The organism is Pseudomonas sp. JH-2, from assembly GCF_036231725.1.
GTDB lineage: Bacteria > Pseudomonadota > Gammaproteobacteria > Pseudomonadales > Pseudomonadaceae > Pseudomonas > Pseudomonas delhiensis.
In genome coordinates this window covers 56,665-114,041 of the sequence record NZ_JAZAQP010000018.1, presented here as the reverse complement: position 1 = coordinate 114,041, position 57,377 = coordinate 56,665, and the positions used below count along the sequence as shown (strand labels likewise).

The following is a 57,377-nucleotide window of genomic DNA, read 5'->3' as shown; positions in this document are numbered from 1 at the left end:
CGGATTCGATAACCGCATAGCCCATGCTACTGGCGCCGAAGATGTCCTGAGCCATATCGATATCCTCCACTCAGGCCTTAGGCGTGTTCACTGCCAGGAAGGAGGTGCTGATGGCATTGAACTGATCGGCACGTTCCCATTGCACCCAGTGGCCGGTCTTGGCGAAGAGGTACAGATCGCAGTTGGGCATGCGCTTGAGGAGGGTGGCACCACCGCTGGGGCGATTCACGAGATCTTCCGTACCCCAGAGGACCAGGGTCGGTACCTGGCAGGTTTTCAGTCGATGATCGCGAGTGAAGTCCATGCGGATTGCCGCACCGAGGCTCGGTGGGCGTCGCAGCGGGGGCTGCTTTACAACTTCCGGATCAATGCTGGAGCGATAGCGCTCTTCGATCATCGCGTCGGATACCTGGCTCCCGTCATAAACCAGGTAGTCACGGATGAAGTGCGTGATCTTTTCCAGAGATGGGCCATCGCCGTTGTAGTAGTCCAGCAGCAGCTTGAGTCCGGGAGTAGGGAGGCTCCGCGTAGTGTTGACTCCACCGGGCCCCATGAGGATCAGCCCCGATACACGGCTGGGTGCCTCCAGAGCCATTCGCAGGCCACAGGCGCCCCCAAGCGAGTTGCCGATGATGTGAGCGCTCTTGATGCCGAGCACATCCAGCAGGGCAAGCATGGCGCTGGCAAGGTCGCCGAACGGGTCGTCGCGATTCACGCCTTTGGACGACTTGCCATAACCGGGCATATCCACCACCAGGACGCGGAATCGCTCAGCGAGGGCGTCGATGTTGCGCGAGTAGTTGGACAGGCCCGAGGCGCCCGGACCACCCCCGTGGAGCATGAGCACCGGATGTCCAGTGCCTTTCTCGGCTACGAATATCTGGCGCTTTCCGACCACGACACTGCGGGTCTGCAGCTCGGAAATGGTTTCTTTCATGTTCACTGCGTTGCTCCTGTTGTTATGGAGGCCTGTCGGCACGTTTCGAAGCATGGACCTACTCTAGGTCAATAATGTCCACTTGTGAACAGTAGTGTTCATTTAATGGCAAAATTTTCCCAAGGACTGTTTCTCGGAAAGGGGATGGCGGCGCTAGCGCACGCCGGAATTGCGCAAGGCGGTGGGGGTGTAATCGGCGGCGCTGGCCTTGAAGCCGAATTCGACTCCGGTTTTTTCTTCGTTGGTCATCCCGGAGACCAGATAGCGGCCGTTGATCAAGTCGTACAGCGCTTCAACGCCCAGGTAGGGGATCTGTTTGTCATACAGCGGCGTCATCGAGCTTTCGCCTACTCGCCAGAGCGTGCCCCTGCCGTCGTAGTGCTCCGCAACCATCGCTTGCCAGGTGTCTTCGTCGATATACAGGACGCGCTTGGCATAAATGTGGCGCTCGCCGGGCTTGAGCGTCCCCTCGACAACCCACACGCGATGCTTCTCGTAACGGACCAGATCCTGGTTCATGTGACCGGGCTGCAGGATGTCGCTGTATTTGTGGGCCGGTGATTCGAGCTCGAAGTTGTTGTATGGGACATAGAGCTCGCGCTTACCGAGCAGCTTCCACTCGTAGCGATCTGGAGCGCCGTTGAACATGTCCAGATTGTCCGCAACGCGCTGGCCATCAGACGCAGGGTAGGGCCCGTCGTAGGCGATTTGGGGGGCTCGGCGCACACGACGCTGACCCGCGTTGTAGATCCACGCCATCCGGGGCTCTTTGACCTGGTCCAGTGTCTCGTGAACGAGAACGACGTCGCCGGCAAGCCGTGCGGGCGCGGTTACCAACTGCTTGTAGTAGAAGAGCACGTTGCTCTCCTTGCCGGGATCGAAGTCACTGAGCTGATCGCGATAGGTGAATTGCTGCTTGAAGTGAACCGGAGTGAAGGTGCCATTGGCGGTCGGCACGGCTTGCACATGATTGCGCTGGGCGCTTCCGCCGCGGTAACGGGTGATATGGTTCCAGAGAACTTCGATGCCGCTCTGGGGAATAGGGAAGGGGATTGCCGTCTGGAAATCCTGCAGACCGTTCCCGCCACCCACGAGGCTCGTCTTGCGAGCATTACCGGCGATAGCCTTGAACACTGCGTCCGGGTATGTCGCCGTGCGATGTGTCGGGTAGATGTTCATGTGATAGTCCGGATAGCGCTTGAACATTGCTTGCTGGCCGGCTGAGAGGTTGGAGGCGTATTGGTTCAGGTTTTGTGCAGTGATGGTGAATACCGGCCTTTCACTGCTAAAGGGGTCGCTGAGGCGACCATCCGTCCCACGTTGGCCCGCAGTAGTCGGCAAGCCACCAGTCCATTGGGGGATGCTGCCGTCGGCGTTGGCTGCTTTCTCTGCCCCCATTGGGGTGAGACTCGTGCCGAGCTTTTGTGCCTCGGCTTCGGAGACAGCGGCAATGGAGTGGAGTGGCATGGACAGAGCTGCGCCAAGCAGCGCAATACGCAAGGAGGCATTTTTCATTGTTGTTCTCCGTTAGAAGGAAACGCCGACGCTCAGCGCGACGAAGTCTCTGTCGACGTTGACGTTGTAATCACCGCCGAAGAAGTTGGTGTACGAGAGGCTCGCGTTATAGGTGTTCAGGTAGGTGGCATCGAGGCCAATGCTTACGGCCTTGGAGCCTTCGTTGAAACCAGGCTCGGGACCGTAGCCGTCAACGTCGTGCGACCAGGCCAGGTTCGGCTTGAGCTCCAGCCCCTGGATGACGTTGGAGTACTCCCAGATGGCTCGCGCGCGGTATCCCCAAGCATCTGAAGTGGTGAAGCCATCGTTGGTGCAGTACTCCGGAGTGGCGCTGGTGGACGTACACACGCTGTTGTCCGGGTAGATTGCGCCGCCTCCATAGGCAGTGCTCCGCCCGTACCGCACACCACCTCGGCCTTCAAGTCCGCCGACGTGCACGTATCCGACCTCGCCGATCAGCGTCAGGCGATCAGCCCCCATTACCTGGTCAAAGAAGTGCGTTGCCGTAACCTGGGCTTGGGTAACCTCTTTGCGCCGATAGCCAGAAATGGCGGTAGAGTTCTGCAGATTGATCGCGCCAGAAGACAACAGTGGGGACAGTGCTGTGACCCCGGTTCCTGCTGTGATCAAATCGTACGGGTTGATCTGCAGCGGCATATTGGGGCGATAGCTGACCTCTCCGGCGAGCGTGGTCCCCGTCGGTAGACTGGTACTGAAGCTCAGGCCGTAAAGACGGACATCCTCGGGATAGTCGATGTAGTACTTCGAAGTGCCGAGCCGATAGGCCTGCGCCAGACTCTGGCCTGCCGCCGTCCCCAATACCGCGGAGCATGCAGCGGCCGGGACGCCCAGGTTTCCGCAGAGCTCCGGAGCGAAGCCCGGATCAGCCGCATGAGGGCTGGTTACAGCGCTGATGTAGGGCATGCGGCTGTGGTAGTTCATGAAATAGGCGCCGAATTCGCTGTCCCACTGCGGGGCGAACCAGCGCAGCGCCATTCCCCATTGGCCACTATCGCGCGGGTCATTGTCATGCGCGCGCGGAATCTCGATGCCTTCGCTGGTTAGCTTGATTCCGAACGGGGACAGAGCCTGTTGGGCGAGCGGGTTCTGGTATATGACGGGGCCCACCGGCAGGCCGCCGCAGCCATCGGCAACGACGTCGTTGCCGGAGAAGAAGGTTCCGCAGTTGTCGATGACTGTCTTGTCCCACCCGAACTGGTAGAACATTTCGGTGGAGAAACTCTCGCTCAGACTTTGAGAGAGATAAAACATGTTGACCGGCACCAGCCCTTCCTTGATCTCCGAGCCAGGGCGGCGGAAGGAGGAGACGTCTATGGGGTTGATGGCGTTGATGCCGCCCTGGATGAAGGTGCTCTCGCCCCAGTTGACCACCTGCCTGCCGACCTTCACGACACCGGGCAGTTCGCGGAGCTCGTAATTGTGGTAGACGAAGGCGTCGAGGAATTCGGCGCCGGCCGATTTGGCCGCCTCTTCGCGGCCACTGTCGCTGATGTTCCTGAAGCGCAGGTCCTCGTCCTTGAGGACGAAGTCGTACCAGTACTTCCCGCGGACGAACACACCGCTATCGCCGTACTTCAGCTCCAGGTCGTGGAGGCCCTTGAACACCCGCGAGATGGCGTCGCCAGAGCGGAAGTTGAGCTTGCCGTCGTCCACGCTGTGGCTGTTCAGCAGCTTGGCCTTGGGGTTCTGCGTCGACCAGCTGGAGCCGATCGACAGCGAAGAGTCGAACTGCCCCTCGATCTCCCCGAGGGTGAAGGTCGCCGCCTGGCTGGTGGGAACTGTCAGGGCATAAAGGGTTAGTGCGGTGGTCAGACGCAGTGGCCTGAGGTGCAGGGGATTTGCCCTTTTCATGTTTAAGCCTCTTTTTGTTGTTGTCGACTTTTCTGCGGATGAGCATCTTCCCGGCGCCCGTTGATACGGGCGCCGTGCAAGGGAGTAGCGCAGGGCTGGCGGCGGCTGCCGCGTTAGCTAGGAGGTCGGCGAGCGACTGCTGGCAAGCAGTGGCAGGTGATAGTGGTGAAGGAGTGCTTTCATTGTTGTTGTCTCCTTTCTTCGGGCTGAGCGCCCCCTGCGGCACGCCGGAAGGGCGCGCCGTTCAAGGCAATGGGGGCTCTGCGTTAGTCGAGAGTTGGTAGTACCGGCAACGGCGCGCTGGCGAATGCATGCGCTTCTTCCGGGGGCACCCCTAGCGCGCGCAGCACCAGCTCGGCGGTGTCGGCGCCGGCATCTCTCCAGGTTTTATGGCCTTCGAGCACCAGGGCGATGGCGATCAGCACCGAGCCGGCAAGCATGCCGATTACCGATACCATCTGCTCCGGGCGGAAGCTGTAGCGATGTTTGGACAGGCCATCGAGCACGTCACGTGCCGGGGGGCCATCCCACATTTTTTGCAGCGAGAGGCTGGTGGCCGAGTAGCGCACCAAGAACGCGCCCCAGTGTGGCTCCTCATGGGCTCGCCGGATGTAGAAGCGGATGCCGTTAGCCAGACGCTGGGCCGGGTCCAGATCGGGGGCTGCACTGAGTCCAACCCGTTCGTTCATCTCCGCTGCCAATTGACTCGCGACGTTCTCGAACAGCGAATCCACCGACTCGAGCTTCTTGTAGATGGTGCCGCGTGCAACACCGGCGGTCTGCGCGAGTTCGCTGACGTTGATTTCGTCCATGCGTCGCTCGGCGAAGATGCGGATGGCGGCGTCATGGATGCGTTTTTCGATTGCGCTCATAAAAGATCCTGTTAACCGTGACTCAGAGTGAACAGTCGTGTTCATCCGGAGTCAAGAGTTATTTGACTGTCCCATGATCGATGAGGGGGCGAAGGATAGGTGATCTGAATTGACACCTTGTGAACATTGATGTTCATATCTTGCTGGTAGTGTTCTTTTCGCCTGTGTGCCCGGGCGCATGCGCTCGCGGTCATTCGAACTCCACCGACGGGGATAACCATGTCCATCCAGCAAGGGCGCCTAGACGTCCATCATCACATCATTCCGCCAGCTTTCGTTGCCACAATGGACAAAATGGGTTTGACGAAAGTGGCAGGGGCGCCGTTGCCGAGATGGACGCCGCAGAAGTCCATCGAGGTCATGGACGTCAACGGCATCCAGACCGCGATAACTTCATTGTCGGCTCCCGGGGTGCACTTCGGCGGTGGTGTGGAGCAGGCGCGGGAGCTGGCGCGGCAATGCAATGATTTCGCTGCGCAGATGCGCGAGGACTTTCCAGGGCGATTCGGCAATTTCGCCGTGCTTCCCACCCCTTTCACCGATGCCGCTTGCCGCGAAGCCGTGCGTGCGCTCGATGAACTCAAGGCGGACGGCGTAGTGTTGCTCGGCAGCACCGATGGTGTCTTTCTCGGTGACCCGCGTTTCGAGGAGCTGATGGCCGAACTCGATCGCCGCCAGGCTGTGGTGTTCGTCCATCCCAACATGCATGCCACCAGCGAACGGATAGGCTTGCAGACGCCAGGATTCCTGCTCGAGTTTCTCTGCGATACCACCAGGGCGGCGGTCAACCTGATCCTTACCGGAACCCTGGAACGCTTCCCGAAGATCCGCTGGATACTGGCGCACTCCGGTGGTTTCCTGCCTTATGTGGCTTGGCGTATCTCCCTGGCGAACGCCCTGCCGGAGTTCAAGGACCAAGCGCCTCAAGGTGTGATGACGTATGTAAAGCGCTTCTATTTCGACACCGCGCTTTCACCGTCGCGCTATTCGATGGTTGCTTTGAAGGAGCTAGTGGATCCTTCGCACATACTTTTCGGTAGCGACTTCCCGTTCGCGCCAGCGCCGATCACCACGCTGCAATGCCAGACCCTGGACGACAATGGCCTGTGGTCGGAGTCGGTGCAGTACGGCATCGCTCGTGGCCACGCGTTGAGTCTTTTTCCGCAGTATCGGCTGGCCGGGGAGCAGGTTACGCCCGCTCCCATCTATGCCGCGGAAACCTTCCCCGCGCGGATACGGCGAGGTATGGCCAAGCCCCTTGGTGCGCTAGCCGAGCGCATTCGCAACCGCTGAGCCGTTTCCACGGCACTGCCTGGAACAAGAAAAGAGGCTGTCATGAATCGTCGTGAACTCGTCACGGCGTCCGGGGTTGGGCAGTGAACGCTCCAACTACATGACGACACGCAATTCATTTTCGCTGGCCACGCGGATGATTACGTTGCTCCGCTGGCCACGGACACACGGCACGGGCACCGTTTCCCCCTGTCATTCACCGAGTTGCTCCAGCAATTCCCGGACGATAGGTCTGGAAGCTCGCTTCCAGACCTAACGCCTCCTGCGCAGCATCGATCAAGGCCTAAGGCCGGCGTATCGCCTACTGCGCTGCTATCGCCAGATGGCGACAATCTCGTCAACCAAGGTTGACATAAAGTGCACTTTTCGCCACGCTGAGATCCTGTCAATCAAGGTTGACTTGATGGCTGGGCTGCGGCGTTCTCACACCCGTCTTGGTCTGGCCTGTTTTTCAGCCCAGTAGGAGTGCATGGCCGATGCGGGTAGCACCCAGCGCCGGTCCGGACAATCCGGATCGATTTTTCATCGAACAATTCATTGCAGGTGGCTGGCACGACCGGCCGGTTCCCGATAGCCCTCTCGCGCAGCAATTGCGCATGCGTCTGGTGCACGCCGAGCGTGGCAGCGTCGAGGCCTCGTTCTCGGTGGACGAAAGCTTCACCCAGGGCGGGGGAGTGATCCAGGGCGGCATAGTCGCCGCGCTGCTGGACTTCGGTCTGGCTTTCGCCGCCCTGTCCGTGCTGGAGGCAGGGTGCACCGCCGCGACCACCGCGCTGACGGTCAATTACCTACGCCCGGCGCCCCATGGCGACTACCGCGTCCAGGGGCAGTTGGAGAAGCACGGCCGCTCGCTGATATACGCCAGCGCGCGGTTGTTCTGCAGCCAGGGGCGGCTGGTAGCCACCGCCAGCTCGCCGATGGCGATCGTCGCGATGTAGCCCGGTTCGTTGCCTGCCGAGCCCGTTCGTCTGTCGTTTGGAGAACCCATGAATAATAACAACAGCTTTCCCGTAACCGGCTTGCCTGCGCCCCTGTCCGCCCACGGCCAGCCTGAACCGGTAGAGGTGGCGGCCCATCGCCTGCTGGCACGGCACGTACCGCGTCACCCGGGGTTACCTGCCACTGCCATCCAGGAAGCCTTGGAGACCAACGCGAAGCGCTTTCCCCACGAAATCGCCATCGACTTCTATGGCACCACCCTCAGCTACCGGGAGCTGCACGAGCGGGTCCAGCGCCTGGCCGGCTACCTGGTGCAGAGCCTTGGCGTGCGCCCCGGCGACAGAGTGCTGCTGGACATGCAGAACAGCCCCGCATTCATTGTCGCCTTCTACGCCATCCTCCGCGCCGATGCCGTGGTAGTGCCGGTCAACCCCATGAACCTCGAAGCTGAGCTGCGCTGGCTGATCGAGGACAGCGGCGCCCGCGTGGTACTGGCCGCCCAGGACCTCGAAGCGGCATTCTCGGGGCTGCTCCTCCAGGGCGTTTTCGAGCATCTGGTGTTGGCCTGCTACGCCGACGACCTGCCAGCGACTGCGTCCGAACTGGTACCGGCGTTCCTCGCGGAGCCGGCCAGGCAGCCGGCCGGTGCCGCCACCAGCACCCTGGGCCAGGCCCTGCGGCATCCGCCCCTGGCCAGCGTCGCACAACGCTGCGGCGAGGACCTGGCGATGCTCGTCTACACCTCCGGCACCACGGGGCGGCCCAAGGGCTGCATGCTCAGCCACAGGGCGGTCAATGCCCAACTGGTCGCGCTGATGCACTGGAACCACTGGTCCAGCGAGTCGGTGGTCCTGGCTACCGCGCCTTACTTCCATGTCACCGGCATGTGCGCCTCGATGCTCGTCCCCCTGGCCCTGGGTGCCTCTATCGTCCTGTTGCCGCGCTGGGACCGCGAGGTCGCACTCGACTGGATCGAGACCCGTGGCGTCACCCACTGGACCAGTATCCCGACGATGATTGTCGATCTGCTCAGCGTGGAGGGTATCGACCGGAGGAACTTCTCGAGCCTGCAGATGATGGGTGGGGGCGGTACCGCGATGCCAGCCGCCGTCGCCGAGCGTCTGCGCCAACTGACCGGTCTGCACTACCAGGAAGGTTGGGGCATGACCGAGGTGTGCGGCGCCATCCACCTGAACCCGCCCGGGTGCCCCAAGCCGCAATGCCTGGGCATTCCCTTGTTCGATGTCGATACCCGCGTCCTCTGCCTTGAAAGCGACGCCGAGCAACCCCAGGGGCGGCAAGGCGAAATAGTCACGCGCTGCCCCTCGCTGTTCAGTGGCTACTGGAACAACCCCGAGGCCACCGCGGAGTCCCTGGTCGAGATCCAGGGCAGGCAGTTCCTGCGCACCGGCGACATCGGCTATTTCGACGAGCAGGGCTACCTGTTCATGGCCGAGCGCCTGAAGCGAATGATCAATGTCAACGGCTACAAGGTCTGGCCCAGCGAGGTTGAGAGCCTGCTCTACCACCACCCCGACATCCAGGAAGCCTGTGTGATCGCCGGGCGCGCCGCGGATGGCCGGGAAGCGGTGAAGGCCGTGGTCGTACTGAGGTCGGCCACGAGTGAAGCGCTCGATGCCGAAAGCCTGATGAACTGGTCGCGCCAACAGATGGCGGCCTACAAGATTCCCCGCCTGGTCGAATTCGTCGACGCGCTGCCGAAATCGGCGACCGGCAAGATCCAGTGGCGGGAGCTGCAGAACCTGGAGAACCAACGATGACGCCTTTCAATCCGCCACTTGCCGACCTGCGCTTCGTGATGGAAAACCTGCTGGACCTCGATGCACTCGCCAGCCTGCCGTCGTTCGAGGGAATGGACGCCGGCTTGCTGGCCACAGTGTGCGAGGAGGCCGGCAAGTTCGCTGCCGGGGTCCTGGCGCCGTTGAACCAGCCGGCGGACATCGAGGGCGTGCATTGGAGCCCGGCCGGGGTGAGGACCGCCAAGGGCTTCGACCTGGCCTACCAGGGCTGTATCGAGTCGGGCTGGAACAACGTCGCTGTCCCGGCTGCCCTGGGCGGGCAGGGCCTGCCTTGCGTTGCCTCGTCGGCCATCACGGAAATGTTCATGGCAGCGAACAAGGCCTTTTCCATGTGCCCGGGGCTCACCTTGGGGGCAATAGAGGCCCTGGAGGCCTGTGCCAGCGAGGCGCTGAAGGCACGCTACCTGCCTCCCATGGTCAGCGGTCGCTGGAGCGGCACCATGAACCTCACCGAACCCCAGGCTGGCTCCGACGTCGGCGCCATCCGCTGCCGTGCTACCCCGGATGGAAGCGGCGGCTACCGCCTGCAGGGGCAGAAGATTTTCATCTCCTGGGGCGAGCAGGACCTGACCGAGAACATCGTGCACCTGGTACTGGCCCGGCTGCCGGACTCGCCGCCGGGGGCCAAGGGCATCTCGCTGTTCCTGGTGCCGAAGTTCCTGGTGAACGAAGACGGCAGCCTTGGTGAACGCAACGATGTGCGTTGCGTATCGGTGGAGCACAAGCTGGGGATCCATGCCAGCCCGACCTGCGTGATGGCCTATGGTGACGAGGGGGGAGCCTTCGGCCACCTGGTGGGGCAGCCGAATCGTGGCCTGGAGGCCATGTTCGTGATGATGAACCAGGCTCGCCTGACCGTCGGCATCGAGGCACTGGGTTTGTCCGAACGTGCCTATCAGCAGGCCCTCGACTATGCCCGCCAGCGCCAGCAGGGCGGTGATCTGGCAGGCAATCGCAACGTGCCGATCATCCGTCACCCCGATGTGCGCCGCATGCTCCTTCGCATGCGTGTTCAGACCGAGGCCATGCGTGCGCTGGCGCTGGTGATAGCCCAGGCCCAGGACTTCGCCCGGCAGCATCCGCAACCCGAGGTGCGGGCCGCGCACCTGGGCTTCGTCGAACTGATGACACCGGTGTTCAAGGGCTGGGCGACCGAGACCAGCCTGGAAGTCACCTCGCTGGCGGTGCAGGTGCATGGCGGCATGGGCTTCGTCGAGGAAACCGGAGTCGGTCAGCACTATCGCGATGCCCGTATAGGCACCATCTACGAAGGCACCACGGCGATCCAGGCCAACGATCTGATAGGCCGCAAGATTCTGCGCGACAGCGCCGGGCACCTCGATGGCCTGCTGGCGGACATGCGCGCGGTCGCGGCCGACCTGGCGGAGCACCCTTGCAGCCTCGGGCTACGCCTGGGCACGGCGGTGCAGGCGCTGGAGCAGGCAGCTCGGCAACTGCGCGAGCGCTTCGCGACGGAGCCTGAGCAGGCGCTGGCCGTCGCCGTTCCTTTCCTGATGCTGTTCGGCCAGGTGGCCGGTGGCTGGCAGTGGGGGCGCATGGTGCTGGCGGCGCGGGCGGGCCTGGAACGCGCCGGCGCGGACCGGGACTTCCTGCGGGCGAAGCTGCTCGCCGGCGAGTTCTATGCCGAGCACATCCTGACCGGCGCGCCGGGCTTGGCTCAGACGGTGTTGCTGCAGCGCTGCCCGTCCCTGGATTGGTCGGAGACGCTGTTCTGATTGGCCGTGCCACGGCCCCACTCACAACAAGAATTGGAATCCGCAATGAAACGTAGACAGGTACTGGTATCCATGGCAACTGCCGCCACCGCCGCCGCTCTTTCCGGGCTTTCACCGGCGCAGGCCGCCTCGCCGAAGAGCACTTCAGGCGCGAAGGCCGCGCGTCGCATCGACACGCACCAACACATAGTTCCGCCCTTCTACGGGCAGTGGCTGGAGTCACGCGGCATTACAGCCGGCGGCCTGCCCATTCCCAAATGGAGCGCGGAAGCCGCGCTGGACCTGATGGATAGCAACGGCATCGAAACCGGCATCCTCTCGGTCTCCACCCCGGGTGTGCACCTGGGCAATGACGCCGAAGCGAGGGTGAAGGCGAAGGAGGTCAACGAGTACTGCGCCGAGGTAGTGGACAAATACCCCGGGCGCTTCGGTTTCTTCGCCACGCTCACCCTGCCTGACGTAGACGGCGCCATCGAGCAGGCCGAATACGCGCTGACCAACCTCAAGGCCGATGGCGTGATCCTGCTGGCCAACGTTCGCGGCACCTACGTGGGCACGCCGGAGTGGGACCCGTTGCTGCAGGCGCTCGATCGGCACCAGGCCCGGGTGTTCATCCACCCCTCGGAGCTTCCCGGCCCGGAAGTACCGGGCATTCCGCCCTATGCCGCGGACTTCCTGCTGGATACCACCCGAGCCGCACTGAACCTGGCCAAGCGTGGCTGCCTGGAACGCTACCCGAACCTGAAGATCATCCTGTCTCATGCCGGCGGCTTCGTGCCCTATGCGGCGGAGCGCATGGCGCGTATCTGCTCGGCGGACGGCTCTACGGAAGGCGGCATTCGTCGCTTGCGCCAGTTCTATTTCGACACTGCGCTTTCCAGCAGTGCCTACGCGCTGCCGGCATTGCTGGCTTTCGCCAAGCCGGAGAACATCACCTTCGGCAGCGACTGGCCCTATGCCAACAAGGAGCGCTCCAGCTACTTCACCGGCCTGCTCGATGCATACGGCTTCACCGACGCGCAGCGCAGCGCCATCAAGCGCGACAACGCATTGCGCTTGTTCCCGCGCCTGGCCTGAGCCAGACAGAAGCCGCCGGGGTCTGAGCCCCGGCGGCTTTCTTTTGTGCCCCACCCGGGGGCGTCTTCACCAGAGCTTGAAACTGTAGTCGATGTTGATCCGAGTCTGGTTCACATCGCGGGCGAAGCTGCTGTGGTAGGAACTATTGCGTACGTTGAAGGCCACTCCGCGTAGCGGGCCTTCCTGTACCACGTAGGAAAGCTGCAGGTAGCGTTCGCTTTCATGACCATCGCCGGACTGCAGGGCGGGTACGTCTATGTTGTCGCCGCGCAGGTAGCGCAGCCGGGCGCTCAGGCCGGGAAAGCCAATGGCACTGAAGTCGTACTGGTAGTTCAGCTGCCAGTGGCGCTCGTTGCGGTTGACCATGTCGCTGACCAGCGCGCCTTCGCTGTGAACGCTCAGCACCGTGCCGGAAATGCCCGGCATTCCGGTGTCGCCACTGACGCGGTAGTAGCCGGCGCCCAGGGTATGTGCCCCCACCGACCAGTTGCTCATCAGGCCGATGTACTGGCTGTCCACACGGCCAGCGTTGGCTTTCCCATCCTCGCCGCTGTCGTAGAAGCGGATGTCGTGCTTCAGCTGGCCCAACGGCAGGGGCTGGGCGATGGTCGCCCCCAGGTAGTCCTGGCGGTAGATGTCTTCCAGTCGGCTGTGATAGTAGCTGAGCCTGATGCCCTTGGCCGGGGTGTACTCTGCGCCGAGATAATCGAAGCGGTCCGCCTCGGCGGCCTTCTGGAAGCGGCCGAAGGGCGAGGCCATCTTCATCTTCTCGAAGCGGTCGTCGTCACGGCCCATGATGCGGTCGAGGCTCGACAGGGTGAAGGTCCAGCCCTCCAGGTCACGGGAGCTCAGTTCGGTACCGCGGAACACCGGCGAGAACATGCGTACCGGTGGCGTGATCAGCACCGGCACCATGGGGCTATGGCCGCCGACCTTCAATTCGGTTCGGCCCAGGCGCAGTTTTGCGGTTGCCACGCCCTTGCTGTAGCCGGATTGCGCCCGGCCCTCGTCGGTGCGCTTGAGCAGGCCGGTGCCGCTGCGCCCGGGGGCGGAATCCAGGCGCAGGGCGCTCATCCCCAACAGGTCGAAGCCCAGCCCGAGCGGGGTGTCGCTGTAGCCGGAGCGGAAGTCGAGAATCGCGCCCTGGGCCCATTCGCGTTGCCGAGACACAGGCTGGCCGATGGTAGGTGCATTGCGATAGTCGGAGTCGAAGTAGTAGTTGCGCAATTGCAGGCTGGCGCTGCTGTCGCCGAAGATCTCGGCGACAGCAGGCAAAGGGCTGGCGAAGACGAGCGCCAGGGGCAGGGTGCAGGAACGCAGTGGATTCATGGGGGGCCTTTTGTCTTTCTTGTGGGCGAACGGGCCCCACGCGCCGATGTGGTCAGCGCGCGAAGCTTTTCAGGGGGATCGCGGGCCTGGATCAGGCCGTGGCGGCTGGTGTCGCTTGCGGCCGCCGCAGCATGAAGGCGGCGAGCAGGGCGGCGATGAGCACGCAGGGCAACGCTGCCACCAGTACCGCGCCGGACCCCAGCCCCTGCAGCAGCAGGTGGCCGACCAGCAGTGGGCCGAGCATGGCGCCCAGGCGCCCGCAGGCCACTGCGCAACCCAGTCCGGTGGAGCGGATGGCGCTGGGATAGACCACCGTCGCCAGGGTGTAGAGCACCAACTGGCCACCGATGGTGAAGAAGCCGGCCAGCGCGCCCGCCGGCAGCAGCAGCTCGTAGCTGCCGGCCAGGCGCAGGCAGAGCAGCGCCAGGAGGATGCCCAGGTACATCAGGCCTACCACCTTCCCGGCGCGCCAGCGGTCCAGCAGGCTGCCGAGCACCAGCGAACCGGCGGCCGCGCCCAGGCCGAAGCCGGCCTGCACCCGCACGGCCTGTTCATGGCTGAGGCCTTGTCCCATCAGCAGGCTGGGCAGCCAGTTGAGCAGGATGTAGACCACCATCAGCGTAAAGAAGAACACCACCCACATCAGCAGCGTGGTGCCGCTGCGTTGCGGACCGAACAGCGCCGCCATGGAGGGCTGCTGCACGTCTTCCCGGCCTGCGGCGCGGTTGCGCTCGAAGGCCGACGACTCCGGAAGCAGCAGGTAGAGCAGCGGCACCAGCACCAGGGGGGCGATGCCACCGACATAGAACACGGTGCGCCAACTGGCGGCCACGCCTTCCATGCCCAGCACCGTAGCCAGCACCCCACCTAGCGGCATACCGCAGAACATCAGGCTGACGGCACGCCCGCGGTGCCGATCGCTGGCCGCTTCGGCGGTCAGTGCGATCAGCGTGGGCAGTGCCGCGCCAAGGCCGATACCGGTCATCAGGCGGGCCAGCAACAGGCTTGGCAGGTTCCAGGCGAAGGCAGTGAGTAGCGAGAACAGACCGAAGACGCCTATGGCGGCGAGCAGCACGATGCGACGACCGTGGCGATCGGCGAGCACGCCGCCGAGCAGCGAGCCGGGCAGCAGGCCGAGAATGCCGGCGCTGAACACTGCGCCCAATTGCTGGGGCGACAGGCTCAGTTCCTGGCGCAGGCCGGAGGCGGCTATGCCGGCCGATTGCAGGTCCAGCCCTTCGAGCAGGGCGACACAGAAGCACAACGAGATGGTCAGCAGCGCACGTGCCGACACGGGTGGATTGCCCATGAAACTATCCTTTTCTTGTGGGTTTTTTCAGGATGTTCATGGCGGAATCGCGCAGATGGATAGGCGTCCGCCACAGGCTGAAAATGTCAACCTGTGGTGACGAATATCTGCGTCCCTGGGGGTTATGTCAACCTGTGTTGACGTATTTTTGTGAGCCGGCCATCGCCGCCGGCCCCGCCTTACCAGGCCTTGGCGAGGATGCGCTTGAGTTCGTCCAGGTCGGCCTGGCCGATCCGTTGGGCCAGGTCCTGCTCGATCTTTTCCAGGTTGCGGGTCGCCGAGGCGGACATGGCGAAGCCCTTGGCCGTAAAGCCGACCAGCTTGACGCGCTTGTCTTCTTCGCTGTCGATCAACTCGACCAGTTCCATCTGCACCGCTTCGTTGACCAGTTTGTGTACCGCCTGGCGAGAGATCGCCAATTGCCGGGCCAGTACCGAAATACCTACCGGTTGACGTTTCATCAGGCCGAACAGGCGGCTCATGGCCGGGGTGACCTGCTTGTAGCCGCTGGCTTCGGCCATGGCATAGAGGCGTTCCTCGATCCACTCCTGGCGGGCCGCCAGCAATTGCCGAAGGAACGGCCGGCCGGATGGCTGGCTGGTGGCGGCGATAGGTGCTGCATCGGCTGTCTTGCGGGAGGCTTGCACGTTTTCTTCTCGGCTGCTGTTGACAGCCAATCTTAGGTAAGTCTAGGCTTTGCGTCAATGTCAACCATGGTTGACATATTGCGCGACCACAGCAATTCCATTGTTGTCGTAATTCATTGATTGATCGATAAAAAGAGGGTGGCTAATGGCGGCCTATCTCGCCCCGTTAAAGGACATACGCTTCGTCATTCACGAGTTGAACGGCCTGTATCGTTCTCGCATGGCCCGACCGCAGACGGACCTCAGCGAGGAGATGGTCGATGCCTTGCTGGAGGAGGCGGCACGCTTCAGCCAAGACATAGTCGCCCCACTCAACGTTATCGGCGACCGGGAAGGGGCGCGCTGGGTCGAGGGGCAGGTCAGGACTCCCGGGGGATTCAAGGAGGCCTACGCACGCTACGTGGAGAATGGTTGGAACGCCTTGCGCTGCGAGCCGGAGTACGGTGGCCATGGCTTCGCGCATCTGCCGGCGATTGCCGTGGAAGAGATGCTGGTCTCCGCCAACCTTTCCTTCGCCCTGATCCAGGCCTTGAACATGGGGGCGGTGGAAGCCCTGCAACTGAGCGCCAGCGACGCTATCAAGCAGCGTTACCTGAGGGAGCTGGTGAGCGGGCGCTGGACCGGCACCATGAATCTCACGGAGCCCCAGGCGGGCTCGGACCTGGGGGCGATCCGCACCCGCGCGGTGCCCGATGGCGAACATTACCGCCTGTTCGGGCAGAAGATCTTCATCACCTACGGTGAGCACGACCTGGCAGAGAATATTCTCCATCTGGTGCTGGCCAGGACGCCGGAAGCACCGGCCGGTACCCGTGGGCTGTCGTTGTTCCTGGTGCCTAAGTTCCTGGTGAACGAAGACGGCAGCCTCGGTGAGCGCAACGAGGTGAGCTGCCTGTCCATCGAGCACAAACTGGGCATCCATGGCTGTCCTACCGCGGCACTGTCCTTCGGCGACCAGCGCGGGGCAATCGGCTACCGGGTCGGGGACCTGCATGCGGGTCTCAGGTACATGTTCATCATGATGAACCTGTCCCGATTGAATTCGGCGTTGCAGGGGCCCGCCCTGGGGGAGCGCGCCTACCAGCAGGCGCTGGCCTACGCCGAGGGACGGGTACAGGGCAGCCGGCCCGGTGCGGGGCCGGTAGCGATCATCGAGCACGCCGACGTCAAGCGCATGCTGTTGATGATGACTTCGCAGGTCCAGGCCATGCGTGCATTCGTCTATTGCACGGCCGAGCGACTGGACGTTGCATCGCTGCTGGCGCCCGGCGAGGAGCGCGAGCGGCGCCTGCGCCAGGCCGAGTTGCTGACGCCGGTGGCCAAGGGCTGGTGCACTGAAGTCGGCCAGGAAGTCGTTTCGCTCGGTGTCCAGATTCACGGCGGCATGGGCTACGTCGAGGAGACCGGCGCGGCGCAGTACCTGCGCGACATGCGCATCGCCAGCATCTACGAAGGCACCACCGGCATCCAGGCCAACGACCTGGTCGGGCGCAAGATAGTGGCTGATCGCGGCGAGGCGTTGCTGGCACTGCTTGAGGAAATGCACGACGTCGTCCGCGATCTCTCGGGCAGGGCGGATGCGACTGGGCGTCGGGTGGCGCAGTTGTTTGGCAGCAGCATCAAGAGCCTGTCGGACAGCCTGGAACACCTCCTCGGCCTGGAAGTTGCGAGCCAGGCCGCGCTAGCAGTGCCCTTGCTGATGCAACTGGGCTACACCTGCGGAGCCTGGATGCTCGCCCGCAGTGCCGGCATCGCCCTCGACAGGCTGGGGGACGAGGCCGTCGACAGCGGTTTCTACCAGTTCAAGCTGCAGACGGCGCTGTTCTACATGGAACACGTCTTGCCGAAGGCGCAAGGCCATGCGGCAACCGTTCGCAGCGATGGGATGAGCGTGCTGGACATCGACCTTCGCGCGGGCTGAGGCCACGCGACACCACCCACCTTCACAAGGAATTTCTACGGATGAACGCACCTTACGAGTTGCGCGGCGACGCCGTGGCCGTCGTTCGGCTGGACAACCCGCCGGTAAACAGCCTGGGCCAGGTATTGCGCCAGGCGCTGTTCCACGCGCTGAGAGCCGCTCAGGCGGACCCCCGGGCCGCGGCGATAGTGCTCGAAGGCCGGGGTGACGGCTTCAGCGCCGGCGGCGATCTGGTCGAGTTCCGCGCGGGTACCACTTTCGCCCAGCCGGACCTGCCCGGCGTGATCTTCGACCTCATCGAGCACTCTCCCAAACCGGTAGTCGCGGCATTGCATGGCTATGCCTTGGGGGGTGGCCTGGAGCTCGCACTAGCCTGCCATGGCCGAGTGGCCGCCTGGAACTGTCGGGTCGGCCTACCCGAAACCACATTGGGGCTGCTGCCGGGGGCCGGCGGTACCCAACGTCTGCCACGCGCCGTCGGGCTGGAGGCGGCAACCAGCATGATCGTCAATGGCAACCAGGTCGAGGCGGGCACTTTGGCGGACTCGCTGCTGTTCGATGCGATCAGCGACCAGCCCCTCGAAGAGGCCTGCCGGCTAGCGCTGGTGCTCGCCGAACAGGGGCAGCCTTTCCCGCTGCTGCGCCGCTTACGTGTTCAGCATCCGGAACCCCAGGGGTTCCTGGCGTTTGCCCGACAACAGGCACGCGGCAGACGCCACTACAATTCGGCCCTACCCAAGGCGATCGACGCCATTGGCTTGAGCCTGGCCGCTGATTTCGATGCCGCGACGCGTCAGGAACAGCAGCTGTTCCGTGGGCAACTGGACGACCCCGAGTCCCTGGCCATCCGCCACGCCTTCCTGGCCGAGCGCCTGGCGCCCAAGGTCGCGGGGCTCGAGCTGGACGCCGCCCTGCCGGTCAGGGAGGTGGTGGTGATAGGCGCCGGTTTCATGGGCAGCGGCATCGCCACCTGCCTGCTGCGCGCTGGTTGCCGGGTCAGCCTCTATGACAGCCGGCCGGGGGCCGCCCAGGCCGCGGCGGCGCGCCTGGCCGAGCAGGAGGGTAGCCCGGCTGGGCAACTGCGTGTGATCGAGGGCTTCGCCGAGATGGCACCGGCTGACCTGGTGATCGAGGCCGTGGTGGAGCGGCTGGACGTGAAGCAGGCGATCTTCGCGGAGCTGGGGCGGCATTGCCGCGCCGACGCCGTTCTGGCCAGCAACACCTCGAGCCTGGACCTTGACCGGATCGCCGAGGCCAGCGGCTGCCCCGAGCGAGTCGTTGGACTGCACTTCTTCGGCCCGGCGCAGGTGATGCGCCTGCTCGAAGTCGTACGCGGGGAAAAGACCGCGGCGCCGGTGTTGGCCACGGCCCTGGTCCTGGCCAAACGCCTGCGCAAGGTGGCGGTGGTCGCCGGGGTTTGCCGTGGCTTCATCGGCAATCGGCTGTTCGATCGTTATCTGCTGCAGGCGCTGGCCCTGGCCAGCGAGGGTATCGCCCCGCAGCGCATCGATCAGACGCTGGAGCGCTGGGGCATGAAGATGGGACCGTTCAAGGTCATGGACCTGGTGGGCATCGACCTGCTGCGCGGCGCCTGGACGGGCGTCTATGAGCAGGCCGGTGTCGGCTTGTTGGCCCGCCTCTGCGACGCTGGCCGCACCGGGCAGAGGGCGGGGCTGGGCTGGTATCGCTACGACCAGGGGCCAAAGGCGCAGATCGATCCTGGGCTGGATGGGCTGGTGGGGGCAACTGGCGAGGAGAGGGTGATCGAGGATTCCGGCATTGTGCAGCGTTGCGTTCTTGCTCTGGTTAACGAAGGTGCTCGCGTTCTGGAAGAGGGCATTGCGCAGCGCGCGTCGGACATCGATGTGGTGTTCCTCCTTGGTTATGGCTTCCCCGGCAGCCGCGGTGGGCCGATGTTCTGGGCCAGCAGTCAGGGGCTGGCGGCTACTCGGCGACAGTTGTGCGCATTGGCCGAACAGACCGGCGACGCATTCTGGCAACCGGCGGCGCTGATCGACCGCCTCGCGACAGAACTCAAAGATTTCTCTTCCGTAGACAGCCATGAGTAAGGAGTCGGTCATGCAACGCGCCGTCATCGTTTCCACTGCCCGTACGCCTTTCGCCAAATCATGGAAAGGGGCTTTCAACCTGACCCACGGTGCCACCCTGGGTGGACATGTTATTGCCGCCGCCGTGGCGCGTGCCGGAATCGACCCTGCCCTGGTCGAGGACGTGGTGCTTGGCTGTGCGAACCCAGAGGGCGCCAATGGCGCCAACCTGGCGCGCCAGGCGGCTATCCGCGCCGGGCTGCCGGTGAGTACCGCCGGGGTTACGGTAAACCGTTTCTGTTCCAGTGGCCTGCAGGCCATCGCCTGGGCTGCCCAGCGGATCATGACCGGGGAGTGCGAAGTGCTGGTCGCGGGGGGAGCGGAGTCTATCTCCTGCGTGCAGAACGAAATGAACCAGCACATGCTGGAGGAGGCCTGGATCAAGCGGCACAAGCCGGAGTTGTACTGGCCGATGCTGCGTACCGCCGAGACTGTGGCGCAACGCTACGGCATCGGTCGCGAGGCACAGGATGCCTATGGCGTGCAGAGCCAGCAGCGTGCCGCAGCGGCCCAGCAACAAGGGTTGTTCGGCGAGGAAATCGTCCCTCTGCGGACCCGCGCTGCACTCATCGACCCGAAAAGCGGCGCCATGAGTACCCGCGAGGTGACTGTCGAGGCCGACGAAGGCATACGCGCAGGCACAGCGCTGGAGGATGTTTCGAAGATCCGCTCGGCCGTTCCCGGTGGCAGCATCAACGCCGGCAACGCCAGCCAGTTCTCCGATGGCGCCGCGGCCTGCGTGATTATGAGCGGAGCACGTGCGCAGCAATTGGGCTTGTCGCCACTGGGGGCTTTCATCGGTGTCTCGGTGGCGGGGTGCGAACCGGACGAGATGGGAATCGGCCCGGTGTTCGCGGTGCCGCGCCTGCTGGCGCGTCATGGCTTGACCGCCGCCGATGTGGGGCTCTGGGAGCTCAACGAGGCTTTCGCAGTGCAGGTCCTCTACTGCCGTGAGCGCCTGGGTATCGACAACGACAAGCTGAACGTCAATGGCGGCGCCATCGCGCTGGGTCACCCATATGGGGCCAGCGGAGCGCGGATGATCGGCCATCTGATGATCGAAGGTCGCCGCCGAGGCGCTCGCTACGGCGTCGCTACCATGTGTATCGGTGGTGGGCAGGGCGCGGCAGCCTTGTTCGAAATCTACTGACGCAGGCTGGTTGCCGGCCATGTAAGCGGGGCACCTTGGGGCCCCGCTTGTTGTGGGGGGCAGATTGTTGCCCTGCCGAACAAACGCCGCCATGGCCGCACGGATATCCCCAGCCACAGTAGGGCAGTCCTGCGGTGGTCACTGTGAAACGTAGGTCGTGCCCTGGGCCTTGAAGTCATTACCCTGGGCCGCCAGTTGGATCTGCGAGCCCTTGGCGAATTCCGCCGTCCCGGAGACGGCGATCACGGCCTTGCGGGAATACCTCTGCGAAATGCGTTTGAGCGGTGGCGATGGCGCCGTTTCCTCGAAAGCCGTGGCGAAGCCCTGAAGGCAGCCAACCACCGGCCGGAGCGTTGCAAGGACAGGGTGTTGTCGACGTCGGGCCCTGTTCTCCTGGCCGTGGCGCTACGAAACCTGGCCCACCCCAGCGCGCGAACCGACAAGCGCTGCAGCCAGGGCGATGGCGGGCGGCACGGCGAAGCACCACATCCCCACCCAGGCGTAGGCGAGTGCCGACAGGCCGCACCCGGCGGCAAAGACCAGGATGGCGAATGCCATCTTGCGCATCCTGCCCAGGGCGAGGGAGCGCGCCGGGGCGTCCACACCGCGCAGGAGGTCGGCCAGGTCGAGCATGATCTGCGTGGTGGTTCCGGTCATCAGCGTCGAGGGTGGCGCGCTTGACAGGTGCATGCGCTGAAGGGCGTTCTGGATGGCCATGGCGGCGACCAGCAGCATGCCTGCGGTGAAAGCGGGGGCCGCGTCAGCATCTTGAAACGGCCCGGATGCGATCAGGATGGCGGCGGCGGCCGACAGCAGGGGAATCTTGGCGAGCATCAGCCATCCCGGCGAGCGGATCAGCCTCGCCAGCACCACGCACAGGCAAAAGATCGGCAAGGCCGAGAGCTTGGCCAGGGCGCCACCGGTCCCGTGCACCAGTGTCGCGCCCAGGGTGACGAAGTTGCCGGTGACATGGGCCGTGAACAGCCCATGCAGGGCGAGAAAGCCGGCGGTATCGACATAGCCGGCGTTGAACCCCAGCAGTCCGGCGAGCGTGGGTGAGACGGCGGGCTGTTCCATGGTGGCTCCTTCGATACGATGGCGGGCAGGGCGCATTGAGCGGACAACAACCGCGAAGGTGGATCGCGGAAGCCCTCTGGCTGCCGCAGGTGCCGGGGATGCGCTCGAGCCCTCCGGGCAGTGGGGCGTTATCCCATGGCGCCAAGCCGTTCACGTCCGTTCCCGTTCGGGCGCCTCTTCCGACGCATGCCGTCCAGGCAGTTGGCCCAGCACATGGCGGGTGGCCTGCGTCTTGTCGCAGGCCGTGCTGAAGGCTGTGCCGTTCAGCAGCTGCTTGCCGACCGGGATGATCTGTTCGCCCACCAGGATGCCGAGCAGGCCGACCAGGGCCACCAGCGGCGGGGCGGGCGAGCGTACGTTCAGCAGGCTGTAGATGACGCCGACCAGCAGGCCGGCGCCCAGGGACAGGACATACAGTTTCATGGTTCACCTCGACTCCGGGACGGGGCGCGGGCGCCTGGCCGGAGCGTGCATGAAGGTCGGGGATGGGCCCCGGGGTGACCGACAATGCGGTTCCCCCCGGGGCTCGTGGTGCGGCCTTACTTGGCCGGGTTCGGGCCGATGCGCTCGCCGTGCTGCACGCGCTCGGGCGCCTTGTGGACCATGGTGTAGGCGTAGTCCACGCCCATGCCGTAGGCGCCGGAGTGATCCTTGACCAGCGCCATGACGTCCTCGTAGGTTTCCTTGCGGGCCCAGTCGCGCTGCCATTCCAGCACCACCTGCTGCCAGGTCACCGGTACGATCCCGGCCTGGATCATGCGGTCCATCGCATACTTGTGGGCATCTGCCGAGGTGCCGCCCGAGGCGTCGGCCACCATGTAGATCTCGTAGTCGGTGTCGTGCAGGCACGACAGGGCGAAGGTCGTGTTGCACACCTCGGTCCACAGCCCCGAGACGACGACCTTCCTGCGGCCCTGGGCCGCGTTCGCGGCCAGTGCGTCACGCACGTTCTGGTCGTCCCAGGAGTTCATCGAGGTGCGCTCCAGGATCCTGTTTTCCGGGAACACCGCCAGCAGTTCCGGGTAGGTGTAGCCGGAGAAGCCTTCGGTCTCGACCGTGGTGATGGTGGTCGGGATCTTGAAGGCCTTGGCGCCCCTGGCCAGCGCGACGACGTTGTTCTTCAGGACCTGGCGGTCGATCGACTGCACGCCGAAGGCCATCTGGGGCTGCTGGTCGATGAAGATGACCTGGCTGTTCTGCGGGGTCAGGAGTTCAAGGTATTTGTTGGTCATGGGACTCTTCCTTCATGGATCGAGTGGATGGAGCGCGGCGTAGATGCCGCGCCGGGTGGTCGGCGGTCTGTCCGTGACGACGAGCCACGGCCCAGGCCGCGCGCGGGGAATGCCGCGGGAACGCTCCGTGGCCCGTTGCCGAGGCCGAGCGGGCAGGGTTCATAGGGCGCCCTTGAGGGGGTATTCGATGATCAGGTACAGGCGGTCGATGTCGTCGCCGCCCTGGGCCGCGTCGGCGCGGTGGCTGACCTGCGAGAGGTACAGCGAAAGGTCCTTGGCCGGGCCGGACTGGAAGACGTAGCGCAGCTCGCTGTCGCGCTCCCAGTGGCGACCGCCGCGGCCGTACATCCCGGCGTAGGCGCCATCGGCGGGGGCATGGCTGCCGTCGATGCCGCTGCCGTGCACGTAGCGGGCCATGAAGCCCAGGCCGGGTACGCCGAGCACGCCCAGGTCGAGGTCGTAGCGCAGTTGCCAGGACTTCTCGCCGGGGCCGTTGAAGTCGGCGTACTTGATGGAGTTGGCCAGGTAGATGGAGTCGCCGCCGACGAAGTCGAAGGGGGTGTCGCCGTCGACCTGCTGGTAGGCGAGGGTCAGGGCCTGGGCGCCGAAGCGCTGGCGCGCCGACAGGCTCCAGGCGGTGGTGTTTATCGCCCCGGCGCGGGCCTGGCCTTCGTCGCGGGTCTTGTACAGGTTGCCATCGACCAGCAGGCCGGCGTGGCCGTAGTGCAGGTTCAGGTAGTACTGGCGCCAGGTGTCGTCGAGCTGGCCGGCGAACAGCGAGCCGCCGAAGTCACCTTTGGGGGCGAAGTCGGCGCCAGCGAAGCTCAGGGCGCTGCCGCGGGTGCTGGCGCCATAGCCATCGAAGTCGCCGTGTGCGGAGGCCGAGTCCTGGTTCCTGAAGGCGGTGAAGCGCCCGGCCTGGATGCGCAGGTTGTCGAACTCCCGCACCTCGAGCAGGGTGCCGCTGGCGTATTCCGGCTGCAGGCGCTTGTCGCCGGTGTCGAAGACGGGCGTCTCCACGGTCATCTCGCCGAACTTCAGGGTGCTGCGGGAGAGGTCCAGCTTCAGCGCGCCGCCGACGTCGGAATAGTCGTCGGCCGCGGAGCCGTCGGCATTGCGCGGCAGCAGGCCGGTGCCGGCGTGACCGCGGCCGCCGTCGAGCTTGAGGCCGAGGAAGGCGTGGGCGTCGAAGCCCAGCCCGAGGGCGCCCGGGGTGAAGCCCGAGCGGAAGTCGGCGATGAAGCCCTGGGCCCATTCCTGGCGCAGGCTCTGGCCGCTGGGCGAGGGCCGGGTGCGGTAGTCGTTCTGCAGGAAATAGTTACGTCCGAGCAGCGACCACTGCGCGCCGTCCAGCAGGCCGCCGTGGGGCGCGGCGCAAGTGACCGAGGCGGCGCAGGCCAGGGAGGGCAGGAGGATGTAGGGGGCTCGGACCATCGCGGGTTCTCGCTGGGGGCGCGGGCCGCCAGGCCCGCGCCGGCTTTCAGAAGGCGAAGCAGGAGCAGCCGAAGGCGCCCCAGAAGCCCTGGAAGTCGCTGACCGGCACGTTCGACCGGCGCGCCCGCCCGTGATCGTGGGCGTGCACGGCGCAGGCGCCGACGCACTGGTGCACCTGCGCTGCGAGCGGCGCGGCCGGTTTCCAGTGGCCGGGGACCTTGGCCACCGGCGACCAGTCGGGCAGCACCGGCAGTGCCGGCGGCGCCAGCTTGTCGAACTCGCCGGCGGCGTGGACGATCTTGCCGCCGACCACGGTCAGCACCGATTCGAGCCATTTGATCTGCTCTTGCTCGACGCTGAAGTAATCCGCGCTGAGCGCCGCCAGGTCCGCCAACTGGCCGACCTTGATCTGCCCCTTCTTGCCCTGCTCGCTGGAGAACCAGGCGCTGCCGTGGGTGAACAACTGCAGCGCGGTGTCGCGGGACAGGCCCTCGGGGTACAGGCTCAGCCCGCCCACGGTCTTGCCGCTGACCAGCCAGTACAGCGAGGTCCAGGGGTTGTAGCTGGACACGCGGGTGGCATCGGTGCCGGCGCCCACCGGCACGCCCTCGGCGAGCATGCGCTGGATCGGCGGGGTGGCCTCGGCGGCCTTGGCGCCGTAGCGGTCGACGAAGTATTCGCCCTGGAAGGCCATGCGGTCCTGGATGGCGATGCCGCCGCCCAGCGCCCGCACGCGCTCGATGTTCTGCGGCGTGATGGTTTCGGCGTGGTCGAAGAACCACGGCAGGCCGTTGAAGGGAATGTCGCGGTTGACCTTCTCGAACACGTCGAGCATGCGTGAGATGGATTCGTTGTAGGTGGCATGCAGGCGGAACGGCCAGCGTTGTTCCACCAGGTGGCGCACCACCGGTTCCAGGTCGGCTTCCATGTTCGGTGGCAGGTCCGGGCGCGGTTCGAGGAAGTCCTCGAAGTCGGCGGCGGAGAACACCAGCATCTCGCCGGCGCCGTTGTGGCGGAAGAAGTCGCTGCCCTGGCCGTACTTCACGCTGCCGGTCCAGTTCCTGAAGTCGGCCAGCTCTTCCTTGGGCTTCTGGGTGAACAGGTTGTAGGCGATGCGCACGCTCAGCTGGCCGGCGTCGGCCAATTGCTGAATGACCTGGTAGTCGTCGGGGTAGTTCTGGAAGCCGCCGCCGGCATCGATGGCGCTGGTCAGGCCCAGGCGGTTGAGCTCGCGCATGAACTGGCGGGTGGAGTTCACCTGATATTCCAGTGGCAGCTTCGGCCCCTTGGCCAGGGTGGCGTAGAGGATCATCGCGTTGGGCCGGGCGATGAGCATGCCGGTGGGGTTGCCGCTGCTGTCGCGGACGATCTCGCCACCGGGCGGGTTCGGCGTGTCCTTGGTGTAGCCGACCACGCGCAGGGCGGCGCGGTTGAGCAGGGCGCGGTCGTACAGGTGGAGGACGAACACCGGGGTGTCCGGGGCGGCCTGGTTCAGCTCGTCGAGGGTCGGCATGCGTTTCTCGGCGAACTGGAATTCGGTCCAGCCGCCGACCACGCGGACCCACTGCGGCGAAGGTGTGCGTTCGGCCTGTTCCTTGAGCAGGCGCAGGGCATCGGCCAGCGACGGCACGCCTTCCCAGCGCAGTTCGAGGTTGTAGTTCAGGCCCCCGCGGATCAGGTGCAGGTGCGAGTCGTTGAGGCCGGGGATGACGGTGCGCCCCTTCAGGTCGACGACCTGGGTGGCGCTGCCGCGCAGGGCCATGGCCTGGGCGTCGGTGCCGACGGCGAGGAACTTGCCGTCCTTGATGGCCACGGCGCTGGCGGTGGGGTTTTCGCGATCCACGGTGTGGATGCGGCCATTGTGCAGGATCAGGTCGGCAATCATGGGGCTTCCTCGGGTTTCGGTAGGCGTGGAACCAGCCGCGCCGGCCAGGGGCAGGGCGGACAGCAGAGCTCCCGCGGCGCCTAGCACGGAGCCGGCGGCGAGAAAGTGGCGGCGGCTGGGGTTGGATGGGTCTTGGCTCATCGGGTGCTCCTCGGTCGGCGGGCAGGCAGCCAGGTGGCGAAACGGCGGCCGGCCGCCGGCACGAGCAGGTAGGTCAGCAGCACGGCTGACGAATAGCGCGACGGGCAGGTGGCCGCCCGGCCAGGGCAGTCGGACGGTAGCGGATGCCAGGGCTGTGGCAGGACGGCGCTTGGCGACAGCCGGCGGGAAGGCCATGCCACCGTCCTGCCGGCATGGCGTTCAGTGGCCTTCGGAGGCGTCGATGGACCGGGTGGCGAAGGGCATCTGCGACCGGTGGCCGATCAGGGTGTGATCGGCCGGGCTCGGCAGCGTGTGGCCGGGGGCAGCCCATGGCGAAGAGTCTCCGGTGGGAACGTGGAGTGCAGACTGTGCGCTGGCCAGCTCCCCCCGGTCTTGTAGCGATGCGCGCATTTGGGACGTTTGTGCGCCCGCTCAGTCTCCGTCCAGGGCCCAGGGCGCATGGGCCAGGCGTTCACCCAGGAAGTCGAGCAGGGCGGTGACCCGCGCCGGGCGCAAGGGGCCGGGCGGCGTCACCAGGTTGATGTGGATATTGGCGATGTGCCAGTCCGCGAGGACTTCTTCCAGCGCCCCGCTCTTCAGGGCATCCCAGACGATGAACTCCGGCTGCAGCGCCAGGCCCTGGCCGGCCAGCAGCACGGGGCTGATGACGTCGGCATTGTTGCTGCTGAGCCGCCCGCGCACCGGCACGCTGCAGTCGCCCTGGGTCGGGTGGTGGAACTTCCAGGCCTCCGGCGTCGGCAGGTTGCTGTAGAGCAGGCAGCGGTGCTGCGCCAGGTCCTGCGGGTGGCGCGGGCGGCCGTGCCGGTCGAGGTATTCCGGCGTGGCTACCAGGGGCCGCCGCACGGCGCACAGCCGGCGTGACCTGAGGCTGGAGTCGGGCAGCTCGGCGATGCGCAGGGCGACGTCGAAGCCCCCGGCCACCACGTCGACCACCTGGTCGTCGAGGGACAGGTCCAGCTCTATTTCAGGGTAGCGCTCAAGAAACGCCGGGACGAGCGGCGCGAGGTACTTCAGGCCGAACGACATCGGCGCGGTCATGCGGATGCGGCCGCACGCCATGCTGGCCTGGGCGGAGGCCTCGGCTTCCGCGGCACGCCCTTCTTCGAGGATGCGCAAGGCCCGTTCCCAGGCTTGGGTACCGGCGGTGGTGAGCGAGAGCCGGCGCGAAGTGCGGTGGAGCAGGGGCGTGCCCAGGCGGCGTTCCAGGCGCGCGATGGCCTTGGACACGGTGGGCTGGGAGATGCCCAGCGCCTCGGCCGCGCCGGCGAAGGAACCGCTGTTGGCCACCTGGGCGAAGATCGCCCAGGCTTCCAGGTCGGGAAGGAGCTTCATGCATGAATCGGAATTGATGGAATTCCATTGATTCTATTTGTACTCATCCAGGCGCTCAATATCATCTTCCTTGAACGATCCGGGAGTGGCCGGGTGGCGGGGCGTCTATTCTGCAGTCTGTCGTCTCGCTGCAATGCAGGGGCTCTATACCGGGCTCACCAGGCATCGTCCCGAAAGGGCGTTCTGGAGCTTCGGGGCAATTGGACAGATGAATTCGAGCCGGGAGGGCAGGCCATGCGCTTGGACAAAAAGGCAGGGCAGGAAGCGGCCCGGGACGGGCAGGCGCGGGCGCCGGCGGCCCTTGGCGGCGGGAACTACTCGATCCTGCGCAAATGCGAGGAGCGTCCGGACGCCGAACAGGTGCTGAAGATCCCCTGCGACGATGCGTTCTCGGTCATCGTCCAGCTCCGGGACTTCGCCTCGCACCGTCTCTGGCGCGGCGGCAGCCTGGTGTACGACGGCGGCCATGTCCGGCAGAGCATGTCCATCGCCTACCTGGGCGACGAGGTGCGCTGCCAGCACCGGGCGGCCTACGACAACCTCCGCTTCACCCTGCCGTGCACCGCCATGAACGAATTGTTCTACGAGGAGGGCGTTCCGAGGCCCGTGGCGTTCGACAGGATCACCGGGCAGGTCGATCCCGTCGCCTACCACCTGGCGCAGGCCCTGCTGCCTGCGCTGGGCATGCCGGGCCAGGTCAACCAGTTGTTCATCGACCAGGTGATGCTCGCCCTGTGCACCCACCTCAACGCGCGCTACGGCGAGGCCCCCGCGCCGCGGGAGTCGGCCAGGGGGCTGGCCGGCTGGCAACTGCGGCGTGCCCAGGAACTGATCGCCAACCATCTGAGCGACGGCCTGTCGGTAGCCCGCCTGGCTCAGGAATGTGCGCTGTCCCGCAGTCACTTCACGCGTGCCTTCAAGCTCAGCACCGGCCTGTCGCCCCACGATTGGTTGCTGAGGATGCGCGTGGAGAAGGCCAAGGAACTGATGCGCGACACTTCGCTGTGCCTGTCGCAGATAGGCCTGGACTGCGGCTTTGCCGACCAGTCGCATTTCTCCCGGGTATTCCTCCGCCTGGCCGGCATGTCCCCGGCCAACTGGCGGCGCTTCCAGCGCCTGGAGCGCTAGCGCAGGGCGATTCCGAGAAGGTTGCGATTTCTGTTCAGGGGCAAGGATTCCTTGTCGTTTGCAGTTCAATGGTCGATTTCTCCATTGCCTCCAGAACTGCCTCCAGCCTCAGGGCGGTCGAGCCGGCCACGTGATAGCCGGGCACCCGGGCGCGATGGATGCCGCGAGGCGACTCGACCACCTGTTCGGGCATGGCCGCCACAGTACGTGCGACCCTTTCCGGAATGACCTGCTCGGGGCTCGGCGCGCGCTCGCGGCACCCAGCGACAGGGGCATCATCCGCCCGCCATTGGCCAGGGTGGCGTAGGCGTGGGCCAGCTGCACGGCGGTTACCGACAGGCCATAGCCGTACGACAGCATTGCTAGACGTCCGTATAGGACTCTCCCCAGGCCCCTTTGCTTTGGCGCTCATGCCGGACTGCATGCGTTTCCGATTCCGGCATCGCCTCGATGGGCCCCAAGCGCTTCTACGAGCTACTCGCACATGCACGTTTGCAGCGGGCTCGCTGATTCGGCCTGCTTTCATCGTTAGCGTCGAAGCCTAGATATTTCGAAATATTACGAGGGGCTTAGTTGACTGGGCATGCAATGTAATAATGTTTCATTGTCGTGACAAGCAACCGATCCCCATGGCAAACCCTGGCGCCTCCCGTCTTCAATCCATCGACAGCCTTCGTGGGCTGGTCATCCTCTTCATGCTGCTCGACCATGTCCGCGAGACGTTCTACCTGCACCTGCAGGTGGGCGACCCGATGGACGTGGGCCAGACCGCCCCCGCGCTGTACTTCAGCCGCACGCTGGCCCACCTTTGCGCGCCGGTGTTCATCTTCCTCGCCGGCCTGTCGGCGTTCCTCTACGGGGAAAAGCACGAGGGCAGGGCGGCGCTCTCGAGCTTCCTGTTCAAGCGCGGGCTGTTCCTGGTGGTGCTGGAAACCACCCTGGTGAACTTCGCCTGGACTTTCCAGTTCCCGCCCGGCGTTGTCTACCTGCAGGTGATCTGGGCCATCGGCTTGAGCATGCTGGCGCTCGCAGCGCTGGTATGGCTGCCGCGCGGCGCCAGCGCAACCTGGCACTCTGTGGAACCGGGGCGCTGGGTACCTTCCTGGTGCTGCGGCTGTGCAATGGCTACGGCGAGAAACCCTGGGCCGAGGGCGTCGACGGGCTGCAGACGCTGATGGGCTTCTTCAACATCACCAAGTACCCGCCGTCGCTGTTGTTCCTGGCGCTGACGCTGGGCGTGGGACTGTGGTTGCTGCTGTGCTTCGAACGTCGCGGCCAGGGGGCCGTGGCGCGCCGGCTGGCGGTATTCGGTGCGGCACCGATGTTCTTCTACCTGCTGCACCTGTACGTGCTGAAGCTGCTCTACCTGGCCTGCGTGGCGGCCTGGGGGCCGAACCACGGGCAGTACTTCGGTTTCGACTCGGTACTCGCCGTGTGGTTGTGCGCGCTGGTGCTGATCGTCGCGCTCTACCCGCCGGTGCGCTGGTTCGCCCGGCTCAAGGCGCGCCGCCGCGACATCGCCTGGCTGAAGTACCTGTGAACCTGAAGCGTTGATAACACCGCCTGGAGCCTGCTTGGCGGCCATGGCTTCGGCCCGCAGCGGATCGGCCTGGGCTACCAGCAGGTGGACGGCGACTCGCCCTTCGACTACGCCACGCGCGGCGCGATATTCCTCGGCTACCTGGGCTATGGCGAGGTCGGCCGGCACTGGGAACGCGACCTGATGGTGCAGTACCGCGTGGCCGAGGGCCCGGCGAAGGGGCTGTGCGTGGCGCTGATGCACAACAGCCACCGCGCCAATGCCGCGCAGGCGGAACTGGATACCGACCCGTTGCAGTTGGCCCTGGAATACCCGCTGGACGGCACGTTCCAGGGCATTGGCGGCGGGCCGGCGACGCGTCCTGCGTATCTTGATTGATTCATTTTAATGCTACGTTATAACATAACAAATAATCCCTCCAATACCTTCCAGACCATGACCCCGACTCCCTACTCGTGCCATTTCCCTTCACCGCGGCTGGCCCGTTCCATGCCGCTCGTCTGCCTCTTCCCCTGGCTGGCCATGGCCGCGCCGGTCGATCTCGAACCCACGGTGGTCAGCGCCACCACGACCGAACGCAAGCTCAGGGACGCGCCGGCCAGCGTGTCCGTGGTCACCGCCGAAGCGCTGCAGCAACGGCCGGTGCGCGACCTGCAGGAAGCCCTGCGGGGCTCGGAAAGCCTGCAGTTCAACGGCATCGGCCTGGAGCGGCGGGGCATCAGCATCCGCGGCATGAGCAGCGAACACACGCTGGTGCTGGTGGACGGCAAGCGCCTGGCGTCCTCGTCCGGCGCCATCGCCCACTCGGACTTCGACCTGGGCTGGGTGCCGGTGGAAAGCATCGAGCGCATCGAGGTCGTGCGCGGCCCGATGTCGTCTCTGTATGGCTCCGAGGCACTGGGCGGCGTGGTGAACGTCATCACTCGCCGGGCGACCGATGCCTGGCACGGCAGCGGCCTGCTCGACGGCGGCGTGCGCGAGGATGGCCTGGGCGGGCAGAACCAGCAGCTCGGCGCCTATGTCGCGGGGCCGCTGGTGCCCGGCAAGCTGGGGCTCAGCCTGAACGGCGAGACGCGCCGCCAGCAGGAGACGCCGGATGCCGACAATCGGCGCCTGTCCGAGCTGGAAGGGCGCAACGCCGACAGCGGCGGCCTGAACCTGAGCTGGACGCCGGACGAGGCCCAGCGCATCGACCTCGGCCATCAGCGCGGCCGCGAGCGGCGCTGGCGCAACAGCGAGACCGGCGGGGCGCGTTCGAGCTATTACGAGTCCCGCGACCGGATCGAGCGCGAGCAGTGGTCGCTCGCCCACAGCGGCGAGTGGGACTGGGGCAGCAGCCAGCTGCGCACCTACCGCAACCGCCTGGAGCGGCACAACGCGCGCTCCGACGCCCAGCCGGCCAGCGACCCGCAGCGCCTGACCGATACGGTGGTGGATGGCCATGTGAGCGTGCCGGCGTTCGACTGGCACCTGTTCAGCGTGGGCGGCGAATGGCGCAAGGAGCAGTTGGAGGACAGCACGGTGAACGCCGCTGGTGATGAAAGCGCGCGGCACAAGGCGCTGTTCCTGCAGGACGAGATCGCCTTCGCCCCCGACTGGTCGCTGACCCTCGGCAGCCGCTTCGACAAGCATGAGGCGTTCGGCTGGGAGAGCAGCCCGCGCCTGTACCTGCTGCACCACTACTCCGATGCGCTCAGCCTGCGCGCCGGCGTCGGCCGCGGCTACAAGGCGCCGAGCCTGAAGCAGCTGTCGCCGGAATACGCGGCGGTGGGTGGGGGAGGCCGCTTCACCATCTACGGCAACCCCGACCTGAAGCCGGAGACCAACACCTCCTACGAGCTGGGCGCGGACTACGAAGGGGAGGGCTGGTCGCTGAAGGGCACACTGTTCGAGAACGACGTGCGCGACCTGATCCAGACCGTCTGCGTGTCACGCTGCGGCGTGCGCGGCGCCGAGGTGCGCAACTACGAGAACGTCGAGAAGGCGCGCATCCGCGGCATCGAGCTGGGCGGCGGCATCGACCTGCCGGCCGACCTGCGCTGGGAACTCAACTACACCTACCTGGACGCGCGCAACCAGACCGTCGGCCAGCGTCTCGGCGACCGTTCCCGGCACCTCGCCAACAGCCTGCTGAAATGGACGCCGAACACGCGCTTCAGCGCACAGCTGCGCACGGAGTACGTCGGCAGCCAGGTGGCCTACAGCAGCAACGTCGGCTACGCCTTGCCGGCCTACAGCCTCTGGCACCTGGACCTGAACCAGAAGCTCAGCGACAACCTGACGCTGCGCGGCGGCATCGAGAACCTCGGCGACGAACGCCTGGCCGAGCAGAACGAAAACTTCACCTACGCCGAGGCGGGGCGCACCTTCCACATCGGCCTGGTGGCGAGCTTCTGATGCGCCGCCTGCTGATGTTCTGCTGTGCCCTGATGGGGTGCGCCGGCGCCTGGGCGGAGCCGGCGCAGGTGCGCGTGCTCAGCAGCGACTTCGTGCTGCCGGGCAAGCACCAGCGCCTGGCGGGCTGGGCCCGCGACGCCGGCGTGCAGCTGCAAGGCCTGCGCCTGGGCGAGGGCGGCGAACCGGATGCCCGCTGGCTGGACGGGGCCGACCTGCTGATCCTCGATACCCCGCGCCCCGGCGACCGGGCGCAGGTCGAGCAGGCACTGGGCGACCTGTTGCAGCGCCGGCCGTTGCCCTGGATCCGCGTCGGTGGCGGCGCGCCGGGCTTCGGCAACCTGCCGGCGCCCCTGGCGGAGCGGCTGGTCGGCTACTACGCCAATGGCGGCGAGGCCAACCTGCGCCACCTGTTCGAACTGCTCCAGCGCCAGCACGCCGGGCTGCCGACCGATGCCGTGCCGGCGCCGCAGCGCCTGCCGCAAACGGGCTTCTACCACCCCGATGCGCCGGCGCCGTTCGCCAGCCTCGCCGACTACCTGGCCTGGGCCACGCCACGCTGGGCAAAGGACGCGCCGCGGATCGCCTTCGTGATCCCGCGCAGCGCCATCGCCGACGCCCAGACCGCAGCCATCGACGAACTGCTGCGCCGCAGCGAGCGGCATGGCCAGGCGCCCCTGGCGCTGTGGTTCGACGACGGCGATGCGCAAGCGCTGACACGGTCGTTCGCCGGGGCCGGCATCCAGGCGCTGGTCAACCTGCAGCACCTGCAGAACGGCCCGGCCCGGCGCGCCGAGTTCCTCGCCCTGGACGTCCCGGTGCTGCAGACCCTCGGCTACCGCGACGGCAGCGAGGCCGACTGGCTCGCCGCCGCCAGCGGGATTCCGGCGCGCACCGCGGCGGCCTTCCTCGGCGTGCCGGAAACCTGGGGCATGAGCGACCCACTGGTGATCAGCGCCCTGGAACACGGCGAGCCGAAGCTGATGGCGGGGCAGGCCGAGGCCCTGCTCGGCAAGCTCGACCGCCTGGTGCGGCTGCGCCGCCTGCCGACGGCGCAGAAGCACCTGGCGCTGATGTTCTGGAACCACCCCGAGGGCGAGAAGAACATCGCCGCCTCGCATCTCAACGTACCGGCCAGCCTGGCCAGGCTGAGCGAGTCGCTGCACGGGGCCGGCTACCTGGTGCCGGCAACCTCGGAGGCCGCGCTGATCGACACGGCGCAGCGCCTGCTCGGCGGCTACTACCGCCCGGACACCCTCGATGCGCTGTACCGCGACGGCCTGGCCGCCAGCCTGCCGCTGGACGCCTACCTGCGCTGGTACGATGCCTTGCCGGCCCCGTTGCGCGAACAGTTGCGCCAGCGCTGGGGCGAGCCCGGCAAGCACTGGGCCTTGCGCGAGATCGACGGCCAGCGTCGCTTCCTGTTCCCGGCGGCACGCCTGGGCAACCTCCTGCTGCTGCCGCAGCCACCGCGCGCCGGCCGCCCGGGCGAGGCCTACCACGACAGCGCGGTACCGCCGGACCACCTCTACCTGGCGGTCTACCAGTTCGTGCGCGAGGGCTTCGCCGCCGACGCGCTGATCCACTTCGGCACCCATGGCACCCAGGAATGGCTGCCCGGCAAGGACCGCGGGCTGGCCGCGGGTGACTACCCCATGCGCGTGCTCGGCGATCTGCCGGTGTTCTATCCGTACATCCAGGACAACGTCGGCGAGGCGATCCAGGCGCGCCGGCGCGGGCGTGCGGTCATCGTCAGCCACCAGACACCGTCCTTCGCCCCGGCGGGCCTGTACGACGAACTGCGCGACCTGCACCACCTGATCCACGAATACCAGCAGCTGGACGAGGGCGCCGTGCGTGAGCGCAGCGCCGAGCAGATCCGCGCCGCGGTGCTGGCCTCGCACCTGCAGGACGACCTGGGCTGGAGCGAGGAGGCGATGCGCCAGGACTTCCCCGCGTTCCTCGCGCAGCTCCACGACCACCTGCACGGGCTTGCCGGAGCGGCCATGCCGCTGGGCCTGCACACCTTCGGCGTCGCCGCGGCGCCGGAGCTGCGCCTGAGCACCGTGATGCAGCAACTGGGCGAGCCCTACTACCGGGCACTCGGCCTCGACCCCAACGAGCTGTTCGCCCGCGACTTCAAGGCCCTGCAGGAAAACCGCGCCTACCGCACCCTGCAACGCTACCTGCGCGAGGATGGCGATATTGGCGCGGTCGCCGACCCGCGCCTGCGCGAGCAGTTGCTGCGGGCACGGGCGCTGGACCGCCAGCTCGGCGAGACCGGCGAACTCGAGGCGCTGCTCGCCGGCCTGGCCGGGCGCTTCGTGGCGCCGGGCCCCGGCGGCGATCCGATCCGCAACCCCGGGGTGCCCAGCGGACGCAACCTCTATGCCTTCGAAGCGGACAAGGTACCGACCCGGGCCGCCTACGAGGCCGGCGACGAGGCGTTCCGCCAACTGCTGGAGAACTACCGGGCGGAGCACCAGGGCCAGGCGCCGGACAAGCTCGCCTTCAGCCTCTGGTCCTCGGAAACCATGCGCCATCTGGGTATCGTCGAAAGCGAGGTCCTGCACGCCCTCGGCCTGCGCCCGCGCTGGGATGCGGGCGGCCGCCTGCTGGCGCTGGACATCGTGCCGGCGACGGAGCTGGGCCGGCCGCGGGTGGACGTGGTGCTGCAGGTGACCAGCGTCTACCGCGACCAGTTCGACGGCTTCATGCGCCTGCTCGCGCAGGCCATCGAGCGCCTGGCCAGCCTGGACGAGCCGGGCAACCTGCTGGCCGCCAACAGCCGCGCGCTGGAACGGCGCCTGCGCGAGCAGGGCGTGGCGCCAGACATGGCGCAGCGGCTGTCGCGCCTTCGCTTGTTCGGCAACGCGCCGGGCGACTATGGCACCGGCCTGCCGCAACTGGCCCTGGACTCCACCCGCTGGGACGACGATTCGGCCCTCGCCGAGCAGTTCCTCGGCCGCCTGCAGTACGCCTACGGCAGCCGCGACTGGGGCGTGAAGCTGGACGGCGGCAACCTGTTCGCCGAACAGCTGAAGGGCGTGCAGGCGGCGATCCTGTCGCGCTCCTCGACGCTCAACGGCGTGCTCGCCAGCGACCATCCGTTCGAGTTCCTCGGCGGCCTGTCGCTGGCCGTCCGCCACCTGGACGGCGCCAGCCCGGCGCTGTACATCGCCGACCTGCGCCAGCGCGAGCCGCGAACCACGGGCGCGGCGCAATTCCTCGCCAACGAGCTGCGCGGGCGCTACCTCAACCCGCAATGGATCAGCGCCATGCAGCGCGAAGGCTACGCCGGCAGCCTGGAAATGCTCGACCTGGCCAACAACCTGTGGGGCTGGCAGGCGGCGGACCGCAGCATGGTCCGTGCCGACCAGTGGCAGGCGCTGCACGACACCTTCGTCATGGACCGCCGCCAGCTCGGCCTCGCCGAATGGTTCCAGCAGCACAACCCGAGGGCCCAGGCGCAGATCATCGAGCGCCTGGCCGAGGCCATCCGCAAGGGCTACTGGGATGCCAGCGAACAGACCCGCCGCGAACTGGCGGAGCGCTGGCAACAACTGGCCGCCGCCGGCGCGGGGCAGGGGAGCGAAGCGACGACCCGGGCCTTCATCGAGCAGATGGCCGCCGGCTTCGGCGAGTCCGCCGCCACGGCGCCGGCCGATGGCGCCACGGCCGCCGGTGCCGCCGAGGTGGTCAGCGGCCGCGTGCTCGAAGAGGTCGCGCCGCCCCAGGGGGGCGAGCCGGACGCGAGCATCCGCCTGGCCTTGGCGCTGCTACTGGTCCTGTTTATCGCCGGCGCCGGCCGGCAAGTCGTTATCAACCGCCGTTTGATGGAAAACCGCCCATGAATGCCCTGGAAACCAGCCTTTACGAACTGACGCGCCTGTTCCTGCTGCCGGTGCTGCTGCTGATCCTGGCCGCGCTGGCCTACGCCTTCATCGCCCTCGGCGGCTTCGCCGTGGAAGCCTGGCAGCGCCGCAGCGGGCGCTACCAGTCGCGCCTGGCGGCCTGGCAGAGAGCCCACGGCGGCAACAGCGACGACCTCGAACTGTGGATCATGCAGCGCCTGGAATGGCTGCGCGTGACCTCGCGCAGCACGCCGATGCTCGGCCTGGTGGCGACCATGATCCCCATGGGGCCGGCCCTGCTGGCGCTGACCCGCAACGATGCGCAGGGTATCGGCGAGAACCTGGTGGTGGCGTTTTCCGCGGTGATCCTCGCCCTGGTCAGCGCCAGCATCACCTTCTTCGTCCTCACCGTGCGCCGCCGCTGGCTGCTCCAGGAACTGCGGGCCGTCGAGCGCGCGCAGGAGGGCAACTGATGCGCTTTCTCGAACACGACGAGGCGGACGACCCCATCCTCTCGATGGTCAACCTGATCGACCTGTTCCTGGTGGTGATCGGCATCCTGCTGATCGTGATCGTGCAGAACCCGCTCAACCCGTTCAGCCAGGACAAGGTGGTGGTGGTCGAGAACCCCGGGGAGGCGGACATGCGCCTGCTGGTCAAGGAGGGCAAGGAGCTGAAGCGCTACGAGGCCAGCGGCGAGATCGGCGAAGGCCAGGGCACCCGCGCCGGCGTGACCTACCGCCTGGCCGACGGGCGGATGATCTACGTGCCGGAAGATGCTGCACGGTGACCCCTCCCGCCGCCCGCTACCTGCAGGTGCCCTTTGAAGGTTCTTGCTGTCAATGCGGGTATTTAACTTCGCTCTGCCCAGATGACCAACTGCGTCTGCCTTGAAATGGACCGGGCTTTCCTGGATCTGCCAGTCCATGCCGGCTTCGCGCTGCCGGACCTCCAGCGACTGTCTCGGGGAAAGGCGACAGCCCGACAAGTCGGAGCGCGCTCCGAAGCTCCCGCTATTTCGCCGGTTTCGCGATTGAAGCCGCGGCGGATGTAGATCTTCCTGGGGTTTCTCGGTGACGAACTCGGCCGAGCTGATGCATGTCGGATCGGCGCGCGCCATCGTTGGCGGTACCGACCCTGACCTGTGCAGCCTGATGCGGAGCCGTCACGTCATCTGTACTGGTCTAGAGGTTCTCGGGAACGAGGAGGCCCTTCTTGCGGTAATGCTCGATGTCGATGCCGAAGGCGCCGCTGGGGTGGACCAGATAGAGGTAGTAGGGTTTTCCCTGGTCGTCCTTCGGGTTCGTCGCCAGGTCGATGACCCGTTCCCGGCAGGGACGTTTGTCGGCGTCCAGCACTCTCAGCAGCTTGGGCTTGAGCTTGTTGCCGGGTGGGCAGCCGATGATGATGCCGACTTCGCCGTTGCTCAGTTCGGCTATTTCCCCCGGCGGGTAGATGCCGATGAGTTTGACGAAGTGCGCGACCATCTCCTCGTCGAAGTGCGTGCCGGCTGCATCGAATACTATCCGCAGCGCTTCCAGGCTGGAGCGCCCCTTGCTGTAGACCCGGTCGCTGGTGATGGCATCGTAGGCGTCGACTATCGCCACCAGCTTCGCCACTTGCGGGATCTTGTCGTGCCGCAGGCCCCGGGGGTAGCCGCTGCCGTCCAGGCGCTCATGGTGGCAGTAGGCGGCATCGACGGCCGCCGGTGGCACGTCGCTGGTGCTCATGAGCAACTTGCGGCCGCTGTCGGCATGGGTCTGCATGATCAGGTATTCGTCCGCGGACAGCCGGCCGTTCTTGGTGAGTATCGGCAGCGGAACCTTGATTTTGCCGAGGTCGTGGAGCATGCCGCACATGCCGATGTCGACCAGTTCCCGGGGCAGCATGTCGAGCCTGCGGCCCAGGGAAATCGCATAGATGGCCGTTCTCAGCGAGTGCTCGGCGGTGTAGTCGTCCTTGTTCCTGATCTGGGTGAGCCAGAGCATTGCCGCGGGGTTGCGCAGGATGCTCTCGACGCACCCCTCGATGGTTCGCTTGACCCCGGGGATGTCCAGGGCCTGGCCCAGGCGCACCGCGTCCAGCAGGCCCCGGGAAACCTCCAGCGCTTCGCCCCAGGTCTGCTGTGCCTGCTCGATCTCTTGCCTGAAGTCCACCTTGCCGATGAGCGGCACGAGCGCCATGTCGGGGTCCCCGGAGGGACCCTCGGGCAGGGACCGGGCCTCGACCCAGGCATGGTTCGCTATCTGCCTGATCCGCTCCAGCTCCTTCATGGTCCTGATCTGGAAACCACGGAACAGAAACGGGGTGTTTTCCCAGGACTCGTCGAGCTCCAGCACATACATTCCGACGGTCAATTCACAAACATCGATCCTTACTCTGTCTTTGGCACGCAATCGTTGTTTCTCTGTGCAGTTTTCTTTACGGATAATGTCAATATGACATCACTTTTGCCGAATTCATTGATCTGCATCAGTGGAATGGATTTCTTGTTTTCTGTTTTTGCAAAGCGTTTCAAGACTTTTTTCTGCTCTATGTGAAAGGAGTAGAAGCCGGTGTTCGATAAAGTTGCACGCCGCTTCCCCCGGGGCCCGATGGCGAACCCATCGAGCCGAGAGGCAGGTTTCGTCGTGCGGCGATGGTCGATGCGCCCTTGCTGCACGCCGTTTCCCCCTACTGCGCCCCGGCTTTTTCAGGCCTGGAACTGCAGCGCCGAACCGTCGACGAAGCGTTCATGGCGATAGGGGTGAACGTCGAACTCCGGTGTTCTCCCGCTGACCAGGTCGGCCAGCGCCTGGCCGGCGGCGGGCCCCATGGTCAGGCCGTAGTAGAAGCCGGTGCCCAGGAACAGGCCTGGCATACGTTCGACGCCGGAGATCACCGGCATGTTGTCCGGGGTGCTGACCAGTGCCCCGGCCCAGGTTTCCTCTACGCGAGCGTCGGCGAACAGCGGGTAGTGCGCCTGCAACTGGCCGAGGGTTTCGCGTAGAACGCCATGGCGGGTTTCCGGTTGCAGGATGCGGCAGCGCTCGAACGGGGATGGGCCGTCCAGCGGCCAGCCGCGCAGGTGCTTGAGGTCGTGCAGGAAGGTGTCGAGCGAGAAGACCGGATCCACCTGCGACCACATCTGGCGAATCGCCGGCAGCATCTGCCACAGGTGGCGCAGGGTGGTCGGGGTCAATGGGGCCGCGCCGTTCACCGCGCCGACGGTGTAGCTGCCGTCGCCGTTGGCGCGATAGATGCCCTGCGCCAGCCAGGCCGAGGTATCGGGGCCGGCGACGGCTGGGCGGATGCGCTGGGCGCTGCCGAAGGCCATCAGTTGCGGCAGCGGCAGCCCCAGGCGGCGAGCCAGCAGGGGCGACCAGGCGCCGCCGGCGAGCACCACGGCCTGGGCCGCGATGCGGCCCCGCTCGGTGTGGACCGCGCTGACCCGCCCAGCCTGGCATTCGATGCCGCGGACCGCGCAGTGCTGCAGGACGTTCGCCCCCAACCGGCCGGCGGCCAAGGCTACCGCCGGTGCCGCGAGGGTCGGTTCCGCGCAGGCGTCACTGGGTTGGTACAGGCCGCCGTGGCGCGTATCGGCGCCGGCCGGCAGCAGGCTTGCGGCCTCGCGCGCATCGACCAGGTATGCGTCCACGCCGGGCAGGCCCTGCACCGAGGCCAGCCACTGCCGCGCCGCATCGGCATCGTCGGGCGACTTGAACAGGCTGAGCAGGCCGCAACGGCGATAGCCGGTGCTCGCGCCGATGCGTTCGTCCATCCGCTCCCAGAGGCGCTTGGAACAGTCGATCAGCTCCATCTTCCGGGGCGACAGGTACTGCGAGTCGATCCAGCCGATGGAGCGCCCCGAGGCCTCTCCGGCAATCACGCCTTTCTCGCAGAGGGTCACGCGCAGGCCGCGTTCGGCCAGGGCCAGCGCCGTGAAGCAACCAATGAAGCCGCCGCCGATCACCACCACGTCGCACTCCCTGGGAAGCATGCCGGCATCCGGCACCGGCGCCGCGCGCGAAACTCCGTGTTCCAGCGCGCCACCGTGGAAGAAGCGGCGGAGGGGGGTGATTCTGTTCATCCGAACGGGACCTTCTCGGGGGCATGGGCATGACGCGCGGCAGCCGGCCCTGCGGCGCCGGCGCTTCGCCACTCTAGTGCTCGCACCCCCTGGCGCTAATACCCTCGCAAGGGGACGCCGCGGTGACGCCTCACCCCTGCCATCACCTGTCGAGGGTACAGACGCCCAGCCGCCGTTCTTTCACCGTTTACCCCGGCAGCGCCCGGCGCTGCGCAACTGTCAGCAGAACAGTCACCAATGGGGCGGCAACGCGCCGCGTACCGAGAGTGCGGGGAGAAACGATGAGCGAGATCGAACGGGTGGGGAGCCGGCGGCCGGCATTGATGATGCTGGCGGCCCTTGGGGCGGGGATGGTCACCACGACGGCCAGTGCCTACGAACTCTACGCGGAGGGCGATGACACACTGAGCTTCGACGCCACCGCGATGTACTCGGCGCTGACCAGCAAGAAGAGCTACGCGATCGGCTCGGCCAACAGCGAGGGCCGCAAGAACTGGCAGGAAGGCTACCTGAAGTACGGTTTCAAGGGCAGCTACGGGGTGGGCGAGGGCGCCGTCATCTACGGCGGGCTTTCCGGCCTGAGCAGCGCCACCTGGGGCGACGGCGACGCCGGCGGTTTCAGCAGCGGCGACGAGCGCGAGACCGACTGGGAAGACGCCTATGTGGGGTGGAAATCCGGTGAGCGGGTGCCGTGGCTGGGCAAGGATGGCATCGACTTCTCGCTGGGGCGCCAGGGCCTGATCATCGGCGATGGCTTCGTCATCAAGAATGATGGATTCAACTACGGCGATGTACTGGGCAGTACCTACGACCGGGGGGGCGCCTACTACCTCGCGGCTCGCCAGTCGTTCGCCAAGACCGCCATCCTGCGCCTCGGTGGCAGCCAGGGCCTGCGCGCCGACGTGGCCTGGCTGAAGTCCGACAACGCCGGCCAGGCCGACTTCGAGTCCGCCCTGGTCAACCTCGAGCACGTCAGCGACGCAGGTACCTTCGCCTTCATGTACCTGCATGGCCTGGATGTCGACAAGCACCTGGCCACCAGCGCCCAGCTGGAGCGCGATGGGATGGACCTCTACAGCCTGCGCGCGGTGACCAGCGCCGGGGTGGAGAACCTGGCGCTGTCGTTCGAATACGTGGTCGAAGACAAGCGCAACGACGCCGACGCCGGTTACGGCGAAGTGGCGTACACCCTCGCCGGGCTGCCCTGGACGCCGGTTCTCACCTACCGCTACTCGCGTTTCTCCAAGGACTACGACTCGCTCTTCTACGGGTTCAATCGCGGCTATGGCACCTGGGTGCAGGGCGAGGTGGCCGGCAACTACGCCGGGCCCCTGAGCAGCAACACGCAGGTCCAGCACGTCGGCCTGAAGGTCAGCCCCTCGCAGAGCCTGAATCTGGGCGCGCTGTACTTCGACTTCGACACGCTCAAGGACAGCTACGGCAATTTCAGTGGCCGCGAGCTGGACTTCTACGCCGAATGGTTCCCCACCAGCGCCTGGTACATCAGCCCGACGCTGGGCTTCTACAAACCGGACAAGAGCCTGGAGGACGGTGGCTCGCAACTGGGCGGCGACGGCCTCGATACCTACGCCCAGATCACCGTCGGATACACCTTCTGAACGCCGCATCCACGCCAAGGGGAACCCCAGCATGAATCGTAGAATCCTGTTTTGCGCCGCGGCGTCGCTCGCCGTGAGCGCCCTGGCCCACGCCGCCCCGGACACCGCCTGGAACTTCCAGGTATACGCCCACGATCCCGTCCGCGCCTCGGGCATCACCCAGCTGCCCTTGCCGGCGCTGAGCACCTTCAATGGCCTGAAGCCCTCCGAGGTATCCGGCAAGCACCACATGTGCCTGCTGCTGCCGCAGACCCAGGACACCGTCTTCATGGCCTACATCTATGCCGCCATCGACGAGGCCCGGCGCCTGGGGCAGGCGATGACGGTGTTCGATGCCGGCGGGTACGCGAACAACGGCGCCCAGCATTCGCAGTTCGAAAACTGCCTGACGCTCGGGGTGCAGGCGATCCTGCTGGAGCCGATCAACCCCAGCGGCTGGGAGGCCGAACTGGCCGAGGCCAAGGCCCAGGGCGTCAAGGTGATCAACGTCACCGAGGCCCTGGACGCCCCGGCGGACGGCCGCACGCTGGTCGACTACCGTCTCAATGGGCGCCTGGCCGGGCAGTTCATCGCCCGGCAGAACCCCGGCGCGAAGGTGCTGGTCCTGCCGGGTACCGCCGGGATTCCTTTCGTGGAAGACACCATCGCGGGCTTCCGCGACGGCATCCAGGGCGCGCAGGTGAAGATCGTCAACGTCATGTACGGCGACCTGGACGCCACGGCGCAGCTCAAGCTGGTGGAGGACGCGCTGGTGGCGAATCCGAACATCGACTACATCTTCGGCAATGCGGTGGCGATCAAGCAGGCGGTCAACGTCCTGGCCCAGCGCGGCATGAGCGACAGGATCAAGCTGGTTTCCTCCTATGTGGACCCGGACGTGCTCGCGCAGATCAAGGCCGGCAGCATCGAGGCCGCCGCCGCCGAGAGCAGCGTGATGCTCAAGCGCATCGCCGTCGACCTGGCCATCCGGTCGATCGAAGGCAAGGGCCAGCCGCAGGACCTGGTGCCGGAAGTGCAGCTGGTGACGCGGGAAACCGCCAACACCGCCGGAATCTCCAGCGCGAACTTCCCGCCGCCCGGTTGGAAAGCCACCTTCAAGACCGAGTGAACACGCTCCACGACGGCACGGCGGGCAGGGCTGCTGCTCGCCGTCCGTGCCTGCGCGGCTCGCTGCCGGTGGCGCCGTCACCGCGCAAGGGTATGGCCGCAACGGCACGCCGGGAGCCTACTGGCCGTACGTAGCCCGCCACAGGGCTGCACCGAAGAATCACCTAGGCGAAACCGATATGAGTGCAACCATAGTTCCTGTGCCGCTGGAGGTCATGCCGGGCTGCGCCTGCCAGGCCCAGCCCGTCTCGGCGCCGCCGGCCGCGTTGCTGAGCCTGCGTGGCATCGGCAAGCGCTTTCCCGGCGTACGCGCCCTGCATCAGGCGCAACTGGACCTGTATCCGGGCGAGGTCCATGTCCTGTTCGGCGAGAACGGTGCCGGGAAGTCCACCCTGATCAACATCATCGCCGGCGCCCTGGTGCCCGACGAAGGCCAGATGAGCCTCGACGGTCGCCCGCTGACCCTGCGCAGCGTGCAGGATGCCCGGGCCCAGGGCATCGCCGCCATGTTCCAGGAGTTCAGCCTCGCGCCGGACCTGAGCGTGGCGCAGAACCTGGTTCTGGGCAACGAACCGGCCTTCGGCCGCTTCATCCGGGGCGCCGATGCGCGCCGGCGGGCGAGCGATGCGCTGGCTCGCTATGGCTTCGAGCTGGATCTGGACGCGCAGGTCGCGACTTTGTCCAGGGCCCAGCAGCAGATGGTGGAGATGGCCAAGGCACTGGCCGGCGAGCCGAAGATACTGATTCTCGACGAGCCGACCGCCTCGCTCAGCGAGCGCGAGACCCAGGCGCTGTTCCAGACCATAGAGCAACTCAAGCGCAGTGGCGTGGCCATCGTCTACATCACCCACCGCATGCGCGAGATCCGCGCCATCGCCGATCGCATCACGGTCATGCGCGACGGCAGCCATATCGCCAGCCTCGCCGCCGCGCAGGCCAGCGAGGAGCAACTGATCGAACTCATGACCGGGCGCAAGAGCGGGGCGCTGTACCCGCCGATCCGCCACCATGCGGGCCGCAGCATCCTTCGCCTGGAGAAGCTCAGCACCCGTAACGGCAGCCTGCGGGATGTCAGCCTGGAGCTGCGCGAGGGCGAAATCGTCGGGTTGGCCGGCCTGGTCGGCTGCGGCAAGTCCGAGATCGGCCGCGCCTGTTTCGGCCTGGAGCCGATCGACAGCGGCGTGATCAGCCTCGACGGGCAGCGCCTGTCGCGGCTCTCGCCGCGGCGGATGCTGGCCAGGGGGCTGTGCTACATCACCTCCGACCGGCGCAACGAGGGGCTGCTGCTGCAGCGCTCCACCCGCGAGAACATCGCGCTGTCGGCACTCGCCCTGCCACAGTTCTCCTCCGCCGGCCTGCTGCGCCTGGGCACCGAGCGGCGCCAGGTCCTGGCCCTGGCCGAGCGCATGCACCTGCGCCCGCTGAACCTGCAGGCCGAGGCGGTCAACTATTCCGGCGGCAACCAGCAGAAGATCGTCATCGCCCGTGCCCTGGCGCGCGAGGCCAAGGTGCTGATCTTCGACGAACCGACGGTGGGCGTGGACGTCGGTGCCCGCGCGGAAATCTACAAGGCCCTGGCCGACCTGGCCCACGAAGGCTGCTGCATCCTGCTGATCAGCTCGGACATGCCCGAGCTGCTGGGGCTCAGCCACCGCGTCTACGTGGTCAACGCCGGGCAGATCGTCGATCACCTCGAACATCACGAGCTGGACGAGGAACGCATCCTCCACGGCTTTTTCAGAGAGTCGCCCCCGGGCGAGCAGCGGGAGTCCGCCTAATGACCAGCCTTACCCACGAAGGTGCCCAGGCACCCCGTTTCTCCCCCTCCGACGTGGCCCGCCGCCTGTTCATCCGCTTTGGCATCCTGCCCTGGCTGCTGCTGACCGTGGTGGTGTTCTTCGGCCTGCAGGAACCGCGCTTCCTGTCCGAGGTGAACCTGCTCAACGTGGCCCGCCAGTCGACGTTCCTGATGATCGTGGCGATGGCGCAGCTGCTGGTGCTGATCACCGCGGGCATGGACCTTTCGGTAGGCGCGATGATCGGCCTGGTCGGGGTGATCGCCGCCAGCGTGATGAAGTCGCTGGTGGGCGAGGGCATGGACGTCTCCGCCGCCATCGCCCTGGGCATGCTCGCCGGGCTCGGCGCCAGCGTGCTGGTCGGTGCGTTCAATGGCTTCTGCGTCGCGGTGCTGCGGCTGTCGCCGTTCATCGCCACGCTCGGCACCATGACCGCCCTGACCGGCATCGCCCTGACTCTGAGCAACGGCGTACCGGTGAGCGGCTTTCCCCAGGCCTACCTGATGTTCTTCAGCGTCACCGACGTGCTGGGCATGAAGCCGCCGATCCTCGCCACCATCGTGGTGTTCATCCTGGGCTACGTGCTGTTGCATCACACCACGACCGGGCGCTACATGTACGCCATCGGCAGCAACGAGCGCGCTGCTCGCCTGTCCGGCATCAGCACCACGCGCGTGGTCTTCACCGCCTACATCCTGTGCAGCCTGATCACCGGCGTCGCCGCGCTGCTGGTCCTGGCGCGCATCGGTACGGGAGGTGCCGGGATCGGCGCCGACTACGGCCTGCAGTCGGTCACCGCCTGCGTCATCGCCGGCGTCTCGCTGTTCGGTGGTACCGGCAAGATCGGCAACGTGGTGCTGGGGGCACTGTTCCTGGCCCTGCTTTCCAACGGCATGAACATCATGCAGGTCCAGTCCTATGCGCAGATGGTCGTGCTGGGGGCCATCCTCGTTCTCGCCCTGGTCGGCGACCGCCTGCGCATGCGCCTGCTCGGCCAGCGCGCCGGCCACTGACGATGGAAACCGCTTCCCCTGATTGCACAAAGTTCGATAGAGAGAGCCTGATGACTTCGATGATCTATCCGCCGCCAGCGCCAGACCTGGCCCAGTTCGCCAGCCAGGAGCAGGTCGACGCCGTGCGCCGGCCGTTGCAGCGCGCCGCGCTGCTGCCGGCCAGCCTGTATGCCGACCCGCGCAGCCACGCCCTGGACGTGGAAAAGGTGTTCATGCGCAACTGGTTGCCGCTGGCGCACGTTTCCGAACTCGCCGAGCCGGGCAGCTACCTGGCCCGTGAAATGTTCGGCGAGCCGGTACTGCTCACCCGCGACAGGGCCGGCACCCTGCACGCGTTCAACAACGTCTGCCGCCATCGCAACCGGGTGATCGTCGATGGCCGCGGCATCTGCAAGGGCAACCTGGTCTGCCCCTACCATGGCTGGAGCTACGGCCTGGACGGCGAGCTGCGCGGCGCGCCGTTCATGAACGAGGCCGAGGACTTCGACAAGGCCGACTACCACCTGCCGCGCCTGGGGCTGGATGTCTGGCAGGGCTTCGTGTTCGTCAATTTCGACGCCGATGCCCAGCCCCTGTCGCCGCAGCTCAAGACCCTGGACAAGATACTCGAGCCGCTGCGCCTCGCCGAGATGGCCTGCCTGGACTTCGACCGCTACCAGGCGCCGTGGAACTGGAAGGCGACCATGGACAATTTCACCGAGGCCTACCACCAGCCCACCATCCACGCCGGCATCGACCCGCTGGTGCCCGGGCGCACGGCGGTCTATGACGACGTCGACGGGCCCTACAACCTGTTCTGGATTCCGGCCGCCCCCGGCGCCACTTTCCAGCCGGTGCTGCCCGAACTGGACGGCGCCATCTTCAAGGGGCTGGTGGTGGTCAACGTCTTTCCGCTGTTCCACCTGCTGATCGACCCCAGCGCGGTGATGTGGCTGGACTGGGACATCCGCGGCAGCGAAGACCACGACCTGATCTGGCGCATGCTGGTGCCGCCCCGGACGGCCGCGATGGAGAACTTCCCGGCGCTCAAGCAGGAGCTCTACGGCTACATCAAGGAAGTCTGGGACGAAGACGTGTTCGCCTGCGAAGGCGTGGCCCGGGGGGCACGCTCGCGCTTCACGGCGCAGGGGCGCCTGTCGCCGCAGGAGAAGTCCGTCCATCAGTTCCACAACTGGCTGCTGGACCAGTACCAGCGCTGAATCCAGGGGGCCGGCGCGCCGCCCTCCGGGCGCGCCAGCCTGCGCATTACGCCGGGCAGACAGTCCGGCCGCGCTGGCCCCCGGGTTCAGTTCACGACAGCCGTACAAGGGCACATCATGGGTATTTCACAGAACGATCTTCCATCGCCGCCGGTAGCCGGCCATTGTCGTGCCCGGGCCGTCAGCGTCGATACGCGGCTGCCCGAGGAAACCGGGGTGGTCATCGTCGGCGCCGGCATCGCCGGCATCTGCACCGCCCTGTACTTGGCACGCCGCGGCGTGGATTGCGTGGTACTGGAGAAGGGGCAGGTCGCCGGCGAGCAGTCCAGCCGCGCTTTCGGCTGGCTGTGCAGCCTGGGGCTGGACCCGCTGAAGATGGAGCTGACCACCCTGAGCAAGCGCCTGTGGCGAGAGCTGGCGGAAGAGCTGGGCCCCGGGCGCCTGGGCTACGAGCGGTGCGGGCTGCTGCACCTGTGCGAGAGCGAGGCGGACATCGCTCGCGAACAGGCCTGGCTGGATAGCGTACAAGGCTTCGACGACGTCGATGCGCGGCTGCTTTCCAACGCTGAACTGGCCGAGCACCTTCCTGGTTGCCGGCGTCCCTATGCCGGGGCGCTGTTCCAGCCCAGCGATGCCCGCGTGGAGCCCTCGCTGGCCACCTCCGCCCTGGCCGACGCCGCGCGGGCAGCGGGTGCAAGGATTTTCGCGCCATGCGCCGTACGGGGGATCGAGCGTAGCGCGGGGCGCGTCGAGGCGGTGCTTACCGAGCGCGGCCGCATCCGTTGCAGCCAGGTGGTCGTGGCCGGCGGCGCCTGGTCGCGGTTGTTCTGCGGCAATGCCGGGGTGGCCTTGCCCCAGCTGTCGATTCACTCGTCGCTGGTCCGCGTCGCCCCCTTGGCGGGGGGCCCGGCCAGTTGCGCCGCCGCCGATGGCTACGCTTTCCGCCGCGACGCCGAAGGCGGCTACGTATTCGGCCCCTCCAGCGGTCACACGGCGTACGTCACGCTGGACAGCTTCCGCCTGTTCTTCGACTTCCTGCCGGCGCTGCGCAACCAGTGGCGGCAGATGCGCGTGCGCCTGGGGCGGGAGTCCTTCGCCGACCTGTGCCTGCCACGTCGCTGGGCGCTGGACGAGGTCAGCCCTTTCGAACGGCGGCGCATGCTCGACCCGAAACCGGATGTCGCCCTCAACCTGAAGACGCTGGCCAACATGGCCGAGGCCTTCCCGGCCTTTCGCCAGGCGCGTGTCACCGAGCACTGGGCCGGGATGATCGACGCCACCCCCGACTCGGTGCCGGTGATCGGCGCGGTGGACGCGCTGCCCGGGCTGTTCCTGTGCACCGGCTTCTCCGCCTATGGCTTGAGCATGGGCCCGGCCGCGGGCTGGCTGCTGGCCGATATGCTCTGTGCACGCCCGCCGTCCTGCGCGCCCGAAGCCTACCGTTTCTCGCGTTTCAGCGACGGAAGCCGGCTGCGCGTGGCACCCTAGGGGCATCATTCTCTGCCCGGGTCACCCTTCGAGGGGAGGAGGCGGGGGCCTGCTGGCGCATAACCTGCCTCGAAGCCATTCGTCATCCGCACCGGAGACAGCTCCATGATCGCCCGCCAACCGACCGTTGCCTGCAGCCTCGTCGTTTTGACCCTCGTCTACTGCTTGAGCAATATCGGCGGCTGGGTGGCGCCGGAGTTGGTGTTCGAGCTGATCGGCGGACGCGGCCTGGGCGAAGCGGGCGCGGGGGCGGTGGCCGCGGTGGAAATGCTCGGCCTGGCTCTCGCCGCGCTGGGCCTCTCGCTCGCGGCGGATCGCCTGCCGGTGCGCCGCCTGGCGATTTTCGGCAGCGCACTGCTGGTACTGACGCAACTGTTCTCCTGGCGTGCCGAAACGCTGGCCGGCCTGCTGGCGCTACGCTTCTTCTGCGGGATGGGGCAGGGCGTGCTGATGGCCCTGGCCAATGCCGCGCTGGCCGCCGCCAGCGAGCCGCATCGGCGCCTGGCCCAGGCCAACCTGGCCAATGTCCTGTTCGGCTCGGCGCTGCTGTTTTCGCTGGCGCCCCTGCGTGCCGCCTGGCCGGCCCTCGGCCTGTTCCTGGTATTGACGCTGGTGTGCCTCGCGCTGGCGCCGGCGAGCCTGGCGCTGCCGGCCCGCCTGTGCCTGCAGGACTCGCCGGTGCGGCGCCGCCTGGGGCTGCCGAACGCGACCTGTTACGCACTGGTCGTCGCCGTCTTCGTCTTTGGTTGTACCAGTGGCGCTGCCTTCACCTTCGCGCACCTGATGGGCGAGGGGGCCGGGCTCGACGAGTCGGCGATCAACCTGGCGCTGTCCCTGTCGGTGCTCGGCGCGCTGCCGGGCAGCGCGTTGTGCGGGCTGATCAATACCCGCCTGCGCAGCTTCTGGCCGCTGACCTGCGCGCTGCTGCTGCATGCCCTGGCGAACCTCATGGCCAGCCATGCCTCGGGTGCCTGGAGCTTCGGTCTCGGGCTGGCCGGCAACCTGGGCGCGGCCTACTTCCTGTTGCCCTACCTGCAGGGCCTGAGCGCCCGGCATGACCCGCTCGGGGGCTGCTGCGCGGCCATCGGCGGCGCCTTCTTCCTGTCCATGGCCTGCGGCGCCTATCTCGGCGGGGCCCTGGTTCAATGGCATGGCGTCAGCGCCCTGGGCTGGGCGGTGGCGGGGAGCAACCTGCTGGTCGGCCTGGTTCTGCTGCTGTCGCTGGGGGCGCCTCGGCGCGTGGCGGTCGAGCTGGCGGCGCGGCGCTACGACTTCGTCTGAAGCGCCCTCGGCGCGCTGAACACCTGCTCACAGAAATGGCCTGGCAGCGCCCAGGGGTGCCCCCGCGGGCGCGAGTCCGGCCTGGCGGTCACCCTCCGCGGGTATGGGTGAGACGCAGGCCGGCCCCTAGCATGGCGAGCATGTTCAATGCCCCGCTGCCGGGGTGAAAGGAGTCGCTTCCATGGCCATCGCCAGCAATGCCTACGACCGTCTGAGCTCACCCGCCCGCGCCTTCCTCGACCGACAGCACGGCCATTTCATCGATGGCCGCTGGCAGGTCGCCGGCAACAGCCTGCCCGTGCTCGACCCCTCCAGCGCCCGCCAGGTCAGCAGCATCGCCGCCGCCGGCGAGGCCGAGGTCGACGCCGCGGTCGGCGCCGCCCACCAGGCGCTGCAGCGTCCGGCCTGGCGCGACCTGCCGAGCCTGGAGCGTGAACGCCTGATCCTGCGCCTGGCGGGGCTGCTGGAGCGCGATGCCGGCCTGTTCGCCGAGCTGGAGTGCGTGGACAACGGCATGCCGCTGGCCTTCGCCGGGATCAACGTCGGCGGGGCAGCCGGGGTGCTGCGCTACATGGCCGGCTGGGCGTCGAAGATCGCCGGCGACACGCTGGATGTGAAGATGCCTTTCCCCGGCAGCCAGTTCTTCGCCTACACCGCCCGCGAGCCGGTGGGAGTCGTCGCCGCCATCGTGCCGTGGAACGTGCCGCTGATGATGGCGGTGTGGAAGCTCGCGCCAGCCCTGGCCGCCGGTTGCACGGTGGTGCTCAAGCCCGCCGAGGATGCCTCGCTGACCGCCCTGGCGCTGGCCGGCCTGGTCGCCGAGGCGGGCTTCCCGGCCGGCGTGGTCAATGTCGTCACCGGGCTGGGGAGCGTCGCCGGGGAAGCGCTGGTACGGCATCCACTGGTCAGCAAGGTGTCGTTCACCGGCTCCACCGCCACCGGCAAGCACATCAACCGGCTGGCCACGGAAAGCCTGAAGAAGGTCACCCTGGAGCTGGGCGGCAAATCGCCCACCATCGTTTTCGACGACGCCGACCTGGAGCAGGCCATCGAAGGCGCGGCCAATGCCATCTTCACCAATGCCGGGCAGATCTGCGTGGCCGGCTCGAGGCTCTACGTGCAGCGTGGCATCTTCGACCGGGTGGTCGAAGGCGTGGCCCGGCGCGCCGACAGCCTGGTGCTGGGGGCGGGGCTGGATCCGGCCAGCCAGCTCGGCCCGCTGATCAATGCGCGGCAGCAGGCCCGGGTGCAAGGCTACATCGAGCGTGCCCGGGAGGGCGGCGCCAGCCTGCTGACCCGGCGCCAGTCGCCGCAGGCCGACGGGTACTTCGTCGCCCCGGCGGTGCTTGCCGATGTGCGCCAGAGCGATGCGCTGGTGCAGGAAGAAATCTTTGGCCCGGTGCTGGCGGTACTGCCTTTCGATGACCTCGACGAGGCCGCCGCCCTCGCCAACGACAGCGCCTATGGCCTGGCGGCGAGCGTCTGGAGCCGCGATCTCGGCCGCGTCCACCGGCTTGTGCCGCGGTTGAAGTGCGGCAAGGTCTCGGTGAACACCGAGGGCTTCCCCTATCCCGGGCTGCCCGAAGGCGGGACCAAGCAGTCCGGCTTCGGCCGCGACCTGGGACGCGAGGGCCTGGACGGCTACCTGGAGACCAAGACCGTGCTGGTGCGGGTCTCCTGACATGCCGCACCTCATCGTCGAATACAGCGCCAACCTGGAAGGCGAGCTGGGCCTGCCGGAGCTGTTCGAGCGCGTCCATGGGCAACTCATCGAGTCGCAGCTGTTCCCGGTCGGCGGCATCCGCAGCCGGGCGCGGCGCGTGGAGGTCTATCGCTTCGCCGATGGCGCCCGGCCGTACGCCGGCATCCATGTCGAACTCAAGCTCAGCGCCGCCCGCCCCGTGGAAGTCCGTGAGCGGGTGGGGCGGGCGGTGTTCGCCACGCTCTGCGAGCACTGGCAGGCATTGCAGGCGCGGCGCCTGGTTGCGCTGTCGATGGAGGTCGGCAGTTTCGAGCCCGCGCTGTTCTTCAACCGCAACAACCTGCATCCCCTGTTCGAAGCCGCATCGCGCTGAGCGCGCCCTTTCTACCGCGCCGCGCCCGCGGCGCCCATGGCAGGCCCGCCTGCCGCTGCACTGGAGCCACCGCTATGAAACTTGCATCACTGAAATCCGGCCGCGACGGCGAACTGGTCGTCGTCAGCCGGGACCTGAGCCGCGCGGTCAGGGCCGGCGCCATCGCCCCGACCCTGCAGGCCGCCCTGGATGACTGGGCGCGCGTCGAGCCCGCACTGCGCGAGCTGTACCAGGCGCTGAACGAAGGGCAGCCGGCCGCTGCCTTCGCCCTGCAGCGGGAAGCGCTCGCCGCACCGCTGCCGCGCAGCTACCAGTACCTGGACGGCGCTTGCTACCTGAGCCACATCCGCCGCAACCGCGCGGCGCGCGGCGACACCCTGCCGGCAGACATCCTCGACGCTCCGCTGGTCTACCAGGGTATCTCCCACGGCTTCATGGCGTGGAACGACCCGATCCGCCTGCCCAGCGACGACCTGGGCATCGACTTCGAGGCGGAGATCGCCGCCATTACCGACGACGTTCCGCTGGGCGTCAGCGCCGAAGAAGCCACCGGCTACGTGCGCCTGTTCGTACTGCTCAACGATGTATCGTTGCGCGCGCTGATCCCCGCCGAGCTCAAGCGCACCTTCGGTTTCCTGACCGGCAAGCCCGCCTCCAGCCTCGGCCCCATCGCGGTCACCCCCGACGAGCTGGGGCCGCTGTGGGACGGCAAGCTGGTCTCCGGGAAGATGAAGTGCTGGGTGCGCGGAGCCTTGTTCGGCGACATCGAGACCGGCATCGATACGCCATTCCACTACGGCCACATGATCGCCCACGTCGCCCGCACCCGCGCCTTCGAGGCGGGCACCCTGGTGGGCCTGGGCACGGTCTCCAATGAAGACGAAAGCGTCGGCGCCGGCTGCATCGGCGAGTTCCGCGCGATGGAAACCATCAATACCGGAACGGCGAGCACGCCGTTGCTGAAGTTCGGCGAGCGAGTGCGCATCGAGCACTTCGACTACGCCGGGAACTCGGTCTTCGGTGCCATCGACCAGGTGGTCGAACCGCTGTCCCGCTGAACCACCACAAGCCCCTGCTGGGAGGTCATTCCATGCTCTGCAAAAGCCTTCATCACGCTGCCTACCGCTGCAAGGACGCCAAGCAAACCGTGGCGTTCTACACCGGGATCCTGGGCCTAAAATTCATCCATGCCATGGGCGAGGACCACGTGCCCTCCACGGGCGCCTACAGCCCGCACATCCACATCTTCTTCCAGATGGAGGACGGCAGCTGCATCGCCTTCTTCGAGTTGCCCAACGATGAGGGGGCCGAGTCCGGGCGCGACCCGCAGACCCCCGGCTGGGTCCAGCACTTCGCCTTCCGCGTCCAGGACATGGACACCCTGCTCAGGGCCAAGGCCGAAATGCAGGCCAAGGGCATCGAGGTGCTCGGCCCGGTCAACCACGACGACTTCCTGCAGTCGATCTACTTCTTCGACCCGTCCGGGCACCGCCTGGAGCTGAGCGTGCACAGCGCCACCGCCGAGATGGATGCGCTGTACGAGCGCGAGGCGATGGCGGTGCTCGAGCACTGGGACGCGCGCCACAACTGGTCCGAGCGCGAGCAGCTGTTCGGAGCGGCGCACGGCTACGTGCGCTGACCTGCGTCTACCGTCCGTGGCCCGTCGTTGCTCCGGGGCCACGCCTTGCCGCCCGCGCGCTCCGCACGGGCGGCTTTTTTTCGCCCGGCGTCTCACCCGTTGAGGGTAGATACGCATCGCCCGGCCCTGCCTAGAGTGGGCTCAAGGCTGCGCCTTGCGGCGCGCCCCTGCCTTCTACGCACCCGTTGGAGTGGACCATGAACAGTAGCAACAGCGCTTGGCTGAAGAAACACAACACCGTGCACCTGATGCACCCGATGCAGGACCCTAAGGCGCTGCAGGACAACCCGCCGTTGATCATCGATTCCGGTGACGGCGTATACATCACCGACATCGACGGGCGCCGCTTCATCGACCTGCAGGGCGGCCTCTGGTGCGTGAACGCCGGCTATGGCCGCCAGGAGATCGTCGACGCGGTGAGCCGCCAGATGGAACAGCTGGCCTACTACTCGCTGTTCCCCGGCAGCTCGAACCCGGCGGCCATCGCCCTGTCGCAGAAGCTCACCGAGATCGCCGCGCCCGAGGGCATGGTGAAGGTGTCCTTCGGCCTGGGCGGCTCCGACGCGGTGGAAAGCGCGCTGAAGATCGCCCGCCAGTACTGGAAGCTCGAAGGCCAGCCGGAGAAGTACAAGTTCATCTCGCTGTACAACGGCTATCACGGCCTGAACTTCGGCGGCATGTCGGCCTGTGGCGGCATCGCCTGGCGCAGCAGCTACGAGCCGCTGATGCCCGGCTTCATCCAGGTCGAAGGGCCGCACCTGTACCGCAACCCCTTCACCCAGGATCCGGAGGAGCTGGCCGAAATCTGCGCGCAGATCATGGAGCGGCAGATCGAGATCCAGGGGGCGCACACCATCGCCGCCATCATCGCCGAACCCATCCAGGGCGCCGGCGGCGTGATAGTGCCGCCGGCTTCCTACTGGCCGCGCCTGCGCCAGATCGCCGACAAGTACGGCCTGCTGCTGATCGCCGACGAGGTGATCACCGGCCTGGGCCGCAGCGGATCGCTGTTCGGCTCGCGCGGCTGGGGCGTGAAGCCGGACATCATGTGCCTGGCCAAGGGCATTTCCAGCGGCTACGTGCCGCTCAGCGCAACGCTGGTCAACCAGCGCGTGGCCTCGGCCTGGGAGCGCGACGCCGGCTTCACCTCGGTCTACATGCACGGCTACACCTACTCGGGGCACCCGGTGTCCTGCGCGGCGGGCCTGGCGGCGATCGACATCGTGCTGCGGGAGAACCTGGCGGACAACGCCGCGCGCGTCGGCGACTACTTCCTGGGCCGCCTGCGCGAGCTGCAGGAGCGGCACCGCGCCATCGGCGACGTGCGTGGCAAGGGCCTGATGATCGCCATCGAGCTGGTCAAGGACCGCCAGAGCAAGGAGCCGTTCGGCCCGCAGGACGCCTATCCGCTGGCCATCTCCGAGGGCTGCGTGAACAGCGGGGTGATGCTGCGCACCATCGTCAACAAACTGATCATCTCGCCGCCCCTGACCATCACCACCGAGCAGGTCGACGAGGTGATCGAGGTGCTTGACCGCGTCTTCGCGGCCAACCCCTGGTAAGCCGATGCCGGCCGGCGCCAGGTGCCGGCCGGCCCCTTCGCGAGAGGAAGTGCGATGAATTCGATTCTGGAAATGGCCGAGGGTATCCGCCAGCGGACCCGCGCACTGGATGCCGCCGGTCTCGACCTGCTGTTCCGCGAAGCGCGCAGCCACAACGGCTGGCTGCCGCGTCCGGTCGGCAGCCAGCTGCTGCGCCAGCTCTGGGAGCTGGTGCGCTATGCGCCGACGGCGGTGAACGGCATGCCGGCGCGCCTGGTGTTCGTCACCAGCGCCGACGGCAAGCGCCGGCTGCAGCCGTGCCTGAACCCGGGCAACGTGGAAAAGGTGCTCAGCGCACCGGTGACGGTGATCATCGGCTACGACGCGGCCTTCTGGGAGCAGTTGCCGATGTTGTTCCCGCATGCCGACGTACGGGCCATGTTCAGCGAGAACGCCGAGGCGGCCGAACTCACCGCCTTCCGCAACAGCAGCCTGCAAGGCGCCTGGCTGATGCTGGCGGCGCGCGCCCTGGGGCTGGACTGCGGCCCCATGTCGGGCTTCGACAGCCAGCGGCTGGACCGGGAGTTCTTCGCCGGCACCAGTATCCGCAGCAACTTTCTCTGCAACCTCGGCTACGGCGACGACAGCAGGCTCTACCCACGGCTGCCGCGCCTGTCCTTCGAAGAGGCTTGCACCCACGCCTGAGACCGGGCGTGACCGAAGGCCGCCCGCGCTGGCGGCTTTCTTCGTTTCGAGGCAAGGCGAGGAGGGCGCCATGAGCTGGACAGCCGAGCAGATGTGCCAACGCGCGGCACGCGAGGTCCTGGACGGATATTGCGTCGGCCTGGGCTACGGCGTGGCGCCGCGCGTGCTGCAACGGGTCGAGGCTGGTCGCCAGTTCTGGTGGATCGACGGCATGCACGTGGCCCGTCCCTGCCAGGGCGGCGACAGGCCGCCTCGGCAGGCCGGCGAGGTTCGGCTGACGCCGATGGAGGGGCTGCAGCTGGTGCGCGGCGGCCGGTTGGACCTGCTGTTCATCCGCGCGGAGCAGGTCTCGGAACAGGGCGATCTTGTCATGACCGATGCGACGGGGGCCGACATCGACCGGCTGGCCGCCGCCCGGCGCGTAGTGGTGCTGATGCAGCATTGCCGGCCGGACGGCAGCGCGAGGATAGTCGCGCAGTGCGAGGGGCCGCTGCTGGGCGCGGGGGTGGTAAGCCGCATCATCACCGAGCTGGGCGTCATCGACGTGACCCCGCGCGGGTTGCTGCTGGTGGAGCTGGCCGCCGGTGTCAGCCTGGGCGAGATCAGCGGCCGCACCGGCGTGGCGCTGATGCTCATGCTCGATGACCTGCCGGGCCGTCGCAACGTCGCCGACGCAGCGACGCCCGGTTGAGCGGGGTTTCAGCCGAGCGCGATCAGGTTCGGCTGCCGGGCCTGGCCCTGGGTATCGTGCAGGTACTGGTCCAGCAGCCAGTTGTGGAACTGATGCAGGGCCTTTTCCATGTACGACATCCGCCCCTGCTCGGCAAAGCGCGAGCGCACGCCGCGGGCATGCCCCAGGCAGGCGAATTCGTCCTCTTCCCACACGGGCTTGAGCGCATCGTGCAGGCGCTGCTTGCGCGCCTCGAAGTCCGCCAGGGCCAGGGTCGAGCGCGGCGCCACCAGGCGCCAGACCAGGTCGTGGTCGTCGACCGAGCGGATGTCCCAGTCCAGCCACATGGCCGACGAGGAGTCGATCAGCAGGTGGAAGTGCGGGAAGACATTGATGACGATGGCGGTCGAGTAATAGTGCTCCGGCAGCCCGGCGATCGGCGGCAGCGTGGTGGGGAAGGGCTGGTTGTCCCCCGTGGGCATGTAGAACAGGTTGTAGGGGCCGTCGACGTCTTCATAGACCGCCAGCTTCGCCGGGCACCATGGTTCGAAGGTCTGGGTATGGATGGGCGGCTGGTGGTAGGCCTCGCTGAAGTTGTCGAGGGTGCTCTTC

Annotated in this window: 45 protein-coding genes and 4 pseudogenes (2 of these 49 only partly in view); 29 read left to right on the top strand and 20 right to left on the bottom strand. The window is 66.7% G+C overall.

Annotation, left to right across the window (positions count from 1 at the left end):
• From VV867_RS14935 to VV867_RS14915, 5 genes are all read right to left on the bottom strand, one after another.
• Positions 1-55: the 5' end (the start) of a VOC family protein gene (locus VV867_RS14935; RefSeq protein ID WP_328566828.1), read on the bottom strand. 929 nt of this gene lie to the left of the window's left edge; 55 of the gene's 984 nt are visible here — the first part of the coding sequence; its start codon is at positions 53-55; its stop codon lies beyond the left edge, outside the window.
• Positions 56-70: 15 nt separating this feature from the next.
• Positions 71-937, bottom strand: a complete 867-nt coding sequence (locus VV867_RS14930; RefSeq protein ID WP_328566833.1) for an alpha/beta fold hydrolase — start codon at positions 935-937, stop codon at positions 71-73.
• A gap of 153 nt (positions 938-1,090) precedes the next feature.
• The gene (locus VV867_RS14925) at positions 1,091-2,452 is read right to left on the bottom strand and encodes a DUF1329 domain-containing protein (RefSeq protein ID WP_442965030.1); all 1,362 of its coding nucleotides are present in this window, start codon (positions 2,450-2,452) and stop codon (positions 1,091-1,093) included.
• Between the two features lie 12 nt (positions 2,453-2,464).
• Complete coding sequence (locus VV867_RS14920; protein ID WP_328566827.1) at positions 2,465-4,324, bottom strand: DUF1302 domain-containing protein; 1,860 nt, start codon at positions 4,322-4,324, stop codon at positions 2,465-2,467.
• A gap of 266 nt (positions 4,325-4,590) precedes the next feature.
• The gene (locus VV867_RS14915) at positions 4,591-5,196 is read right to left on the bottom strand and encodes a TetR/AcrR family transcriptional regulator (RefSeq protein ID WP_328566826.1); all 606 of its coding nucleotides are present in this window, start codon (positions 5,194-5,196) and stop codon (positions 4,591-4,593) included.
• A 219-nt stretch (positions 5,197-5,415) separates the two neighbouring features.
• Between VV867_RS14915 and VV867_RS14910 the strand changes: the two genes are divergently transcribed.
• From VV867_RS14910 to VV867_RS14890, 5 genes are all read left to right on the top strand, one after another.
• On the top strand, positions 5,416-6,489 hold the full coding sequence (locus tag VV867_RS14910; RefSeq protein ID WP_328566825.1) for an amidohydrolase family protein: 1,074 nt from the start codon (positions 5,416-5,418) through the stop codon (positions 6,487-6,489).
• A 476-nt stretch (positions 6,490-6,965) separates the two neighbouring features.
• Positions 6,966-7,427 (top strand): PaaI family thioesterase, encoded by a 462-nt coding sequence (locus VV867_RS14905; RefSeq protein ID WP_328566824.1) that lies wholly within the window; start codon positions 6,966-6,968, stop codon positions 7,425-7,427.
• A gap of 48 nt (positions 7,428-7,475) precedes the next feature.
• Positions 7,476-9,209: a long-chain-fatty-acid--CoA ligase gene (locus tag VV867_RS14900; RefSeq protein ID WP_328566823.1), complete on the top strand. Its 1,734-nt coding sequence runs from the start codon at positions 7,476-7,478 to the stop codon at positions 9,207-9,209.
• Entirely contained in the window at positions 9,206-10,984 is a 1,779-nt protein-coding gene (locus VV867_RS14895) for an acyl-CoA dehydrogenase (RefSeq protein WP_328566822.1), read from the top strand. The genes VV867_RS14900 and VV867_RS14895 overlap by 4 nt, the downstream gene beginning before the upstream one ends.
• 45 nt (positions 10,985-11,029) lie before the next feature.
• Positions 11,030-12,061: an amidohydrolase family protein gene (locus VV867_RS14890; RefSeq protein ID WP_328566821.1), complete on the top strand. Its 1,032-nt coding sequence runs from the start codon at positions 11,030-11,032 to the stop codon at positions 12,059-12,061.
• Between the two features lie 66 nt (positions 12,062-12,127).
• On the opposite strand, the gene VV867_RS14885 is transcribed toward VV867_RS14890, so the two are convergent.
• The 3 genes from VV867_RS14885 to VV867_RS14875 all read right to left on the bottom strand — a co-directional run bounded on the left by VV867_RS14885 (position 12,128) and on the right by VV867_RS14875 (position 15,346).
• Positions 12,128-13,390, bottom strand: coding sequence for an OprD family outer membrane porin (locus tag VV867_RS14885; protein ID WP_328566820.1), 1,263 nt, complete (start codon positions 13,388-13,390; stop codon positions 12,128-12,130).
• A 91-nt stretch (positions 13,391-13,481) separates the two neighbouring features.
• A complete protein-coding gene (gene mhpT / locus VV867_RS14880; protein WP_328566819.1) occupies positions 13,482-14,699 on the bottom strand; it encodes a 3-(3-hydroxy-phenyl)propionate transporter MhpT in 1,218 nt (405 codons plus the stop codon).
• Between the two features lie 179 nt (positions 14,700-14,878).
• Positions 14,879-15,346 carry a MarR family winged helix-turn-helix transcriptional regulator gene (locus tag VV867_RS14875; RefSeq protein ID WP_328566818.1) on the bottom strand — a complete coding sequence of 156 codons (468 nt, stop codon included), beginning with the start codon at positions 15,344-15,346 and terminating at the stop codon, positions 14,879-14,881.
• Between the two features lie 145 nt (positions 15,347-15,491).
• Between VV867_RS14875 and VV867_RS14870 the strand changes: the two genes are divergently transcribed.
• Genes VV867_RS14870 through VV867_RS14860 form a run of 3 tightly spaced genes read left to right on the top strand, consistent with a single transcriptional unit; the run spans position 15,492 to position 20,525 of the window.
• Positions 15,492-17,267: an acyl-CoA dehydrogenase gene (locus VV867_RS14870; protein ID WP_328566817.1), complete on the top strand. Its 1,776-nt coding sequence runs from the start codon at positions 15,492-15,494 to the stop codon at positions 17,265-17,267.
• A 41-nt stretch (positions 17,268-17,308) separates the two neighbouring features.
• Complete coding sequence (locus tag VV867_RS14865; protein WP_328566816.1) at positions 17,309-19,336, top strand: FAD-dependent oxidoreductase; 2,028 nt, start codon at positions 17,309-17,311, stop codon at positions 19,334-19,336.
• Between the two features lie 10 nt (positions 19,337-19,346).
• Entirely contained in the window at positions 19,347-20,525 is a 1,179-nt protein-coding gene (locus tag VV867_RS14860; RefSeq protein ID WP_328566815.1) for an acetyl-CoA C-acyltransferase, read from the top strand.
• A gap of 405 nt (positions 20,526-20,930) precedes the next feature.
• Here VV867_RS14860 and VV867_RS14855 read toward each other — a convergent pair whose 3' ends face one another.
• The 6 genes from VV867_RS14855 to VV867_RS14830 form a co-directional block, all read right to left on the bottom strand.
• Positions 20,931-21,602 carry a YoaK family protein gene (locus tag VV867_RS14855; protein WP_328566814.1) on the bottom strand — a complete coding sequence of 224 codons (672 nt, stop codon included), beginning with the start codon at positions 21,600-21,602 and terminating at the stop codon, positions 20,931-20,933.
• Between the two features lie 150 nt (positions 21,603-21,752).
• The gene (locus tag VV867_RS14850) at positions 21,753-22,025 is read right to left on the bottom strand and encodes a XapX domain-containing protein (protein WP_109935871.1); all 273 of its coding nucleotides are present in this window, start codon (positions 22,023-22,025) and stop codon (positions 21,753-21,755) included.
• A gap of 116 nt (positions 22,026-22,141) precedes the next feature.
• Entirely contained in the window at positions 22,142-22,834 is a 693-nt protein-coding gene (locus VV867_RS14845) for a hydrolase (protein ID WP_275626921.1), read from the bottom strand.
• A 159-nt stretch (positions 22,835-22,993) separates the two neighbouring features.
• Positions 22,994-24,268, bottom strand: coding sequence for an OprD family porin (locus VV867_RS14840; RefSeq protein ID WP_328566813.1), 1,275 nt, complete (start codon positions 24,266-24,268; stop codon positions 22,994-22,996).
• Positions 24,269-24,314: 46 nt separating this feature from the next.
• Entirely contained in the window at positions 24,315-26,153 is a 1,839-nt protein-coding gene (locus tag VV867_RS14835; RefSeq protein WP_109935874.1) for an amidohydrolase, read from the bottom strand.
• Positions 26,154-26,726: 573 nt separating this feature from the next.
• Positions 26,727-27,647, bottom strand: a complete 921-nt coding sequence (locus VV867_RS14830) for a LysR family transcriptional regulator (RefSeq protein WP_328566812.1) — start codon at positions 27,645-27,647, stop codon at positions 26,727-26,729.
• Positions 27,648-27,881: 234 nt separating this feature from the next.
• Here VV867_RS14830 and VV867_RS14825 point away from each other — a divergent pair, with 234 nt between their 5' ends.
• Positions 27,882-28,775 (top strand): AraC family transcriptional regulator, encoded by an 894-nt coding sequence (locus VV867_RS14825; protein ID WP_328566811.1) that lies wholly within the window; start codon positions 27,882-27,884, stop codon positions 28,773-28,775.
• 115 nt (positions 28,776-28,890) lie between these two features.
• On the opposite strand, the pseudogene VV867_RS14820 reads toward VV867_RS14825, so the two are convergent.
• A pseudogene (locus VV867_RS14820) lies at positions 28,891-29,138 on the bottom strand (penicillin-binding transpeptidase domain-containing protein); the annotation flags it as partial.
• Between the two features lie 266 nt (positions 29,139-29,404).
• On the opposite strand from VV867_RS14820, the pseudogene VV867_RS14815 reads away from it, so the two are divergent.
• The 6 genes and pseudogenes from VV867_RS14815 to VV867_RS14790 all read left to right on the top strand — a co-directional run bounded on the left by VV867_RS14815 (position 29,405) and on the right by VV867_RS14790 (position 37,353).
• Positions 29,405-30,315: pseudogene (locus VV867_RS14815) on the top strand (DUF1624 domain-containing protein).
• Between the two features lie 9 nt (positions 30,316-30,324).
• Positions 30,325-30,693 (top strand): annotated as a pseudogene (locus VV867_RS14810) (OprD family outer membrane porin); the annotation flags it as partial.
• Positions 30,694-30,750: 57 nt separating this feature from the next.
• Positions 30,751-32,712: a TonB-dependent receptor domain-containing protein gene (locus VV867_RS14805; protein ID WP_328566810.1), complete on the top strand. Its 1,962-nt coding sequence runs from the start codon at positions 30,751-30,753 to the stop codon at positions 32,710-32,712.
• Positions 32,712-36,563: a cobaltochelatase subunit CobN gene (gene cobN, locus VV867_RS14800; protein ID WP_328566809.1), complete on the top strand. Its 3,852-nt coding sequence runs from the start codon at positions 32,712-32,714 to the stop codon at positions 36,561-36,563. The genes VV867_RS14805 and cobN overlap by 1 nt, the downstream gene beginning before the upstream one ends.
• Positions 36,560-37,036: a MotA/TolQ/ExbB proton channel family protein gene (locus VV867_RS14795; RefSeq protein WP_089394432.1), complete on the top strand. Its 477-nt coding sequence runs from the start codon at positions 36,560-36,562 to the stop codon at positions 37,034-37,036. The genes cobN and VV867_RS14795 overlap by 4 nt, the downstream gene beginning before the upstream one ends.
• Positions 37,036-37,353: a DUF2149 domain-containing protein gene (locus tag VV867_RS14790; protein ID WP_089394431.1), complete on the top strand. Its 318-nt coding sequence runs from the start codon at positions 37,036-37,038 to the stop codon at positions 37,351-37,353. The genes VV867_RS14795 and VV867_RS14790 overlap by 1 nt, the downstream gene beginning before the upstream one ends.
• 75 nt (positions 37,354-37,428) lie before the next feature.
• Here VV867_RS14790 and VV867_RS31185 read toward each other — a convergent pair.
• The 4 genes and pseudogenes from VV867_RS31185 to VV867_RS14775 all read right to left on the bottom strand — a co-directional run.
• Positions 37,429-37,551: pseudogene (locus tag VV867_RS31185) on the bottom strand (DUF932 domain-containing protein); the annotation flags it as partial.
• Between the two features lie 196 nt (positions 37,552-37,747).
• The gene (locus VV867_RS14785; protein ID WP_328566808.1) at positions 37,748-38,908 is read right to left on the bottom strand and encodes an HD-GYP domain-containing protein; all 1,161 of its coding nucleotides are present in this window, start codon (positions 38,906-38,908) and stop codon (positions 37,748-37,750) included.
• A 29-nt stretch (positions 38,909-38,937) separates the two neighbouring features.
• A complete protein-coding gene (locus VV867_RS14780) occupies positions 38,938-39,225 on the bottom strand; it encodes a hypothetical protein (protein ID WP_328566807.1) in 288 nt (95 codons plus the stop codon).
• A 30-nt stretch (positions 39,226-39,255) separates the two neighbouring features.
• Positions 39,256-40,632 (bottom strand): NAD(P)/FAD-dependent oxidoreductase, encoded by a 1,377-nt coding sequence (locus tag VV867_RS14775; protein WP_328566806.1) that lies wholly within the window; start codon positions 40,630-40,632, stop codon positions 39,256-39,258.
• Between the two features lie 281 nt (positions 40,633-40,913).
• Here VV867_RS14775 and VV867_RS14770 point away from each other — a divergent pair, with 281 nt between their 5' ends.
• From VV867_RS14770 to VV867_RS14705, 14 genes are all read left to right on the top strand, one after another.
• A complete protein-coding gene (locus VV867_RS14770) occupies positions 40,914-42,251 on the top strand; it encodes a hypothetical protein (RefSeq protein ID WP_328566805.1) in 1,338 nt (445 codons plus the stop codon).
• A 31-nt stretch (positions 42,252-42,282) separates the two neighbouring features.
• On the top strand, positions 42,283-43,359 hold the full coding sequence (gene torT / locus VV867_RS14765; protein WP_328566804.1) for a TMAO reductase system periplasmic protein TorT: 1,077 nt from the start codon (positions 42,283-42,285) through the stop codon (positions 43,357-43,359).
• Positions 43,360-43,537: 178 nt separating this feature from the next.
• A complete protein-coding gene (locus tag VV867_RS14760; protein WP_328566803.1) occupies positions 43,538-45,136 on the top strand; it encodes a sugar ABC transporter ATP-binding protein in 1,599 nt (532 codons plus the stop codon).
• Positions 45,136-46,167 (top strand): ABC transporter permease, encoded by a 1,032-nt coding sequence (locus tag VV867_RS14755; protein WP_328566802.1) that lies wholly within the window; start codon positions 45,136-45,138, stop codon positions 46,165-46,167. The genes VV867_RS14760 and VV867_RS14755 overlap by 1 nt, the downstream gene beginning before the upstream one ends.
• Positions 46,168-46,217: 50 nt before the next feature.
• The gene (locus tag VV867_RS14750; protein ID WP_328566801.1) at positions 46,218-47,366 is read left to right on the top strand and encodes an aromatic ring-hydroxylating oxygenase subunit alpha; all 1,149 of its coding nucleotides are present in this window, start codon (positions 46,218-46,220) and stop codon (positions 47,364-47,366) included.
• Between the two features lie 117 nt (positions 47,367-47,483).
• Positions 47,484-48,854: an NAD(P)/FAD-dependent oxidoreductase gene (locus VV867_RS14745; protein ID WP_328566800.1), complete on the top strand. Its 1,371-nt coding sequence runs from the start codon at positions 47,484-47,486 to the stop codon at positions 48,852-48,854.
• 105 nt (positions 48,855-48,959) lie between these two features.
• Entirely contained in the window at positions 48,960-50,135 is a 1,176-nt protein-coding gene (locus VV867_RS14740; RefSeq protein WP_328566799.1) for a hypothetical protein, read from the top strand.
• 181 nt (positions 50,136-50,316) lie between these two features.
• The gene (locus VV867_RS14735) at positions 50,317-51,816 is read left to right on the top strand and encodes an aldehyde dehydrogenase family protein (RefSeq protein WP_328566798.1); all 1,500 of its coding nucleotides are present in this window, start codon (positions 50,317-50,319) and stop codon (positions 51,814-51,816) included.
• Between the two features lies 1 nt (position 51,817).
• Positions 51,818-52,210, top strand: a complete 393-nt coding sequence (locus tag VV867_RS14730; protein WP_328566797.1) for a 5-carboxymethyl-2-hydroxymuconate isomerase — start codon at positions 51,818-51,820, stop codon at positions 52,208-52,210.
• 74 nt (positions 52,211-52,284) lie between these two features.
• Positions 52,285-53,268 carry a fumarylacetoacetate hydrolase family protein gene (locus VV867_RS14725; RefSeq protein WP_328566796.1) on the top strand — a complete coding sequence of 328 codons (984 nt, stop codon included), beginning with the start codon at positions 52,285-52,287 and terminating at the stop codon, positions 53,266-53,268.
• Positions 53,269-53,300: 32 nt separating this feature from the next.
• Positions 53,301-53,849 carry a VOC family protein gene (locus VV867_RS14720; RefSeq protein ID WP_328566795.1) on the top strand — a complete coding sequence of 183 codons (549 nt, stop codon included), beginning with the start codon at positions 53,301-53,303 and terminating at the stop codon, positions 53,847-53,849.
• A 197-nt stretch (positions 53,850-54,046) separates the two neighbouring features.
• A complete protein-coding gene (locus VV867_RS14715) occupies positions 54,047-55,411 on the top strand; it encodes an aminotransferase class III-fold pyridoxal phosphate-dependent enzyme (protein ID WP_328566794.1) in 1,365 nt (454 codons plus the stop codon).
• A 54-nt stretch (positions 55,412-55,465) separates the two neighbouring features.
• Positions 55,466-56,095 (top strand): malonic semialdehyde reductase, encoded by a 630-nt coding sequence (locus VV867_RS14710; protein ID WP_442965029.1) that lies wholly within the window; start codon positions 55,466-55,468, stop codon positions 56,093-56,095.
• Between the two features lie 70 nt (positions 56,096-56,165).
• Complete coding sequence (locus VV867_RS14705) at positions 56,166-56,786, top strand: CoA-transferase (protein WP_328566793.1); 621 nt, start codon at positions 56,166-56,168, stop codon at positions 56,784-56,786.
• Positions 56,787-56,794: 8 nt separating this feature from the next.
• On the opposite strand, the gene VV867_RS14700 is transcribed toward VV867_RS14705, so the two are convergent.
• On the bottom strand, positions 56,795-57,377 hold the 3' end of the coding sequence (locus VV867_RS14700) for an aromatic ring-hydroxylating oxygenase subunit alpha (RefSeq protein WP_328566792.1). It continues 596 nt past the right edge of the window; only the last 583 of its 1,179 coding nucleotides appear in the window; its start codon lies off the right edge, out of view — the gene reads right to left on this strand; its stop codon occupies positions 56,795-56,797.

Excerpts from the sequence above, each read along its gene's own strand:
- VV867_RS14925 (WP_442965030.1), bottom strand. The coding sequence starts at position 2,452 with ATGAAAAATGCCTCCTTGCGTATTGCGCTGCTTGGCGCAGCTCTGTCC.
- VV867_RS14715 (WP_328566794.1), top strand. The coding sequence starts at position 54,047 with ATGAACAGTAGCAACAGCGCTTGGCTGAAGAAACACAACACCGTGCAC.
- VV867_RS14850 (WP_109935871.1), bottom strand. The coding sequence starts at position 22,025 with ATGAAACTGTATGTCCTGTCCCTGGGCGCCGGCCTGCTGGTCGGCGTC.
- VV867_RS14865 (WP_328566816.1), top strand. The coding sequence starts at position 17,309 with ATGAACGCACCTTACGAGTTGCGCGGCGACGCCGTGGCCGTCGTTCGG.
- mhpT (WP_328566819.1), bottom strand. The coding sequence starts at position 14,699 with ATGGGCAATCCACCCGTGTCGGCACGTGCGCTGCTGACCATCTCGTTG.
- VV867_RS14910 (WP_328566825.1), top strand. The coding sequence starts at position 5,416 with ATGTCCATCCAGCAAGGGCGCCTAGACGTCCATCATCACATCATTCCG.
- VV867_RS14860 (WP_328566815.1), top strand. The coding sequence starts at position 19,347 with ATGCAACGCGCCGTCATCGTTTCCACTGCCCGTACGCCTTTCGCCAAA.
- VV867_RS14840 (WP_328566813.1), bottom strand. The coding sequence starts at position 24,268 with ATGGTCCGAGCCCCCTACATCCTCCTGCCCTCCCTGGCCTGCGCCGCC.
- VV867_RS14835 (WP_109935874.1), bottom strand. The coding sequence starts at position 26,153 with ATGATTGCCGACCTGATCCTGCACAATGGCCGCATCCACACCGTGGAT.
- VV867_RS14760 (WP_328566803.1), top strand. The coding sequence starts at position 43,538 with ATGAGTGCAACCATAGTTCCTGTGCCGCTGGAGGTCATGCCGGGCTGC.
- VV867_RS14720 (WP_328566795.1), top strand. The coding sequence starts at position 53,301 with ATGCTCTGCAAAAGCCTTCATCACGCTGCCTACCGCTGCAAGGACGCC.
- VV867_RS14710 (WP_442965029.1), top strand. The coding sequence starts at position 55,466 with ATGAATTCGATTCTGGAAATGGCCGAGGGTATCCGCCAGCGGACCCGC.
- VV867_RS14855 (WP_328566814.1), bottom strand. The coding sequence starts at position 21,602 with ATGGAACAGCCCGCCGTCTCACCCACGCTCGCCGGACTGCTGGGGTTC.
- VV867_RS14930 (WP_328566833.1), bottom strand. The coding sequence starts at position 937 with ATGAAAGAAACCATTTCCGAGCTGCAGACCCGCAGTGTCGTGGTCGGA.
- VV867_RS14885 (WP_328566820.1), bottom strand. The coding sequence starts at position 13,390 with ATGAATCCACTGCGTTCCTGCACCCTGCCCCTGGCGCTCGTCTTCGCC.
- VV867_RS14770 (WP_328566805.1), top strand. The coding sequence starts at position 40,914 with ATGAGCGAGATCGAACGGGTGGGGAGCCGGCGGCCGGCATTGATGATG.
- cobN (WP_328566809.1), top strand. The coding sequence starts at position 32,712 with ATGCGCCGCCTGCTGATGTTCTGCTGTGCCCTGATGGGGTGCGCCGGC.
- VV867_RS14900 (WP_328566823.1), top strand. The coding sequence starts at position 7,476 with ATGAATAATAACAACAGCTTTCCCGTAACCGGCTTGCCTGCGCCCCTG.
- VV867_RS14825 (WP_328566811.1), top strand. The coding sequence starts at position 27,882 with ATGCGCTTGGACAAAAAGGCAGGGCAGGAAGCGGCCCGGGACGGGCAG.
- VV867_RS14845 (WP_275626921.1), bottom strand. The coding sequence starts at position 22,834 with ATGACCAACAAATACCTTGAACTCCTGACCCCGCAGAACAGCCAGGTC.
- VV867_RS14870 (WP_328566817.1), top strand. The coding sequence starts at position 15,492 with ATGGCGGCCTATCTCGCCCCGTTAAAGGACATACGCTTCGTCATTCAC.
- VV867_RS14905 (WP_328566824.1), top strand. The coding sequence starts at position 6,966 with ATGCGGGTAGCACCCAGCGCCGGTCCGGACAATCCGGATCGATTTTTC.
- VV867_RS14785 (WP_328566808.1), bottom strand. The coding sequence starts at position 38,908 with ATGTATGTGCTGGAGCTCGACGAGTCCTGGGAAAACACCCCGTTTCTG.
- VV867_RS14775 (WP_328566806.1), bottom strand. The coding sequence starts at position 40,632 with ATGAACAGAATCACCCCCCTCCGCCGCTTCTTCCACGGTGGCGCGCTG.
- torT (WP_328566804.1), top strand. The coding sequence starts at position 42,283 with ATGAATCGTAGAATCCTGTTTTGCGCCGCGGCGTCGCTCGCCGTGAGC.
- VV867_RS14730 (WP_328566797.1), top strand. The coding sequence starts at position 51,818 with ATGCCGCACCTCATCGTCGAATACAGCGCCAACCTGGAAGGCGAGCTG.
- VV867_RS14705 (WP_328566793.1), top strand. The coding sequence starts at position 56,166 with ATGAGCTGGACAGCCGAGCAGATGTGCCAACGCGCGGCACGCGAGGTC.
- VV867_RS14735 (WP_328566798.1), top strand. The coding sequence starts at position 50,317 with ATGGCCATCGCCAGCAATGCCTACGACCGTCTGAGCTCACCCGCCCGC.
- VV867_RS14725 (WP_328566796.1), top strand. The coding sequence starts at position 52,285 with ATGAAACTTGCATCACTGAAATCCGGCCGCGACGGCGAACTGGTCGTC.
- VV867_RS14750 (WP_328566801.1), top strand. The coding sequence starts at position 46,218 with ATGACTTCGATGATCTATCCGCCGCCAGCGCCAGACCTGGCCCAGTTC.
- VV867_RS14745 (WP_328566800.1), top strand. The coding sequence starts at position 47,484 with ATGGGTATTTCACAGAACGATCTTCCATCGCCGCCGGTAGCCGGCCAT.
- VV867_RS14755 (WP_328566802.1), top strand. The coding sequence starts at position 45,136 with ATGACCAGCCTTACCCACGAAGGTGCCCAGGCACCCCGTTTCTCCCCC.
- VV867_RS14890 (WP_328566821.1), top strand. The coding sequence starts at position 11,030 with ATGAAACGTAGACAGGTACTGGTATCCATGGCAACTGCCGCCACCGCC.
- VV867_RS14740 (WP_328566799.1), top strand. The coding sequence starts at position 48,960 with ATGATCGCCCGCCAACCGACCGTTGCCTGCAGCCTCGTCGTTTTGACC.
- VV867_RS14920 (WP_328566827.1), bottom strand. The coding sequence starts at position 4,324 with ATGAAAAGGGCAAATCCCCTGCACCTCAGGCCACTGCGTCTGACCACC.
- VV867_RS14805 (WP_328566810.1), top strand. The coding sequence starts at position 30,751 with ATGACCCCGACTCCCTACTCGTGCCATTTCCCTTCACCGCGGCTGGCC.
- VV867_RS14795 (WP_089394432.1), top strand. The coding sequence starts at position 36,560 with ATGAATGCCCTGGAAACCAGCCTTTACGAACTGACGCGCCTGTTCCTG.
- VV867_RS14830 (WP_328566812.1), bottom strand. The coding sequence starts at position 27,647 with ATGAAGCTCCTTCCCGACCTGGAAGCCTGGGCGATCTTCGCCCAGGTG.
- VV867_RS14895 (WP_328566822.1), top strand. The coding sequence starts at position 9,206 with ATGACGCCTTTCAATCCGCCACTTGCCGACCTGCGCTTCGTGATGGAA.
- VV867_RS14790 (WP_089394431.1), top strand. The coding sequence starts at position 37,036 with ATGCGCTTTCTCGAACACGACGAGGCGGACGACCCCATCCTCTCGATG.
- VV867_RS14915 (WP_328566826.1), bottom strand. The coding sequence starts at position 5,196 with ATGAGCGCAATCGAAAAACGCATCCATGACGCCGCCATCCGCATCTTC.